We start from the raw sequence: 54479 nt of genomic DNA on the forward strand, positions 1-54479 counted from the left end.
GCATCGAGGACTTCTCGGTCGAGTGCCCGAGCGACTATCCCGATTCCGGCGCGAGCGGCTACGGCCAGATCCACCAGGACTTCATCGACCCGATCGAGCGCAGCTACAAGCTGGCGTTGCGCATCACCACCGCTATCGCCAACGAATTCGGCGCACACGGATAAAACGGTCCCGTCCGCCATGGTCTCGTCACGCGAAGGTGCCACCGCCCCGGCCATGCATTTCGAACTGGTCCAGTCGATATCGCTCGCCGGCTCGTTCGAGGTCGCGAACGACGATCGCGCCGGGATGACCGCGCGCGCCGCGTGGATCATCGACGGCGCGACCGATCTCGGCGAGCCGGGACTCGTCGGCGCGAGCGGCGGTGCGGAGTGGCTGTCCTGCGTGGCCGATCGCGCCTTCGCCACCTGTGACGACCTGCCTGTCGACGCGATGTGCCGTGCCGCCGCCGCCGAGGCGGTCGCGGCCTACGAACGCGATCGCACGCGCGAGCCGGTGGCGCGCTGGGAACTGCCGCGCGCGGCGCTGTTCGCGGCACGGCTGCACGCCGAGCGGCTCGAGTTCGCCTGGATCGCCGACTGCTGCGCCTATCTCGTCGACGCGCGCGGCGCGGTCCGGCTCGGCCCTCCAGCCGACATCGGCGACGGCGAGGAACGCACCGCGGCCGCATTGGCCGAACACGGCCTGGGCGCGGCGAAACGGCCCGGACCGATCCTCGAGTTTCTGCGCGAGGCCCGCTCGCAGGCGGGACCGGATGGCTTCGGGGTCGAGAACGCAGGGCTCGCGAAGCTCCAGACGGGCTCGGTGGCATGCGCCGCCGGGGCCAGCCTGGTATTGATGACCGACGGCTTCTCGGCGCTGCTCGACCGGTACGACCTCGTCACGCCGGACGAACTCGGCCGGCGGCTCGCCGCCGACGGGCTCGACGGCCTGGTGCGCGAGATGCGCGCCGCCGAGGCGCGGGACGCGCGCTGCGAGCGCTGGCCGCGCTTCAAGGTTTCGGACGACGCCACCGCACTCTGGCTGCGGATCGCCTGACCGTCCGTAGCAATCGCCCGCGTTAACTTTCGAAGGCCGCGAGTCCCCGCGCGGTACACCTTTGGCCGCCCCACTGGCGATTCATTAGGATATGCGCGATATTGTGCGTCAACGCCGTGCCAGAATTTCGGGGAACGTTTCAAAATGAAGGGCCGCATCCTGCTCGCTACCGCCGTCGTCGGTCTCGCCGCGATCGCCGGGGGTCTGCTCGTCGCCAATCCGCCCGCCAAGCCCGAGCCCGCCTCGCTCGCCGCCGCCGAAGTGGCAGAGGCGAAGGTGGCCGCGCCCGATCCGATCGCGGAAAACGGCGTCGCCCAGGCGCCGGCGGTCGAGCCGGAGGAAGCGCCCGCGGTCAGCAACGAATTCACGATCAAGCACATCCTGCCGATCGAAGGCCCGATCAAGTACGGCGAGTGGCACTGGGACGAGAGCGAGGCCCCCGCCGAGGGCCCGATCGTGATCACGGTCGATCTCGACGCGCGCGTGCTCTCGATCTTCCGCAACGGCTACGAGATCGGCGCGGCCGCCGTCCTGCTCGGCACCGAAGACAAGCCGACCCCGCTCGGCGTGTTCCCGATCACGCAGAAAGCGCGGCATCACGTCTCCAATCTCTACGATGCGGAAATGCCCTACATGCAGCGGCTGACCAACGACGGCATCACTCTCCACGGCTCGAAAGTGGAGTGGGGCTATGCGAGTCACGGCTGCATCGGAATGCCCGAACCCTTCGCGGCGAAGGTCTTTGCCCAGACCAAGCTGGGCGACCGGGTGTTCATAACGCGCGGCAAGATGGTCGGCCTGGGCGATTCACTTGTCGATTCCTGAGCCCAAATGCGGCAGAGTGGCTGGGCCGTAACGGTAATCCCGGCCCCCCTGATCGCTCGGGATTTGCTTTCGGTCTTTTGGCCGGAAGGCCGGGGAAGCAATCGAGGGTAAATGAGACGGGCCACCCTCGATTGCTTCACCCGGGTATTTCCTCGACTTTTCAGAGCTTTTTGGAAGCGACTGACTTCGCGGCGCGGCGTTTGGGCGCCGGCATGAAGCTCCAGCCGGACGCATCCGAACGCACGATCAGTCCGCCGATCGAGGCGGGCCTGCCCTCGACGAGCGATTCGACGAGTCGAGCCACCGCGCTTCCTCTCGGCGCATTCCCATCCAGATCGCGTACGATTCTTGCAACCACGCGCAACACGACCGCCTTGGGCGCGCGCGGCCGGTAGCTGACGCCCAGCGCCTCGGTGCGCACGCTCTGCCGGTATTCGAGCTGCGCGGCCCATTCGATGACTTCGTCGGCTTCCGACAGGAACCCGGCGCTCGCCGCGATCGCGGGAACGTCGAGCCAGTCCGCCGCCGCGAGCGCCTTGCGCATCCGCACGCGGTCGAAGCGGTCGTCGAGATTGCTCGGGTCCTGGACGAAAGGCGCGCCCGCCCGCGCCACGACGCCCTCGAGCTCGGAGCGTCGCCAATCGAGCACCGGGCGCAGCAGCGGCAGGCGCGATCCCGGCACGATCCCCCGCGCCCGCGCGCCCGCGAGCCCGGCGACACCGCTCGCCCGGTTGAGCCGCATCAGCAGCGTCTCGGCCTGGTCGTCGGCATGATGCGCGGTCGCTAGCGCGCCCAGCCCGCGCGCCTCGATCCACTCGAGCATCGCCGCGTAGCGCGCGCGCCGCGCTTCGGCCTGAAGATTGCCGCTCGCGACCTCCACCGCGATCGTGCGGTGCGGCACAGCGATCTCCGCGCACAGCGACGCGACCATGGCGGCTTCGGTGGCGGCTTCGGCGCGCAGACCGTGATCTACGGTGACCGCTTCGACGCGTCCCGGCAGTGCCGCCGCCGCGAGCAGGAGCATCGCGGTGCTGTCCGGTCCACCGGACACCGCCAGGCCCAGCTTCGCCGCCTCGTCCGCGCCTTCGGGCCAGAGCGCGGCGAGCCGACCGGCGAAGCGCGTGACCGCCAGCGGATCGCAGGCGGCGCGATCAGCCGCTGCAGTCGAGCCCATTGCGCGTCGCGCCATAAAGGCTGGCCAGGCGGCCCGATGCCTCGGCCGCATAGGTTTCGCTGAATTCGGCGAGGGCGATGCAGGCGCGGCTGGTGTCCTTGAGCTGCTTCATCGCAATGGCGAGGTAGAGCAGGCTATCGGGCGCGCGGTCGCCGCGCTTGTCGGTCTGGTAGTTCTGGAGGAACCACTTGGCCGCCTCGCGCGGGTTGCCGTCATCGAGGTAGGCGCGTCCCAGCAGGTTGCGGCCCCAGCTCGCGCGCGAATGCTTGGGGTACTTGTCGAGGAACATCTTGAGCTGCTGCTGCGCCTCGGGATAGAAGCCCGCGTCCCAGAGCCGGAAGCCGTAGCTGTACTCGTCGTCTCCCGCGTCGTCGGTCTGCGGTTTGACGATCGCGCTCACCGCGGCGACGCGCGAAGCGGGCGCGGCCGCGGGAGGCGCCTCTGTTACCGGCGCGGCCGATGCGCCGCCGGTCATGGCATCGAGATTGGTCTGCGAAGCCGGCGCGGCGGGCGCGGGACTCGTTGGCGCCGCTGGCGTGCTCGCACCGGCAGCGCCGAACCGCGCTTCGAGCTGCGCGATCTTGTTGGCGTTCTGCTCGACCTGGCCGGTGAGCCGCGCCATCTGCGCCTCGATCGCATCCATCCGCGTCAGCATGTCGGTGACGGCAGTGGTCGAAGGCGGCGGGCCCGCGGCTGTGCTCGGTGAGCCGGGCGTGATCTCGGGAGCGAAGAACTTGCCGTCCCCGCCGGGGAAGACCTTGCGCTGCAGCGCCCGCACCTCGGCCTCGACCTTGTTGAGCCGGCTTTCGGTCGACTGGGCCTGCGCGGGCAGCGAAATGCCAGCCAGCCCCAGCGCGGAGACCGACAGAACGATCGAACGCAACGCTGCGGCGCGCGATCCGACTTGCTTCATGACAGGTAATCCCTCGGTTGCGCTCCAAAGTCCCTTCGATGCCGAGGTGAACCGGAACGTCAAATGAACTGCTTCCCCACTGCTGGACCTAGACCGACGCGCGCCGGACTGTCGACCCGCTTCACTCGGAATCGGTGGATACCGGCGGCGACGAAGCTTCGGCGGCGGCCGGAGCGACCTCCAGCGGACGCGTCGGGGCAGCGCTCGGGCTCGCCGCGGTGCCGGTTGGCCCTGGCGTGGAACGCGGCGCCGGCGGGCTCGCGGCGGTGGGCCGCGCCGAGGGTGTCGGTCGCGGTGCCGTGGTCGGGCTCGACGGCGGCGGCGCGGCGGGCGAGGCGGCCCCGGGGGCGGAAGCCGACAGCCGCCGGCGCAGCGAGGCGGCGTCGAGCGGGATGTCCGACACCGTGATCGGGCGCTCGGACAGGCGCGAGAGCGGGCGCCCGTCGATGCTGATCGCCAGCGCGTCGGGCCTTCCGGTACGTAGCAACGGCCCGTTCGCGTCCGGCGGGACGACGTAGGATTCGCCTTCGGACAGCTCCTTCTGGAAGAGCTGCGCGCCCTCGGCGTCTGTCACCTTCAGCCAGACGTTGGGCGCGGCCGCCGTCAGCGTGACGGTGCCGCCGCTCGCGACCGCAGGTGTCGCCACCGGCGCCGCGATCCCGGTCGCGGCGGGAACCGCGGGCTGCGCCTCCTCGTCGGCGATCAGGCTCGGCATTTCCGCCTCGGGACTGAACAGGCTGTCCCAGGCGAAGTACAGCCCGACGAACACCGCGATCGCGGCAATGCCGGCGATCCAGGCGAGCCCGGACGGGGGCACCCGCGCGGGATCGCCCGGCTCGAAGCTGTTGACCGGGCGCGGCTCGTAATCGTCCGGCGCGAGCTGGTTGCGCACGCGCTGGGCGATGTCGTTCTCGTCGAGGCCGACGACCTTGGCATAGGCGCGCGAGAATCCCACCGCGTAGGTCTTGCCGGCGAGATCGCCGAACCGCTCTTCCTCGATCGCCAGCAAATGACGTTCGGCGATGCGCGTGCTCGAGGCGACATCCTCGCGCGACAGGCCCGCCGCGCGGCGGGCCTCGGCTAGAATCGCACCGACACCCGCGCCCGCTGGTTGGGCCCCGGTTTCCGTATCGACCTGATCTTCCATCTTACTCCGCTCGGCGAGATTACGCCCCGAACGTTGCCGTGTCCCGCAAAGACAAGGCGTTCCGTCCGGCAATGTCAATCGCGCACTAACAAAGGTCGCAGGTTCGCGCGACAGGCACATTGCCTCGCGCGATAAATTTTCGGTGAAACGGCCCCGCGAGGCGTAAGGCCCCTTTCCGCTGCCGGCTCAGTCGAGCTGAAGCCCGCGCTTTGCCGCCCAGTCGATCAACGCGACCCGCAAGTCGGGCGGAGGTTCGGCCAGCCAACCCTGCATCGCCGAGCGGATCTCGGACACGTCGATCTTGCGCACGAGTTCCTTGATCGGCCCGACCGAGGCCGGCGTGATCGACAAGCGGCCGAAACCCACGCCGAGCAGCGCGAGCGCCTCGAGCTGCCGCCCGCCCATCTCGCCGCAGACGGTGAGATCGACGGACTTGCCCTCGAGCGATGTGACGATCCGGCGCAGGAAGCGCATGATCGACGTGCTCAGCCAGTCGTACCGCGCGGCGAGTTTGGGGTTCGACCGGTCCGCGGCGAACAGGAACTGCGTGAGATCGTTGGTCCCGATCGAGAGAAACGAGATCCGCGAGGCCATGGCATCGAGCTGTTCGGCGAGCGCGGGCACCTCGAGCATGGCGCCGTAGCGGATGGTCTCGGGCACCATCTTCTTCTTCTGACGCAGAAATGCGAGCTGACCGTCGAACACCGCCTTCGCCGCGTCGAACTCCCAGGGCTCGCAGACCATCGGAAACATGACATTGAGCGTCCGGCCCGCCGCCGCTTCGAGCAACGCGCGCGCCTGCGCCTTGAGCAGGCCGTCACGTTCCAGCGCGACGCGCAGCGCGCGCCAGCCCATCGACGGGTTCTCTTCCGCCTCGCCGTCGTCATGACGCAGATAGGGCAGCGTCTTGTCGCCGCCGATGTCGACCGTGCGGAACAGCACCGGCTTGTCGCCCGCCGCCTCCATGACATCACGGTAGAGCCGCGTCTGACGCTCGCGCGCGGGGAGCGTCGCCGAGACGAGAAACTGGAACTCGGTGCGGAACAGGCCGATACCGTCGGCCCCGGTCATGGCAATGTTGGCGACATCGTCGCGCAGCCCGGCGTTGATCATCACCGCGATCCGCTGGCCATCGCGGCTTACCGGTTCGAGATCGCGCAGCGCCGCATAGGCCGCCTGGCGCTCACGATTGCGCGCGAATCGCGCTTCGAAAGCCTCGACCAGCCCCGGCGAGGGCCGCGCTGCGACCGTCGCCTGCTCGGCATCGAGCAGCAGCGGATCGCCCTCGCGCACGAAGCCGCGCAGCCCGCGCACGCGCCCCAGCACCGGAATGCCCATCGCGCGAGCGACGATGACGACGTGGCTGGTGAGCGAGCCTTCCTCGAGAATCACGCCCTTCAGCCGCCGCCGATCGTATTCGAGCAGTTCGGCCGGGCCGAGGTTGCGCGCGATCAGGATCGCGTCTCGCTTGAGCCCGAGTTGCGCCGCGGTGCCGATCTGGCCGGAGACGATCCGCAGCAGGCGGTTCGACAAGTCTTCCAGATCGTGCATCCGGTCGGCGAGCAGGGGGTCGTCGATCTGGCGCATGCGCATGCGGGTGCGCTGCTGCACGCGCTCGATCGCCGCCTCGGCGGTAAGGCCCGAATCGATCGCCTCGTTGATCCGGCGCGTCCAGCCCTCGTCGTAGGCGAACATCTTGTAGGTCTCGAGCACTTCCTCGTGCTCGCCGCCGACGCCGAACTCTGCCTGGCTGGCCATGCGGTCGATCTGCTCGCGCATGCGCTCGAACGCCATGATCACGCGCTGGCGCTCGGCCTCGGTGTTCTCGGCCACGACGTGCTCGATGGTGACGCGCGGCTGGTGGAACACGGCGACACCCGCGGCCAGCCCCTTGACCAGCGTCAGCCCGTGAAGCTGTTCGGGGCCGGTCTGGCCCGCCGACGGGCCATGCGAGACGTCCTCGTCGATCAGGTCGGCATTGACGATCAGCTCGGACAGCACCATCGCGACGGTCTGAAGCGCCTCGATCTCGATTTCCTCGTAGCGCCGGGGATCGACGTGCTGCACCGAGAGCACGCCCACGGCACGCTCGCGCCGCACGATCGGGACCCCGGCGAACGAGTGAAACTTTTCCTCGCCCGTTTCCGGCCGGTACATGAAGTCCGGATGCGCGGTCGCCTCGGCGAGATTGAGCGTCTCTATGTTGTCGGCGATCGTGCCGACGAGCCCCTCCCCCACGGCCATGCGGGTGACGTGAACCGCCTCCTGCGCAAGACCGCGGGTCGCGAAGAGTTCGAGCATTCCCTCACGCAGGAGATAGATCGAGCAGACCTCGCTATCGAGGCATTCGCCGATCACCTCCACCACGTTGTTCAGCTTCGCCTGCGCATGGCTGCGCGAGGCCATAACCTCGTGGAGGCGGGTGAGAATGTTTCGTGCTGCTTCGACGGCTCCGGCGCTCATGCCTTTGCAAGTAACGCAATCCTAGGCGTTTGGGAACGCGATGGCGCCGTCGAATGCACTCATATCGCGAAAAGGTGCGAAGTTAGTATCGGGAAAGCTCTTCCTTGAGCCTTAGCTTTCGCTTCTTGAGGCTCTGGATCGTCGCTGCGTCAGGCATTGGGCGCCCCAACTCTTCGTGAAGCTGCCGTTCGAGGCCGGCGTGCTTGAGCTGTAGAGCGCTGACGTGCGAAGTGTCCATCAATGGTCCTCCTTTTTTCTTCGGGCCGGGCCCCCGGTTGCCGACTCGCTTCCAGGCGTGTCCGGCCGATTGTCATGGAACCACAATCGGCCTATCTTGCGAAGGGCATAATCACCCCATATCGGTGAATCGCGGCCTGACCGCGCCGAACCGGCCCCCTGATCCGCCAACAGGAAACGAGGACGACCCCCCGCGTGACCGAAGAGGAAATGCGCAAACGTCTCGAGATCCTGCGGATCGAGCATCGTGACCTCGACGCGGCGATCGCCGCGCTCAATGCGGCGGGGGCGAACGACCAGCTCCAGATCGCGCGGCTCAAGAAGCGCAAGCTTCGGCTAAAGGACCAGATCATGATGATCGAGGATCATTTGATCCCGGATATCATCGCCTGATCAAGCACTTAGGTCTTTTTTCTGACCTGAACGCCAAATTAACTCGTGCCTGTCCCCCTTTCGGACAGTCTCGTTTCGGTCGCGGAAAAGGCAAGCCGCGCGGTTGCTTGACGCGCGTCCGGCGCAATAAGTCCATGATCCATGCCGGAGCCCGTCACCATCAATCCCCGCATTGTCGAGATGCTGTACAGCGAGGCGCTGGTCCTTGCCGACGAAGTTCGCGCGGCCTTCGCCCAGCCGGGCCGGCACGAGACGGACAGCGACGACGAGGACCTGGTGAGACTCGCGCTGTCGAGCGAAGGGCTGCGAACCACGACGCGGATGATGCATGCCGTCGCCTGGCTGCTCAATCATCGCGCGCATTTCATGGGCGAGCTGTCCGAGTTCCAGTTGCGCCGCCACGGCAAGCTCTCGGCGGACATGCGTCGCTCCGATCCGGCCCAGCTCGCGCTGCTCGATCCCGAAATTCGCGCGCTCGTGGTCGCGACCGAGCGGTTTTGCGAACGGCTGAGGCGCCTCGACAGCAACTGGCGCCGTATCGAGACCGGCGCCTCGAGCGCAATCGCCCGGCTACGCGAGCGAATCGAGGACCGTGTCGTTCTCGAAAATCACGGCTGACATGCCTTTCGTCTGGCGAAGCTAGACCGTCTCCAGCGCGCTCGCCCATTGCGCGATCCGCGCTTCGCGATCCTCGAACGTCATCGCGGGAGTGAAGGTCTCGACCGCTCCGCGCATTTCGCGCACCGCGTCATCGAGCGAAGCGTGGAGACCCGCGCCGGTCGCCGCGAGCATCGCCGCGCCGAGTGCGGTCGTCTCGACGAAGCGCGGCCGCTCCACGGTGAGGTCGAGCACGTCGGCGAGATCCTGCGCCATCCAGTCGTTCGCGCTCATCCCGCCGTCGATCCGCAGCGTGGTCCAGTCCGCGCCGTCGCGGGCGAAGGCCACGGCGAGGTCGCGCGTCTGCATCGCCATCGCCTCGAGCGCGGCGCGCGCGACATGCGCACGGCTGGTCGCGAACGAGAGGCCGGTGATGCTCGCGCGGGCCTCCGCGCGCCAGTGGGGCGCGCCCAGCCCGGACAGCGCCGGGACGATGACCACGCCGCCGTTGCTCTCCACCGAACGCGCCAAGGCCTCGCTCTCGGGCGCGGCGTCGATCACGCCGAGGCCGTCGCGCAGCCACTGCAGCAGGCTGCCGGCGACGAAGACCGCGCCCTCGAGCGCGTAGGTGCGCTTCCCGCCCGCCTGGCAGAGCACCGTGGCGAGCAGGCGATGCGCCGAGCGTGGCGGTTCGCCGCCCATGTTGGCAAGCACGAAGGCGCCGGTGCCGTAAGTCGCCTTGGTTTCGCCGGGCGCGAGGCAGCCCTGCCCGATCGTCGCCGCCTGCTGGTCGCCGGCCAGCCCGGTGATCGGAAGCGGTGCCCCGAGCAGATCGGCGCGCGCGACGCCGATCGCGCCGAAACAATCGCAGACTTGCGGCAAGGCCGCGCGCGGCACGCCGAACAGGTCGCAAAGCCCCTCGTCCCAGTCAGACCCCGCGAGCGGCAGCAGACTGGTGCGGCTGGCGTTCGCGGCGTCGGACACGTACGAACCGCCGGTGAGGCGGTGAACCAGCCAGGATTCCACGGTACCGAGCGCGAGCCGTCCAGCCCCTGCCGCCGCGCGCACCTCGGCATTGTTCTCGATCAGCCAATGCATCTTGGTGGCCGAGAAATAGGGGTCGATCACCAGCCCGGTCGCGGCCTGGATCGCCGGTTCGTGGCCCGCCGCGCGCAGCGCCTCGCAGTCGCGCGCGGTGCGCCGGTCCTGCCAGACGATCGCGCGCGCCAGCGGATCGCCGCTCGCCTTGTCCCAAGCGACGACCGTCTCGCGCTGGTTGGTGATGCCGATCGCGGCGATCCGGTCGGCGCCGCCCGCCTGAGTCACGACCTGCCGCGCACAGGCGAGCGCCGCCGTCCAGATCTCCCGCGCGTCGTGCTCGACGAGTCCCGGCGCGGGGTAGTGCTGCTGCAGCGGCCGCTGCGAGAGTGCGCGCAGCGCCCCTTCGCGGTCGAAGAGCATCGCCCGCGTCGAGGTCGTCCCCGCATCGATCACGAGGATGAGCGATCCGACCGCGTTCATCGGCATTCCTCTCCACATCCTTTGCCCTGGTCCGCCGCTTGTGCCGGGCCGCGAGGCTCGCCGCAAGCGGCAGGGGTGGCCTTGCCTTCCTCCAGCCCCCATATCGCCGACATGGCCGCCCAATCCGAAGACCGCCCTTATACCCTCGCCGATCCGGTAGCCCCGCTCGTGCGCCGCGTGCTCGCCCGCAATCCCTCGCCCTTCACTTATACCGGCACGCAAAGCTACATCGTCGGTGACGGCGAGAGCGTCGCGGTGATCGATCCCGGCCCCGACGATGCCGAGCATCTCAACGCGCTCGTGGGCGCGATCGGCGATGCCAGGGTCGCGGCGATCTGCTGCACCCACACCCACCGCGACCATTCGCCCGCCGCCGCGCCGCTCGCCGGGATCACCGGCGCGCCGGTGATCGGCTGCGCCCCGCTCACGCTCGAGGACGACGGTCCGCGCGCCGACGCGGCGTTCGATCCGGGCTACCGCCCCGACCGCGTGCTGGGCGACGGCGAGGCGATCACGGGCGACGGCTGGACGCTCGTCGGCGTGGAGACGCCGGGGCACACCTCGAACCACGTCTGCTTCGCGCTTCCGGAAAGCGGGGCGCTGTTCACCGGCGATCACGTCATGGGCTGGTCGACCAGCGTCGTCTCCCCGCCCGACGGCGACATGGCCGCCTATATGGCGAGCCTCACCAAGCTCTACGAGCGCGAAGAGGATCGCATCTATTTCCCGGCCCACGGCCCGGCGGTCGAAAAGCCGCGCCAGCTCGTGCGCGGAATGATCGGCCACAGGAAGCAGCGCGAACGCCAGATCCTGCGGCAGATCGGCGAGGGACGCCGGCTGATCACCGAGATGGTCCCGCATATGTACAAGGGCGTCGACGAGCGGCTCTGGCCCGCCGCGGGCCGTTCGGTGCTCGCGCACCTCATCGATCTGGAACAGCGCGGCGAAGTTGCGCGTTCGGACCATGAGTGGAGGATAGCGAGATGACGGACGAGACCCCGCCGCAAAAGGCCCCGAAGCAGCACGCGCTGGCGCGCACGCAGGGCGTGCCCTGGCTGCTGTTCGTGCTCGTCCTCGCGGTGGCGGGCTGGCTCGCCTACGCCGCCTATTGGCCGCAGGAGCGCGGCGATCCCAGCGCGACCGGGCTGCTGGCCTTCGAGAAGCAGAACAAGCTCACCGTATTCAGCGCGCAGCTCGCGCCGCTGGTCACCGCCGAGGACAGCCGGTTCATGGGGCTGGTCGAATCGCGGCAGGCCGCAGTGATCCCGGCGCGGGTCGACTACACGCTGGACTTGTCGGCGATGGATCGCAGCCGAATGAACTGGAATCCCGAGGACAAGACGCTCGAAGTGCTGCTGCCCCCGCTCAAGGTCGGCAAGCCCAATCTCGACGAAGCCCAGGCGAAGTACCTGCGCGAAGGCCTGTGGATCAGCCGGGAGGCGCAGGACAAGATGAACCGCGAGACCACGCGCAAGGCCCAGGGCGAGGCGGTCAAGCAGGCGAGCGCGCCCGCGCTCGTCGCCGTCGCCCGCTCCGCCGCCAAGGACGCGGTGCGCCAGAATCTCGCGATCCCGCTGCAAGTCGCCGGCTTCGGCGACGTGACGGTGCTTCCGCGCTTCGAGGGCGAGCCGAGCCCCGCAGCCGAAAAGGGCGCCTGAGCGCGCGTCGTCTCTCCGATACGGCGCGACGCTTGGCTTCACACGACCTCTCCGAGGCTCGCGCGCTGGCCTGCCTCACGCCCGGCGTCATCCAGCCGATGGTGAGCGTCCAGCACTGACGGCGCGCCGCGCGACCATCGTTCGTCGATCCCGGTCGGCGCTTCAGGCCGCCGGTCGAAATTCACAGCGCCCGCGTGCGTTTTGCCACCTCCCTCTTCCAGGCCCCGCGCTAGACGCGCCCATCACCTTGGAGGAGGGAATTCACCATGGCGTCTATCGCCCCTGTACGCCGGACCGCGCTGACGTTCTGGCAAAAGATGAATATCGGGATGGCGCTGTTCATCCTGTTCGGCTTCGCACAGTTCGCCGCGCGCGGTTTCGTCGACTATGACCACGCGCCGCTGATCTTCCACCTGCACGGCATGCTGATGGTCGGATGGCTCGGCCTCGTCGTCAGCCAGTCACTGCTCGCCGGGCGCGGCGCGCTGGCGCTGCACATGGCGATGGGCTGGGCGAGCGTGATCATGGTCCCCGCGATCGTGATCGTCGCGAGCCTCACCAGCCTTTCCGCGCTCGCCAGCGGACTCACCCCGCCGTTCTTCACCCCGGCCTACTTCCTGGCGCTGGTCCATGTCTCGGCGATCGCCTTCGCGGTCATGGTGATGGCCGCGGTCGTGCTGCGCGAGCAGACGGCGTGGCACAAGCGGCTGATGGTGGGCTCGAGCGTGCTGCTGCTCGAACCCGCGCTCGGCCGCGTGCTGCCGATGCCGCTGATCATGCCGTGGGGCGAGTGGCTGTCGCTGGCGATCCAGCTCGGCGTGGTCTGGCTGATCGTGCGCGAGGACCGACGCAGCCTTGGCGCGGTGCATCCCGCGACGCTGGCCGTGGCCATGGGAGTCGCCTCCTGCCACATCGTCTACGAGAGCCTGGCGCGCATCCCCGCCTGGCAGGCGCTCGCCACCGCGATCGCGGCAGGTTGAGGCGGAGGGACCGGGGCGCGAAAACGCTTGGGCTCGCGCCCCCTCGTCCCTAGATAGGCCGCGACGACAACCACAACGACGGCCGATCGCGCCCGGAGCATCCATGACCGCCCAACCGATTGAAAACCTGTCCGGACTCGACTTGCGCGCCGAAATCGAGCGCCTGCGCAAGGAGCGCAAGGCGGTGATCCTCGCGCACTACTACCAGAAGCCCGAGTTGCAGGATCTCGCCGATTTCGTCGGCGACAGCCTCGAGCTCAGCCGCAAGGCGGCGGAGACCGACGCCGAGGTCATCGCGTTTTGCGGCGTGAAGTTCATGGCCGATACCGCCAAGATCCTCAGCCCCGACAAGATCGTCGTGCTGCCGGACATGGAAGCGGGCTGCAGCCTCGAGGATTCGTGCCCGCCCGAGAAGTTTAAGGCCTTCCGCGAGGCGCATCCCGACCACATTGCGCTGACCTACATCAACTGCTCGACCGAGGTTAAGGCGCTCTCCGACGTGATCGTCACCAGTTCGAGCGCCGAAACGATCCTCCAGCAGATCCCGGACAGCCAGCCGATCATCTTCGGGCCCGACCGGCACTTGGGCGGCTATCTCAACCGCAAGTTCGGACGCGACATGCTGCTCTGGCCGGGGGTGTGCATCGTCCACGAGGCCTTCAGCGAGACCGAGCTGCTCAAGCTCAAGGCGCAGCATCCCGGCGCGCCTATCGCGGCGCACCCCGAATGCCCGCCGCACATTGTGGACCACGCCGATTACGTCGGCTCGACCAGCGGCATCCTGCAATACGCCAAGACCATGGAAGGCGACACGCTGATCGTCGCCACCGAGCCGCACATCATCCACCAGATGGAAACCGCGCTGCCGAGCAAGACCTTCATCGGCGCGCCCGGCGCGGACGGCAACTGCAACTGCAACATCTGCCCCTACATGGCGCTCAACACGATGGAAAAGCTCTACCTCGCATTGCGCGACCTCGAGCCCCGGATCGAGATCGAAGAGCCGCTGCGCCTCGCGGCGAAGAAGAGCCTCGACAAGATGCTCGAAATGGCGAGCGGCACCATCGGCAAGGGCGATCTCGGGGCACGGTAAGCGAGCGCGGCTCGGCCCCCTTCTCTCCTCATCCCGGCTTTGGCGGGAATGGGGAATTGCGGGGTGAGACTGAAGCAACGCGGAAGCACGTCAGACCGCCCCGCGCGGCACCCGGTCCCTCGCCCCGCGCGCTATCCCCGCCGGCGGAACGTTAGCGGCAGGCTCTCGATCGTGTGCGTCGCCAGCGTCGGCAGATAGGTGAGTTCGGAAGGGTCCACCGCAAGCCGGATATCCGCCAGCCGCCGGACGAACTCCTGCGCGGCGACCTTGATCTCCATGCGCGCGAGCGCGATCCCGACGCACTTGTGGATGCCCGAGCCGAACGTGAGGTTCGCCCCGAGGTTGCCGCGCTCGAAATCGAGGCCGCGCGGATTGGGGAACTTGGCCTCGTCGTCGTTGGCCGAGGCGTACATCACGCAGACCTGCGACATCGCCGGGATCAGCGTGCCGCCGATCTCGACGTCCTTCATCGCGGTGCGGAACAGGCCGTGGACGGGCGGCTCGAGCCGCAGCACCTCCTCGACGAAGCGCGCCATGAGGCGGTCGTTGTCGACATCGGGCAGCAGCCGTTCGGCGAGACCCTCCTGCGTCGCGAGCACGAGCAGGACGTTGGTGATCGCCGCGGCGGTCGTGTCGTTCCCCGCGATCAGGAAGGCGCGGATCGTCGCGATCTGCTCGGTGCGCGAGAGGCGCGGATTTTCGGCATCGGCGAGACTCGCCTCGACGATGTCGGTGGTCATGTCCTCGCGCGGTTCCTTTTCGCGCGCCTCGATCTCGCCGATGATCGTGTTCTGCAGGTCGCACATCCATCTGGCGTTCTCGAGCATGTCCTCGCGCGTCTGCATCCGGCCGATCTGGTCGAGCACCGCCTTGGTCCAGATCGCGATCCTTTCGGCCCCGATCTGCGAATAGTCGAAGCCGAGCTGCTCGCAGATGATGTGCGCGGTCATGGGCCCGGCGATGTCCTTCATCCCGTCGGCCCGGCCCCGGTCGGCGACACCTTCGATCAGATCGACGACGATCTGGCGGATGCGCGGTTCGAGGTCCTTCACCCGATGCGCGGTGAAGGCCTTCTCGGTGAGGCGGCGCAACCGCGTGTGCGCGGGCGGATCGAGCGCGAGATCGCGGATGAAGCCGCCGCCCTCTCGCTCCATGATGGCGGCGAATTCCTCGAGATGGCCGTTGGCGTAGCGGTCCTGATAGCCGTGCTCGAGCGAGAAGGTCTCGTCGTCCGTCAGCACCCGCACGCAATCGGCGTAGCGCGTGATCAGATAGAGATCGAGGCCGGGGTCGTAGTAGACCGGATCGCGCTCGCGAAGCGCGCGGTAGAAGGGAAAGGGATCGTTGCGGATCAGCGGATCGAGCCGCGTTTCGCCGCCTGCGAGTTCGAGCGTGTCGGTCATGGCGTGAATCTCCATTTCGGATCTGGGGCGGCGCGCTCAGTCGAGCCGGTAGAGGCTGCGCGCGGTCTCCCCGAGGATCAGCTTCGCGTCGGCCTCGCCCACCGCGTCGAGCACTTCGCTCACGGCATGGGCAGTGTAGCCGAAGGTGCCTTCGGAATGCGGATAATCCTGCGCCCACATCACCCGGTCGGCGCCGATCTCGTCGATCAGCTTGAGCCCGACCGCATCGGTCTGGAAGGTGGCGTACATGTGCTGCCGCCAGTACCAGGTGGGGCGGTGCTTCATCTCCCACGAGAACAGCTCGCGGTGCGCGCCGTAGGTCACCTCGCAATCCTGCAAGGCGCCCGCCACCCAGTTGATCCCGCCCTCGGCGAAGGCGAAGCGCAAGCCGGGAAAGCGGTCGAGCACACCGCCGAAGATGAGCTGGCCGAAGGTGCGGCGAAACGGATCGGCCTGGACGATGAAGAAGGTGCCGAACCCGCCGCGCCCGCCCGAGGCGGGCACCTCGCCGATGTGAAAGTTGACCGGCAATCCGGCCTCCTCGGCCGCGCCCCACAGCGCGTCCATCTGCGGGTCGGACCAGTCGATCGGATTGCCATCGCGGTCCTTGCCGGGGCTGTAGGGCAGCATGAAGCTCTTCAGCCCGAGGTCGACGATCTGGCGCACCGCGGTTTCGGCGCGCGCCGGGTCCCACCAGTTCGAGCAGATGCCCACGCCATGGAAGCGGCCCGGACTGCGCCGTCCCAGCTCCGCCATGTGCGCGTTGTAGGTGCGGTACATCAGCTCCTGCAGGTCCTGGTCGGGATAGCGGATGAAGCCCATCAGCGAGTTGGGATAGACGATCTCCTGCGCGATCCCCTCGGCATCGAGGTGGGTGTTGCGCACCTCGAGCCGAAAGCCCTCGTTGAGGTTCGAGCGCTCCAGCGCCCGGTCGACGTCGACCCCGGTGGGATAGGCCTGCATCGCGTCGGGAAAGCCCACGCGCCAGTACTTGTCGAACCAGACGCGCGGCGCCTGCGCCTTCATCGGCTCGGGGAAAGCCTCGTAGAAGATGTCCTCGGTCAGCTCGATGTGGTTGTCGGCCGAGACCAGTTCGCAGCCAACCGGCAGCACCGCGTCGGTCGGCTGCGCCTGGCGATCGACGATCATGCCCGCGTCCGACGCCGAGGGACTGCCGATCAGGGTATCGCTCATCTGGTCTCTCCCGTGCCTATTGCGCGGTCCAGGCGCCGTCGACGCCGATCGCCTGTCCGTGAACGTAGCTGGCGCCTTCGCCGCACAGCCACAGCACCGCCTGGCCGATTTCCTCGGGCTGGCCGATGCGGCCGAGCGGGCTGCCCGCGACCAGTTGCTCGATCGCCGCCTTCATCCCCTCGGCCTGGGTCATCGGCGTGTCGATCATTCCCGGGCACACCGCGTTGATGCGAATGCCCTGCTTGCCGTATTCGAGCGCCGAGGCCTTGGTCAGACCCGTGACGCCATGCTTCGAGGCGGTGTAGGCCGCGCAATAGGCGGCGCCGCGCAGACCGGCGGTCGAGCTGCAATTGACGATCGCGCCGCCGCCGCCCTTCAGCATCGCCGCGATCTCGAAGCGCATGCAGTGCCACAGGCCGGTGAGGTTGATCGCCATGATCCGGTTCCAGTTGTCAACCGAGCATTCGGCGGTGAGCTTACCCGGCTCGCCATCGGTTCCCGCCGCGTTGAAGGCAGCGTCGAGCCGGCCGTAGGTCGAGACCGCGCTTGCCACGGCGGCCTCGACTTGCGCGGCATCGGCGACGTCGCAGGCCGCAGGCGTCGCCTCGCCGCCCGCCTCGCGGATCATGGCCTCGGTCTCGCGCGCGCTCTCGGCGTTGAAGTCCACCAGCACGACCGCATAGCCCGCCTGCGCGAAGAGCCGCGAGGTCGCCCTGCCGATGCCCGAGCCCGCGCCCGTCACCAGTGCGACCTTGCCGCTGCCCTGTCCGCTCATTTCCGTTCTCTCCCGTTTGACTCTCGCCGGTGAGGTGGCACGAACCCGGGGCGGCATCCAGACACCGACTCCCGCGCATCGGCCCCGCGGCCGGATTTGGCTGGAACGATGGCCTGCATCGTTCCAGCCAATCGCGGTGGCCATGCCCGCCCATCCGGGCCATCAAGCGAGGCATGAGCGAGACCGAACCGCCCTCCACCGTCCCGGCGCTGCTCGCCGGCCACTTCGCCGCGCGCGCCGAACGCGATGCCGTGGCGATGGTGGGCGAGACGATCACCTACGCCGAACTCGACGCGCGCACGTCCGAAATGGCGCGCGCGCTGCTGGCGGCGGGCGCGGGCAAGGGCGCGCGGATCGCGCTGCTCGCGCCCGACGGAATCTTCTGGGTGACGGCCTTCCTCGCGGCGCTACGGATGGGCGCGCTGATCACCGTGGTCAGCACCTTGTGCACGCCGCGCGAGCTGGCGCACATCCTGCGCAACAGCGACGTGCAGTACCTGCTCGCCGCACGCCGCTTTCTCAGTCACGACTACGGCGAAAAGCTCCAGACCGCCTTTCCCGAGCTTGCCGGGCAGGCCCCCGGCGCGATCCGGCTCGAAGGAGCGCCGTTCCTGCGCGATGTCTGGATGGACGATGTCGAGGGCCTGAGCTGGGCAGCGCCGCGCGAAGACCTGCTTGCGCTCGGCGAGGCACCGGGCGCGCCCGGCCCGGCTATCCTCGCCGCGATCGAGGCCGAGGTCACTCCTGCCGACGACGCGGTGATCGTCTACACCTCGGGCAGCACCTCGATGCCCAAGGCGGTGGTCCACTCGCAATGGACGCTCGCGCGGCATCCGCGCGAACTGGCGAAGCTGTTCGTGCTGAAACCGGACGACCGGATGATGCCGATGCTGCCTGCCTTCTGGCTGGGCGGCATGGCGATGCTGATGCAGGTAATGAGCAAGGGCGCGACGCTGGTCTATCCCGCCTCGCCCGATCACGCCGACCTGCTCGCGGCAATCGAGACGCTGGACGTCAACCGTGTCAACGGCTGGGGCGACGGGCTCGCCCGCCTTCGTGAAGCGGCCGCGGCCAAGGGCATCGACGTCGATGCGATCATGGGGCTTGGCCCGTTCCGCGACGAGGCCGGCGACCTGATCCCGCCGCAGTTGTCCTCGAACCTGCTCGGCATGAGCGAGACCTTCGCTCCGCACAGCGGCGTGCCGATCAACGTGCGCCTGCCCGAGGACAAACCCGGCGCCTCGGGTCCGCCGGTCAACCGGTTCGAGCGGCGGATCGTCGATCCCGACACCGGCACGGTGCTCGGCGCGAACGAGGTCGGCGAGCTGCACCTGCGCGGCGGCGGGCTGATGAGCGGCTTCTACAAGAAGCGCCCCTGCGACGTCTTCACCCCGGACGGTTTCTACCCGACCGGCGACTTGTGCAGGATCGACGAGGACGACTACCTCACCTTCGTCGCGCGCCGCAACGACATGATCAAGACCCGCGCCGCCAACGTCTCGCGGCTGGAAGTCGAGGCGGCGCTGGCGCGGCTGCCCGGCGTGGCCATGGCGGTGGTGACCGGATTGCCCCACGCGGAATACGGCGAGATGGTCGCGGCGGCGGTCGTGCCGGCCGCGGGCGCCGAGCCTGACGAGGCCGGGCTGCGCGCGGCGCTCAAGGACGAGATTTCGAGCTACAAGATCCCGCGCCGGATCGTCTTTGTGGAGGAAGCGGCGATCCCGCGCACCGCGACCGGCAAGCTGCGGCTCCACGAACTCGGCGAGATGATCGCGGCCAAGCTCGGCTGACGCTCAGACGTTGGCTTCGTGGCGGTGCAGAACCTCGCGGATCTGCGAATTGGGCGTCAGCGCCGATGCGAGCAAATGCGAATAGCCCGAGTAGAGCCGGCGACGGAGCTGCTCAAGCGGGAACGGCCGGTCCGACCACTCGACGCACAGCCCGCTGGCGAGCAGGACGAGTTGCTCGGCAAGGTCGCGCACGTTGATCTCCGGGCGGATCGCGCCCGAGCGCTGCTGCTGCTGGAGCAGCTTGTGCATGCCCTTCAGCTCGCGGTCGCGGAAGTCGTAGAAGATCGCGCGCGAGCGCGAGAAGAAGATCTGGCTGACCTGCCTGCAGAACTCCGGCGAGGCCTCGACCGACTGCAGCCAGCGGTCGATGATCTCGATCACCGCGTGGCTGTCGTCCGCGCGCGGACTGGCGGTGCGGCCTACGTAGCGCGTGTACTCGCTGATGGCCTGCACGATCGCCTCGTCACGCGGGCCGACCAGGTTGTAGATCGTCTGCACCGCATGGCCCGAAGCCTCGGCGATGCGGCGCACGGTCACGGCCTCGAACCCGTTCTCGACCAGCAGGCGGCGGATCGTCGCGAGAATCTGCGCGCGCCGCAAACGCTGGTTGCGCCGCGTGACTGCCGCCACGCCGCCGGGGAAATGCAGGATCGGCAGGGCGGGATCGTACAGCACCGATGGCCCGCGCGGCGCGAAGCCGGCAGGGCTCTGGACGATCTGGTATTCTTGCTGGCTCAATAGCCTTCTCCCAATGGAGCAAGACTAGCATCGGCCCCAGGCAGCGCAAATCCGCCAGGGGGCCACGCAAACTTGACGCGGGGCGCAATGGAGCAAGGCGCAGAAGGCGACCATCGCCCCGCCCCCGCCGCCCTGCAGCATATCGGCTCGCCACGGGGCTCGCCTTTCGGAGCCATAACCGCGGGGCGCGCGCCTGGCCGCCGGGCGCTAGCAGCCCACTTGTGCCAGTTCCGCCTCGATGCCCGGGCGATAGCCTTCTCCGAACAGGCGGTAATGCACCAGCAGCGGGAAGAGGCGATAGATCGGCAAGCGCCCTTCCCAGCCTTGCTCGAGCTCGAGCGCGTGGAAGAAACGCTCGGGCGGGCGATCGAACAGCGTGAGCATGGCGACATCGACCTCGCGGTGGCCCCGGCAGCAGGCCGGATCGATCAGCGCGGTGATCTCGCTGCCCTCGCTCAGCACGTTGCCGCCCCACAAGTCGCCATGGAGGAAATCGGGGCCGGGCCGGTCGGGCAGGTGATCGCCGAGCCGCGCGATCAGCGCCTCGATGCGGCCCGCGAGATTATCCGGCAGATGCGGCAGATGACAGCCCAGCCGGTTCCCGCCCCAGAAGCGCGTCCAGCTTTCGCTCGGGGAATTGGGCAGCGTGACCGAGCCGAACGCATAATCGGCATCCCAGCCATAGTCGCCGGAGGTCTGGTGCGACCACTGCCGCGTGAGGATCTCCGCCAGCGAATCCCAGGCCACGCCGATTCCGCTGCGGCCGCGGCAATGGCCCATGACCATCAGCCCGTCGGCGCAGGCGACAACCGGGGGCGCCGGTGTGCCTGCCGCGGCGATCGCCCGCAGCATTTCGGCTTCGACATCGACCAGGGGGCCGAGTTTGGCGACCACACGATCGCCCCGCTCCAGCAGAATCGCGAAAACTTCGGAGATGTCTCCGCCGCCAAGGCCCTCTACCGAGCGAACAGGTTGGCCGAGAAGCTCCTCGACTCGCTGCGCCAGTTTTCTCATTACGCGAACTGGATTGACTGTGCGGCATTGCGCTGCAACCGCGAAAATCGTGACCGGACTTGCACATGACGCAAGGCAGGAGCGCGCGACCCGGCTGGTCTGGTCGATCGCGCTGCCCGCCATTCTCACCAATGTCGCGACCGCACTGTTCGGACTCGCCGACATGTGGGCGATCGGGCGCATCGGCGATCCCAGCGCACAGGGCGCGGTCGAACTCGGCGCGAAATTCATGCTCGGCCTGCTCAACGTCTTCAACTTCCTGCGCACCGGCACCGTCGCGCTGACCGCGCAGGCGGCGGGGCGCGCCGAGCCCGGCGAGCAGGCCGAGACCCTGGCGCGCGCCTTCGGCGCGAGCCTCGCCATCGCCACCCTCTTGCTGATCGCGATGCCGCTCGCCCTGCCCTTCGGGCTCGACGTGCTCCGGGCCGAAGGCGCGGTGCGCACGCAGGCTTGGGACTATGTCGCGATCCGCTACTGGGGCGCGCCCTTGTGGCTGGCGAACTGCGTCCTCGTCGGCTGGCTGATCGGTCGGCGACAAGTGCGCGCGGTGCTCGTGGTCGAAATCGCGGCGAACGCGGTTCACATCGCGCTCGACCTGCTCCTCGTGCTCGCGCTCGACTGGGGGGTGAAGGGCGTCGCCGGAGCGACGGTGATGTCCGAAGGCCTCAAGCTCGCGCTGCTCGCCGCGATCGTCCTGCGCCGGCCCGAAGCGCGCGAGGCGGGCGCGGCCTTCATGCAGCGCGCGACCTGGCACGCCACGCCGCTCAAGGCGCTGTTCGCCATGAACCGCGACCTGTTCGCGCGCACGCTGCTGCTGACCGGCGCGATGATGATCTTCGCGCGCAGCGGCGCGCAGCAAGGCCCGGTGATCCTCGCCGCGAACGGCATCCTGTTCCAGATCTTCATGCTCTCGACCCTGATCCTCGACGGGTTCGAGAACGCCAGCCAGGTGCTGTGCGGCGAAGCGATCGGCGCGCGCGACCGCCGCCGCTTCCTCGCGATGGTGCGCACGACACTGACCTGGGGCGCGGTGCTCGGCGCGGCGCTGGCGCTGAGCTATTGGATGGTCGGCGCGCGGTTCGCGGCGAGCTTCAGCACCGATGCCGACGTCCAGCGCGCCGCCGCGCGCTACATGCCCTGGGTCGCGATGCTGCCGCTGGCGGGCTTTGCCTCGTTCGTGCTCGACGGCGTCTTCGTGGGCGCGGGATGGACCCGCGCGATGCTCGCGACGATGGCCGCCGCGATCGCGGTCTATCTCGCGCTGCTGTTCCTCGACACCGGGCTCGGCAACGACGGGCTGTGGCTCGCCTTCACCGCGTTCTTCCTCGCCCGCGCGGGGGGTCAGGCGCTGGTCATGCCCCGGCTCGTGCGCCGCGCTTTCAGCGCTTCGTGAACAGCAGCATGCAGTTGTTCGCGGGCATGTCGACCAGTCGATCGAAGGCGAGGCCCTGCGTCCGCGCGGACTCGACGACGGCATCGACCTCGCGCAGGCCCCAGCGCGGATCGCGGCGCCTGAGGTCCTCGTCGAAAGCCGCGTTGCTCGGTTCGAGCAGGCGATCGCCGCGGCGATAGGGGCCATAGAGCGCCAGCGGCCCGCCCTGCGGCAGAACCGCTCCAGCGCCGCGCATCAGGCCGAGCGTCGCCTCCCAGGGGCTGATGTGGATCATGTTGATGCAGACCACGGCGTCGGCGCGCGGCACCGGCCATGGCGGCGCGGCGGCATCGAGTTCGAGCGGGCCGAGCAGGTTGCCCAGCGCGGCATCCTCCCGCCAGGCCGCGATCGAGGCGAGCGCGTCGGGCGAAGGATCGCTCGGCTGCCATTCGAGCCCGGGAAATGCGCGCGCGAAATGCAGCGCGTGCTCGCCGGTGCCGCTCGCGATCTCGAGCACCAGTCCGCTCGCGGGCAGCACCTCGCGCAGCACCGCCGCGATCGGCTCGCGGTTGCGCTCGGTAGCCGGCGCGTGGCGGCGGGCATCCTCGGGCTTGTCGGTCATGACGCGGGCCTAGCGCGCGCGCCGCCGGGTGGCAAAGGCTTCAGTCGCCCCAGAAGCTCAGATAGCCCGCGTCACCGGGATCGACGTCTTCCACCGGGCAGGCATCGGTGCCCTCATCGAGGAAGCCGCAGAAACGGCTGCGCAGCGAATCGATGGTGATCTTGCCCATCTCCTGCTCGCACATACCCGAAACGAGGATCGCCGCGAGCGCCCGCTGCTTCTGGGCAATCAGATCGATCGCCTGAAGCTCGCGCACGTGGCGGGCGGCGAAGGCGGGATCGCGGCAGAGCACTTCGCCAAGCGCTTCCACCTCGAGCCCGATCTCGGAAAGGACGCCCGCCATGGCATCGTATTTGGCTTGGGTCCTCATAACGTCAGGCGGCCATCGCGCCTTCCCCCGAGGCGCTGAGCGCCGCCAGGTCGAGGATCATGACCATGGTCTCGTCGATCGCCGCGAGGCCTTCGAGGAACGGGATGACCTCGTCCTGGCCGGCGGTCGGCGGGGTCTGCATAGCTTCGCGCGCCATGGTGACGATGTCGCTGACCGAATCGACGATCAGGCCATGGGCCTGTCCGTCGACCTGGCACACGATGATCGCGTGCCGCGGCGTCGCCTCGGTCGGCGTCCAGCCCAGCCGCGCGGCGAGGTCGATCACCGGCAGCACGGTGCCGCGCAGGTTGACCACGCCCGCGACGTAGTGGGGCACGCGCGGCATCGGCGTGACCGGCGACCAGGCGCGAATCTCGCGGATGGCCATGATGTCGAGCGCGAAGATCTGGCCCGAAACTTCGAAGGTGATGAGTTCGCGATGCATGTCCACGACCTTTCCTAAAAAAATCAGTGCGAGACGCGGCGGACGGCCGCGACCAGCTTTTCGGTATCGAACGGCTTGACAATCCAGCCCGTGGCGCCCGCCCGGCGCGCGCGGTCCTTCTTCTCGTCCGAGCTTTCGGTCGTCAGCACGAGGATCGGGCGGTCGCGATGGCGTGTGCCGCCCCGGACCTGCTCGATCAGGCCGAAGCCGTCGAGACGCGGCATGTTGATGTCGGTGATGACAACATCCACCTCGTTGACGGCAAGCCATTCGAGCGCGGCGACGCCGTCGTCGGCCTGGGCCACTTCGAAGCCGTTGGTGGTCAGGGCGTGGTTGAGCAGGGCGCGCATGCTGGCGCTGTCGTCCACCGTGAGAATACGCGTAGTCGTGGTCATGAAAGCCTCGCTTTTCGTCAGAACAGTTCGACTTCGCCGCGATGCTGCGCGGTCCGGGTCTGGGGCTGGGGTTTAATGTCGGGAGCTTCGGTGCTTGCCACTGTGCGGCAGCGCACCATGCCCGATGCCGGACGGAAATCCACGCGGCGCGCACTGACGCCGCCCAGGTCCTCGCGGACCAGTTCGATACGCTCGCGGTCAAGGAAGCCGCGCGCGAAATTGGCGTTCGAGGTGCCGATCTGGGCCATCCCCGAACGGATGTTGGCGCCGCCGTAGAGATGTGCGCGCAGGCGCTCCTTGCGTGCGCCGTTGGCGAGCATCTCGTTGATCAGCATTTCCATGAGATAGACTCCGTAGTGGACGTCCACTTCATCGCGGGCATGGCTGGCGGGCGGCTCGGGCAGCAGGAAGTGATTCATCCCGCCGACCTCGGCGTCGGGATCGAACAGGCAGGTGGCGACGCAACTGCCGAGCACGGTGCTGAGCTCGACACGCGGCCCGGCGCTGACCCGGAACTGGCCTTGCAGCACCGTCAGTCGAGTCATGTTCACGCCCATGGGATTGGATGGCGGCATGGCTCAGGCGGCTTTCGTAAGGGCATGGCGGGCAATGCGGTTGATGGGAGCGACGACTTGCGCCGCGCCGAGCGAGATCGCCGCGCGCGGCATCCCGAACACGGTGCTGGTGCTCTCGTCCTGGGCGATCGTGTGCGCGCCGGCCTTCGACATCGTCAGCAGGCCCTCCGCGCCGTCGGCGCCCATGCCGGTGAGCAGAATGCCCACCGCATGGGAGCCGACCACGTCTGCGACCGAACGGAACAGCACGTCGACGCTGGGAATGTGGCCCGAGACCGGATCGCCCTTGCGCAGCTTCGCGTAAGGCGCGCCGGCTCCGCCGACCATCAGGTGCTGATCGCCGCCGGGCGCGAGGTAGACATTGCCCGACCTGAGCGGCAGATCCGCCGTCGCGAGCTGCACGGTCGCCGGGCTGACCAGGTCGAGCGTTTTGGCGATCGCGGGCGCGAAACGCGGATTGACGTGCTGGACGATCACCGTCGGCGGGCAGTCGGCGGGGAATTCCTTGAGCAGGATCTGCAGCGCCTCGACCCCGCCGGTCGACGAGCCGATCGCGATAAGCTGCGTATCCGCGTTGATCTTGCGGCGGCTCTGCTCGACGAGGTTGGGAGTCGTCGTCCAGTGGTTGTTGAACTTGACCTGCGCGGCCTGGCGGATGAGCTCCGCGAGGCGGCCGTTGTCGTACATGTTGATCTTGCCCGACCGGTCGTATTTCGAATAGCAGTCGACCGCGCCCAGCGCGAGCGCGCGGGCCGTCATCTCGTTGCCTTCCTGGGTGTGGCCGGACACGATGATCACCGGCGTCGGCCGCAGGGTCATGATCTTCTCGAGGAAATCGAGCCCGTTCATTCCCGGCATTTCGATGTCGAGCGTGACGACGTCGGGATCGAAGCGCTTGATCAGCTCGCGCGCTTCCTGCGCATTGGACGCGGTGCCGATCACCGAAATGTCGGGCTCGTCGCAGAAACGCGACATCAGGATGGCGCGCATGGTCGGCGAATCGTCGACGATGAGAACGCGAATGGTCATGGCAGTCTCCGGCGATAAGTAGTGGGGCCGACAAGCTGGAAGTGTTCGGACGCCGGCCCCGTGACGCGTTCCGAATGACCGATGTAGAGATGTCCCTCGGGCTTGAGCGCCTCGCAGAAGCGGGCGACGAGCCGTTCCTTGGTGGGCACGTCGAAGTAGATCATCACGTTGCGGCAGAAGATCACGTCGAACTTGCCCGCCATCGGCCAGTCGCCCAGGAGGTTGAGGCTGCGAAAGCGGACCACCGAGCGCGCGGTCTGGCTGATCGTGGTCTGATCGCCGGTCTCCGCGGTCCAGGCCTGCCGCAAGTCGCCGGGCACCGGCTTGAGGTCCTTCGTCGCGTAGATCGCGCCTTCCGCCTTTGCGATCGCGTGGGGCGCGATGTCGCTGGCGAGAAACCGCAGGTCGGCGCGCGCCAGCGATTGCCCGGCCATGCGGTCGGGCCCGAGCATGGTCATGATCAGCGAATAGACTTCCTCGCCGCTCGAGCAGCCCGCCGACCAGATCCGCACCGGCTGGCGCCGGTTGAGCTGGCCCACGAGCGACGGCCGCACCTGGCTTTCGAAGTGCTCGAAATGGTGCGCTTCGCGGTAGAAGAAGGTGTGATTGGTGGTGAGAGCGGCCAGCGCCCGGTTGAGCTCCTCGTCGTCGCTGCGCATGCGCTCGACATAGTTGGCGAACGTCACCGCACCGGTCTGGCGGACCAGCGGCGCGAGGCGCGAGTAGACCAGCAACGCCTTGCCCTCGGGCAGGACGATGCCGACGCGCGAATAGACGATCTCGGCCACGGCGGAGAAGTCGGCCGGACTGTAGATCTCCGGGCTCACGCCGGGGACCGCGTCCTTCAAGGCGACACCCTGGGTCACGCGGCTTGCCTCTCGTGCGCGGGCAGCGCGCAGGCGACGAGCCCGTCGACATCGACGATCAGGGCGACGCGGCCGTCGCCCAGGATCGTCGCGCCGGCGACGCCATCGACCGAACGGTAGTTGGTCGAGAGGCTCTTGATGACGAACTGGCGCTGATCCTGAATGTCGTCGACGAGCAGCGCGGCCTGGCCCGCCGCCTCGGTGTCGACGACGATGAGCACGCCCTCCTCGGGCGACGTGGCGCCGCTCGGCGACCCGAGCGCCTCGCGCAGCGAGAGCACCGGAATGAACTTGCCGCGTACGTTGAGCATGTGGCGGCTGGACCCCAGCCCCTTCACGTCGCCCTCGGCGGGCCGCAGGCTTTCAAGCACGTGCGCGAGCGGAACGACGAGCGTCTGTTCGCCGACGTTGACGATCATGCCGTCGGAAATGGCCAGCGTCAGCGGCAGGGTCAGAATGAAGGTCGTGCCCTCGCCCGGCGTGCTGTCGATGGTGATGCGACCGCCCAGGTCCTTCACGTTCTGGCGGACCACGTCCATGCCGACACCCCGGCCCGAAACGCTCGAGATGGTCTGCGCGGTCGAGAATCCCGGCGCGAAGATGAGGTTGTCGATCTCCTCGGCGGTGAGCTGGTTCTCGGCGGATACGATGCCCTTCTCAATTGCCTTGGCGAGCACGCGTTCGCGATTGATGCCCGCGCCGTCGTCGGCGATCGAGATCAGAATGCGGCCCGAGCGGTGCTCGGCCGAGAGCGTCAGCGTCCCTTCGGGGTTCTTGCCCGCCGCGATGCGATCCTCGGCGCTTTCGATGCCGTGGTCGACCGCGTTGCGGATGAGGTGGGTGAGCGGTTCGCCGAGGCGCTCGATCACGGTCTTGTCGAGTTCGGTCGATTCGCCGATGACCTCGAGCTTGACGTGCTTGCCCGTGGTCGAGGCGAGATCGCGCAGAATCCGCGGCACGCGGCTGAACACGCTGCTGATCGGCTGCGCGCGGATCGACATCGCGCTTTCCTGGATGTCGCGGGTCAGGTTCTCGAGCAGGCCGAGTTCCTCTGTGGCGGTGATCCCGGCACCGTCGAGCCGCTGGACGAGCATGGCCTGCGCGATCACCAGCTCGCCGACGAGATCGATCAGCCGATCGAGCTTGAACAGGTCGATGCGGATCGACTGGCCAGCGGCGACCGCCGCCGGCGGGGCATTGGGCGCGGCGGCCGCGGCCGGGGCCGCGGGTTCAGCGGGCTTCTGCGCGGCGGGTTCGGCCGGCTTCTGCGCGGCTTCGACGCCGGGCTTGGCGACCGGCGCCGGCGCGGGTGCGGGAGCGGCGGCCGGTTCGATCTCGACCGGCGGAATGCCCTCGTCCTCGCCGATCGCGATCGTGCAGTCCTTGCCGACGAAATCGAAGATGTCGCGCACCGTGTCGGCCTCGACGCTCGCGGGCATGGCGAAGGTCCAGCCGAGATAGCCCTGGCCGGGATCGAAACCGTCGAGCGCGGGCACGGCGCCGACGTCGCAGCGCACGCAAGTCCCGCCGAGGTCGGCGAGATCGCGCAGCATCAGCAGCGGCTCGCTGCCGTTGCGCATGGCGCCGGCGTGCGGGCGCACGTGGACTTGCCACGGCTTTTCGGCTTCCGCCTCGGCCTCGGCTTGGGGAGCAGAGAATCCGCCGCTGATGTCGTCGAGCAGAGAATCGAGGTCGAGGTCGAGATCGTCCCCGCCTTCGCCGTCGCTCTGACCGGCCGGTTCGGACGGCGCCGCGGTCACGGCCGGCTCGGGCTCTGCGGTGGCGGGCACGGCGCCGCTTCCGCCGGCCTGGGCCGCTTCCATTTCCGCGATCAGCGCCGCATCGGCGGGCGCATCGCCGCCCTCGCGCGCGGCCTCGACATGATCGCTGAGCGTATCGAGCGCGCGCAGCAGCAGGCCGATGAGGGCATCGCCGAGGTCCACCGTGCCTTCACGCACGTCGGACAGCAAGGTCTCGAACGTGTGGGTATAGGCCTGGAGCGCGGTGTAGCCGAAGGCGCCCGCGCCGCCCTTGATCGAATGGACTGCGCGGAACACGCCGTTGATCGTGTCGCCATCCTGCGTGCCTGTCTGGCAGGCGGCAAGACCGGCCTCCGCAGCCGCGAGCGATTCCTCGCACTCGACGAAGAAGATCTGCTGGATTTCCTCGGGTGTCATGCCTTGTCCCCATCGAAGAGTTCGCCGGTCAGGCCGGTCATTTCGGCGGCCTTGGTCAGCGCATCGGAGCGCGTGATCGTCGCGCCGTTACCGCTGCGCCGTGCGCTCACGAGCAATTGCAGAACCGACTGGCCGATCTGCGTCACGGCGCTCCCGTCGACTTCGGTCGCGCCGGAGCCCATCGCCGCCACGAACTCGGGAAACAGCGCCTCTGCGGCGGCCCGGTCGCAACGCGCGGGCAGTTTGATTGTGGTCATGAAAAATCGCTCCCTCCGCTCTCGGTCAGAACTCGCTCCAGTCCTCACCGCTGGTGTCGGTGGACTTGAGCGCGAGATTTCCGGTCACGCGCGGCGCGGCGACCGCCATCACCGGCGCCGCACGCACCGGGCTCGGCAGATCGCGCACGTTGTCCCCGCCGCCGCTGGTCTGGAAGCGCGAGACGAGCGTGGTGAGCTCCTGCGCCTCGCCCGCGAGACTGCGCGCCGCGGCGGTCGACTGCTCGACCATCGCCGCGTTCTGCTGGGTCATGCGGTCCATCTCGCCGACGGCGCTGTTCACCTGCTCGAGGCTCACCGACTGGCTCGAAGCCGATTCGCTGATCTGGGTGACGAGCCCGCTGATCTCGCCGACCCGCTCGACGATCTTCTGGAGCAGGTTGCCGGTCGCGGAGACGAGTTCGACGCCGCCGGAAACCTGCTCGCTCGAGGCGGTAATGAGTTCCTTGATGTCCTTCGCCGCCTCGGCCGAACGCTGCGCCAGCGCGCGCACTTCGTTGGCGACGACGGCGAAGCCCTTGCCGGCATCGCCCGCGCGCGCCGCCTCGACGCCCGCATTGAGCGCCAGCAGATTGGTCTGGAAGGCGATCCCGTCGATCACGTTGATGATCTGAGTGATTTCCTGCGACGACTTCTCGATCGCGGCCATCGCTTCGGTGGCGCGGCCCACGACTTCGCCGCCCTCGGCCGCCTCGCGGTGCGCGTCGGCAATGGTGCGCTGCACCTCGGAAGCGCCCTTGGCGGTCTCCTTGATGCTGTCGGTGACCTGGTTCATCGCCGCCGAGGTTTCCTCGAGCGAAGCGGCCTGCTGTTCGTTGCGCATGGCGAGATCATCGGACGCGGCGCGAATTTCCGACGCGCCGGTCGATACGCCCGCCGCTGCGTCGCGAACCGCGCCGATGGTCGAGGACAGGGCGTCGAGCGCGGCATTGAAGTTCACCCGCAGTTCGTCGTACTTGCCGGGGAAGGGCTGGGTGATCGCGCAGTTGAGCTTGTTTTCGGCGAGCTGGCGCAGCGCATGGCCGAGCGAAGTGACGAGCTTCTCCTGCGAGGCGCGGCTCTCCTGCACCTCCACCGCCGAATCACGGAACGTCACCATCGCCTTGGCCATCCGGCCGATGCAGTCCTGATACTCGGAATAAGGGATGTCGCTGCGCGTATCACCCGCGGCGAGAGCCTCCATCCGAACCACCGTGTTCACGTAGGGCGTGCAGATGCGCTGCGCGGAGACGGCGACCGTCAGAATCGTGAACAGCACAGCGGCCCCGCTCACCGCGAGCAGTTCGAGACCCGCGCCCGCAAGCCAGGTCGTGACGACGCCCACGGCGGCCAGGGCCGTGTGGACGACGAAAAGCACCCTGAACTTCACCCGAATCGGCGCCGTTTTCTCGAACCATTCCAACATCACGATCTCCAACTGACCAATCAGAAAGCGCGGGTCGCCGGAACGGGACCTCGCTCGGCGTCCCAATTAACCATCGGCTGGAAAGGGGCGATTACACGGGCGCTCTGTTGAACTCCGTAGGCTGCTCGCAAGATTTACTATGAAGCGATGCGCTAGATCGGCCCTCCCCCCAAAGTGAGACATGAAAGGCCTTTCCCATGCACGACGCTCGCGTCCTCGTCGTTGACGACTCCGCGGCCATGCGCGCGCTGTTCTGCGACGTCCTCGAACAATCGAAGAACGTGAGAGTGGTGGGCACGGCGGCCAACGCCGCCGAGGCGCGCGACCTGATCCCCGAACTGATGCCCAACGTCGTCACGCTCGACGTCGAGATGCCGGGCATGAGCGGGATCGAGTTTCTCGAGGAAGTGATGGGCAGCGCGAGCCCGCTGCCGGTGGTCATGCTCTCCTCGCTGACCCAGTCGGGCACCGAGACGAGCCTCAAGGCCTACGAGCTGGGCGCGGTCGAGTGCTTCCCCAAGCCGCTCAAATCGAGTCCCGAGGAATTCGCCAAGATCGTCAGCAAGCTCGGAAAGATCGTGGTTGCCGCGGCGAACTCGAACCTGCGATCCAAGCCCAAGGTCAAGGTCGAGAAGACCGGCGAAGGCGACACCTACGTTCCCAACGGCAAGGTCGTGGCATTCAGCGCCTCGATGGGCGGGGTCGACGCCTTGTCGGAGATCCTCTCCAGCTATCCGACGCAGTGTCCGCCCACGATCATCGTCCTGCAGATCGAGCCCGCCGTCGCGCAGGCCTTCATCGCGCGGGCCAACAAGGATTTCGCCTGCAACGTGGTCGCCGCCGAGAACGGTGCGCAGCTTACGCCGGGAACGGTGCACATCGCCTTTGATCCGAGCCGTCACATCGTCGTCGAACCCGGCGATCCGGGCGTGCTGCGACTGATCGACCGAGACCCGGTCGAAGGCTTCCGCCCCTCGGCGACGCTGCTGTTCGGCTCGATCGCGCGCGGCGGCAAGCCCGCGCTCGGCGCGGTGCTGACCGGAATGGGCGAGGACGGCGCCAAGGGCCTCAAGCTGCTGCGTGACGCAGGCTGCAAGACCCTGGCGCAGGACCGCAACACCGCGACCGTGCCGCAGGCCCCGGCCGCCGCCGTCGCCGCGGGCGCGGTCGACAGTGAACTGGGCCTCGAGGATCTCGCCGCCGCCGTGCTCGCGGCCTGCGGCGAAGGCTGACCAACCCTGGCGGCGCCGCCGTCAGCGGGCGGCGCCGTCAGTGCCCGGCAACGGGCCCCATGTCCTTGGGCGGGCGCGGCGCGAACCAGATCGTCGCGGCGGCCAGGACCAGAACGACCGCGGCGAGCGCGAAGATATGCGTCGTCGCGAGCGCGGTGCCTTGTCCTTCGACAAGCCGCGCGAGCGCGGCGCGCGCCTGCTCAACGCTGAAACCCCGCGCCTGCATTTGCTCGATGAAGTCCTGCGAACCGTTCAGTTTGGCGACCAGATCGGCGGAATCCTCGCGCGTCTGATCGGCCCAGATCGTTGTCACCACGGCGGTGGCGATGGCGCCGGCGATGGTCCGCCCGAAGTTCGCGATGCCCGCCGCCGAAGCGGTTTCCTCCGGCTCGACCGCGCCGAGGCTGATCGTCGTCAGCGGGACGATGAACAGGGCGACGCCGGCGCCCTGCAGCAGTTGCGGCAGCGCGAGAGTCCAGAACCCCGATTCGCTCGACCACCAGATCGTGCGGATCCAGGCCCACAGGCCGAGCCAGGAAACCCCGACGAACACCAGCAGGCGCGGGTCGAACTTCTGCATGAGCTTCGGCACGAACGGCGACATGAACAAGGCCAGCACGCCGGAGAAGGCCATGACGAAGCCCGCCCAAGTCGCGGTATAGCCGAGCGAGGTCTGCAGCCACTGCGGGATGATCACGATGCTCGAGAAATAGGTGCCGAAGGCGAAGGTCAACGAGAGCGTCGATGCCGTGAAGCCGCGGTGCCGGAAAACCTTGAGGTCGATGACCGGGTGTTCCTCGGTCAGCTCCCAGATCAGGAAGATCGCGAAGAACACCGCCGCGACCACCGCACAGCCGACGATGAAGGGCGAGGAAAACCAGTCTTCGTCGCGGCCGAGGTCGAGCATCAGTTGCAAGGCGCCGACCCAGATCACCAGCAGCACCAGGCCGATCTTGTCGATCGGCAGCTTTTCGGTCGGCGTTTCGGCGCCGCGCAACAAGGCGAGCGTGGAGAAGAAGATCAGCGCGACGATCGGCACGTTGATATAGAAGATCCATTCCCACGACCAGTTGTCGGAGATGTAGCCGCCCAGGATCGGGCCGGCGATCGGCGCGACGACGAGCGTCATCGCCCACATCGCCATCGCCTTGGGATGCGCCGACTTGGGAAAGATCTTCAGCAGCAGCGTTTGCGTCAAGGGCATCAGCGGACCGCCGAACAGCCCCTGCCCCAGACGGAAGACGACCAGCAGGCCCAGCGTCCCCGACAAGCCGCAGAGCGCGGAAAACGTGCCGAAGCCGACCAGCGAGACGATGAAGGTGCGCAAGGTGCCGAAGCGGTTGGCGAGCCAGCCGGTCAGCGGAACGCAGATCGCCTCGGCCACGGCATAGGAGGTGATGACCCAGGTCCCGCTCGTGACCGAAACCCCCAGTCCCCCCGAGATATGCGGCACCGAGACGTTGGCGATCGTCAGGTCGAGCACGACGATGAAGTTCGCCAGCGCGAGCACGAAGCCGGCCAGGTAGAGCTTCAGGCCCGTAAGCGTGCCGTCCTCGGCCTCCGCTTCGCCCTGACCGGTATCGGCAGCGACGCTGGCCATCAGTCGCCCGCGTCTGTGAGGTCGATCTCGGCCTCCATCGACAGGCCGACGCGCAACGGATGGCGCTTGAGTTCGGCCGGATCGAGTTCGATGCGAACCGGCAAGCGCTGCACCACCTTGATCCAGTTGCCCGTGGCGTTTTGCGCCGGGATCAGCGCGAAGGCCGAGCCGGTGCCGCCCGCGAAGCCGACGACCTTGCCGTGATAGACGATATCGCCGCCATAGAGGTCGGAGGTCAGCGTCGCCGACATGCCGGGCCGGACCCTGCGGAGCTGGTCTTCCTTGAAGTTCGCGTCGACGTAGAGCCGGTCCACCGGCACGACGATCATGGCGACCTGGCCGTTATCGAGCTTCTGGCCCACCTGCACCGAGTTCTGGGCGACCACTCCGTCGATCGGCGAGCGGATCACGGTGCGTTCGAGGTCGAGCCGGGCGGCGGCGAGTTCCGACTTGGCGGCGAGCACTTCAGGCCCGGTCTCGATCGTCGAGCCGGAGATCAGCGCCTTGCTCGCGTCCTCGTTGCGCCGCGCGCTGACGGCTTCGGCGCGCGCCTGCGTGATCGACGCGCGCATCTCGCGCACCGATGCCTGCGCGGCCTTCAGCCGGTTGCGCACGCTGGTCACTTCATCGGCGGAAACCGCACCGTCGTCGACCAGCGCGGCACGGCGTTTGTAGTCGACTTGCGCGCGCTCGAGATCGGCCTGCGCCGAAGCGAGCTTGGCTTCCATTGCCGGGATCGCCGATTCGCTTGCCGCGGCCGAGGCGCCTTGCGCCGAGATACTCGCCTCGGACTGCCGGTAGCGCCGCTTGGCCATCGCCATCATCGCCTCGGCGCGCGCGACGGCGATCTTCTGGTCCGAATCCTCGAGACGGATGAGGATCTGGCCCTTGCGCACGTGCTGCGTATCGATGACGGAAAGTTCGACCACGCGCCCGGACGTCAGCGGCGTGACTTCCGCGCTGTCCGCCGCGACGTAGGCGTTGTCGGTCGAGACGGTGCGGCTGCCGATCAGCGTCTCGTAAAGAAACCAGATCAGCGCGACCGCGACCACCGCGACCGCGAGCCCGATCAGCAGCGGCTTGCGCTTGTCGGCATCGAGCACGCGCCCGGTGCCGTTCCCGGCCGCCGGGTCCTCGTGCGACGCTTCGGCGTTTTCGGTGTCACTCATCAACCCTGTACCTTCTCATCGTTCCGGTCCGCGAAGCCGCCGCCGAGCGCGCGCTTGAGCGCGACTTCGCGGGCGAGCAGGCGGAAATGGGCATCGATCGCCGTCTCGCGCGCATCGAGCGCGGACTGCAGGGCGCTGAGCGCCTCGATGTAGCTGGAAAGACCGCCGCGATAGCGCTTCATCGCGATGGTATAAGCCGCGTCGGCATCGGAGCGCGCGGCGATCGCGTCGCGCTCCTGCGCCTGCGCCACCTCGCGGCCGGCAAGCGAATCGGCGACCTCCTGCAAGGCGGAGACGACGGTGCCGTTATAGGCGGCCACCGCCTCGTCGTACTGCCCGCGCGTCTGGCGGTATTGTCCCGAGAGACGCCCGCCCTGGAAGATCGGCAGGCTCAGTGCGCCGCCGGCGTTGCCGTAGGTCGAGCCGTCGTCGATCAGGTTCGAGATTCCGAGCGAGGTCAGGCCGATCAGCCCGCGCAGCGAGATGTCGGGCAGGAACGCCGCCTTCGCCGAATCGATGCGCGAGCCCGCCGCCTCGACCCGCAGGCGCGCGGCGACGATATCGGGCCGGCGCCCGGCGAGCGCGATGCCCGCATCCTCGGGAACCGCCTGCGCCGGCACGGCCGCGATCGGCGTGGGCACGAGATCGAGCGCGCGATCGGGGCCGGCGCCGAGCAGCGCGGCGATCGCATGGCGCCGCAGCGCGATCTGCTCGCGGTTGGCGGCGAGCTCGATCCGCGCCGAGGCGACGGCGGCGCGCGCCTGCCTGAGCGGGCCTTGATTCTCCAGCCCTTCGCGCACTCGCCCGTCGGTCAGGTCGTAGACGTCCTGACGGGCCTTGACCGCCTCGGTCAGCGACTTGTCCCGCTCGAGCAGGCGCGCGAGATCGAAATAGGACGAGACCACGTTCGAGGAGAGCAGCAGCACGGCCTGCCGGGCATCGACCTCGCGCGCCTCGGTTTCCGAGCGCGCCGCGGCCAGCGCCGAACGGGTCCGTCCCCACAAGTCGAGATCGAAGTCGCCCGAAAGTGCAAGCGTGCCGGTGCTTTTCCAGCCTCTGGGGACGAAATCGGACGGCACGCCGTTGTTGTAGCTCTGCTTGGTGAAGCCGCCGGAGGCCTCGCCCGAGATTTGCGGAAGGCCCGCCGCGCCGGTTACCTCGGCGGCACCGCGCGCCTGGCGGATGCGGGCGGCGGCGGCGGCGACATCGGGCGAGTTGGCCAGCGCCTCGGCGACCAGCGAATCGAGTTGCGGATCGCCGTAGACGGTCCACCAGCGCTCATCTGGCCATTCGCGCGCGACGGCATCGTCGGCCAGCGCGCGGCTCGCCGCCAGATCGCCTGGAGTGCGCAGTTGCGGCCGCGGCCCGAGATCGGGCGCGGCACAGGCGGAGAGCGTCAGCGCGCAGGCAAGCGCGGCACCGGCGGCGAGTCGGAAGGAGAATTGTGTACTCATCGGTACGGACCGTATTGGTATCAGGCTTGCGCTTGTCAACAAAAAAGTGTACCGCACAGTACAGCTATGACGCAAAAACTTGGAAAACGGGAGCTGAACCGCGCGAAACGCAGGGCCTCGATCGTCGAGGTCGCAAAGGATGCGTTTCTCGAGCAGGGCTACGCGGCCACCTCGATGTCGGCGATCGCGGAACAGCTCGGCGGCTCCAAGGCGACGATGTGGTCGCACTTCTCCTCGAAGGAGGAACTCTTCGCCGCGGTCGTGGACGAGCAGGTCCGCCGCTTCGGCGAGGATATCGAGGACGTCATGTCGGCGCGGCGGTTTTCGGTTCCCGCGCTGCGGCGCCTCATCGAGCGCGTGCTGGATCGCATGTCCAAGCCAGATTCGACCCGCCTCTACCGGCTCGTCATCGGCGAGGGCGAGCGGTTTCCGGAGATCACGACGACGTTCTGGGAGCGCGGCCCGGCGATGATGTACCAGCACATCACCGCTTTTTACGCGACGGAGTTCGAGCCTGCGGAGTCGCGGCGGCTGACGCGACTGACGATGGCGGCGATCACCGGCTTCCGCTCGCAGATGCTGATCGCGCCGCCCGGCGAGCTCGAGCAGGGTATCACACCGTTCGTCGAGACCTTCATGACCTATCTGCGCTTTCCCGAGCCGCCCTCCGATGCAGTCGCTCCAACCGCCGATCAGCCGTCCTCGTAGCGGGCAAGGGCATCCTCGACGCGGTCGAGCGCGCGTGCGATCGGGTCCTCCTCGCCGAGCAGCGCGAAAGTGCCGTTGAGCGCGAAGAAGCAGTGCCCGTGCACCGTGGCCAGCAGCGAACGCGCCAGCGATCGCGCCTTCTCCCCATGCGCCTCGGGGAGCGCGGCGGCGATCTCGCGCACGATGACCCCGGTAATCGCCTCGACCTTTTCGCGATAGTAGTCGGGCATCGGCTCGCCTTCGGGCAGACGGAAGTCGTAGAGCGCGGTCCAGGCGTGGCGATGCTCGACCGCGAAGGTGAAGTAGGCGCGGATCGCGGCTTCGAGCCGCCCGGTCTCAAGCCCCTCCAGCCGGCCCTCCAGCGCGGCGATCCACAAGTCGAGCGTACGCCCGTTGATCGCCAGCAGCATCTGGTCGTACGAGCCGAAGACGTTGTAGAGCGTGCCGATCGTATAGCCGATCCGCTTGGCGACCTCGCGCGCCGAGAAGCGCGCGAAGCCCACTTCGGAAATCTGCCGGTGTCCCTCGCTGACGATCATCTCGCGCAGTTCGGGGCGCGTGTGGTCCGATCGCCTGCCCATGACCGAGCCTCTAGCTCAACCGCGCCTGCGTGTGAAAGGGTAGAGAAACTGCGCCCAATAGCCGGTGGGCACGCGCTCGGGCACGCCATAGCCTTGCGGCCACCTGCCCGGAGGGAGGTAGAACGTGCCGAAGATCCGGTCGAGGAAGGGGAAATGGATCGCGAAGTTCTTGTCCACGCCCTCGGCCTCGATGGCGTGATGCCAGTGGTGGAAGCGCGGCGTGACCATGACGTGACCGAAGCGGTCGAAGTCGCCCCTGACGTTGGCATGGACCAGCGAGGCGTAGACATAGACCATGCCGACATAGGCCTGCATCACCGACGGCAGGAAGCCGAGCGTCAGCAGCGGCAGCGAGGTGACGCCGCGCAGAAGGATGATCTCGGCGAAGTGCATCCGCGACCCCGCGAGCCAGTCCATCGACTTCGCGCTGTGGTGAACGGCATGGAAGCCCCAGAGGAACGGCACTCGGTGGAAGCTGCGGTGGAACCAGTACTGGACGAAGTCGGTCAGCAGCATGGCCAGGGCGAACTGCACGATCCACGGCAGCGACCGCACCATCGCGCGCGTGCCGTCGAGCCAGCCCCAGTGCGCGTTGACGTAGCCTGACGGCGCCAGCGCGAGGAAGGTGATGAGCTGCACCATCATCGAGCTGACGAGGTAGTAGAACAGGTCCTCGCGCCACTCGGTACGGAACAGCCGCTGTTCGGGCCGGTGGGGCACGAAGCGCTCGATCGGCGCGAACATCAGCCCGGTGGCGACGAGGTTCACCGCGAAGAAGTCCACCCCGAAGAAGATACCCCAGCCCGCCGTGTCCCCGGCCTGGACCGCCGAGCCGCCCAGGATCGTCGCGGTGAGCGAAACGATCAGCGCGGCGAGCCCGATCGCCTTCTTCGGCCGCAGCAGCAGGCTGAGCAGCGCCAGCGCATAGGCCGAGATCAGGATCGCATGGACGAGGAGCCGGAAACCGCTCCAGTCTCGCAGCGCGATGAGCTCGGGCATGCCGAGCAGCCAGGGCCAGCGCAGCGCGGCCACGAAGCTGAGCCCCACGCAGGCGAGCAACAGCGCGAAGAAGCCCGCGAACCATCCGGTGCCGAAGCCGCGCGCCGAGAGCGGCGCTTCCAGATCCTCGCGAAGACGCGTGAGGAAACCGACCATTGCAATGGGCCCTCCCCGACCCGGCCAAGACATGTCGCGCTTCGCTCCGCCACGCAAGCGCCAGAAATTGAACGATGATCATTATTTTAATTGAACATCGTATAATTATGAGGCATCCCAGCCTCCGGAGGCGATTCGCGCCTCGGAGGACGGGATATGGAAACGATTGCCAACCGCAGGCCGCTCACCACCCGCGAAACGCGCTGGGCCGCCGCGGCTGCCCGGTTGCTGACGCGCCTGGGCGTCAGTCCCAACGCGATCTCGCTAGCGGGCATCGGCTTCGCCGCGATCGGCGCGGCCGCCTTTGCGCTTTCGGCGCAGGAACGCTGGGCGCTTGCGGGCGCGGCGATCGCCATCCAGCTTCGCCTGCTCGCCAACCTGTTCGACGGGCTGGTCGCGGTCGAAGGCGGCAAGGGGAGCGCGACGGGCGGGCTCTACAACGAGTTTCCCGACCGGATCGAAGACAGCCTGCTGCTCGTCGCGGCAGGCTATGCCTGCGGCTGGCCCGGGCTTGGCTGGGTGGCCGCGCTGCTCGCCATGACCACCGCCTATCTGCGCGCGCTCGGCGGCTCGCTGGGTTTCGCGCAGGACTTCGCCGGGCCGATGGCCAAGCAGCACCGCATGGCGGCGCTGACGCTCGGCGCTGTGCTCGCGCTCGTCATGCCCATGCGAGAAACGCTGGCCGCGACACTGATCGTCGTCGCCGCGGGCAGCGCACTCACCGCCTTGCGCCGCCTCGCGCGACTGGCCCGCCGCATGCGCGGGCAGGCCCGATGAGCGGCGGCCCGATCGCGCGCCTGACCGGCGCCGTGCTGGTCGGCGCGACGCGCCTGCTCGTCGGTGGCCATGCCCGCTGGCAGGGCTGCGCGCCCGAACCGCGCCAGCGGATCTACTTCGCCAACCACGCGAGCCACCTCGATACCGTGATCCTCTGGTCGGCCCTGCCCCCGTCGCTGCGCCGCACGACCCACCCGGTCGCCGCGCGCGACTACTGGGACCGCGATCCGCTACGCCGCCATGTCGCGCGCGACGTGCTGGGGGCGGTGCTGGTCGAACGCCGCGCCCGTCGCGACCCGCTCGGCCCCTGCCGCGCGGCGCTGGCCGCAGGCGGGTCGCTGATCCTGTTTCCCGAAGGTACTCGCTGCGGCGGCGCGGAACCGGGCGCGTTCAAGGGCGGACTGCACCATCTCGCCCGCGAGTTTCCCGTAGTCGAGCTCGTCCCCGTGCACCTCGACAACCTCTCGCGCGCCTTTCCCAAGGGCGCCATCCTGCCCGCGCCGATCGTGTGCTCGGCCACCTTCGGCGCGCCGCTCGGCTTCGATCCGGCCGAGCCCAAGCACGCCTTCCTCGAACGCGCGCGGAGCGCCGTCTGCGCGCTCGGACGGAGGATCGCGACATGATCGAGACCCTGACCATCCTGCTCGGCGGCGTTGCCGGCCTCCTCGCGCTCGCCTCGCTGGCGGGCTGGCTGCTCGCGCGCCGCGCCTCGAGCGAGGAGGCCCGCGCGCTCGTCGCCAATCTCAACGCCCGCATCCGCGCCTGGTGGGCGATGGTGGCGATCTTCGCGGTGGCCTTCCTCGTCGGCAAGACGCTGACGATCGCGCTCTTCGCGCTGACCTCGTTCTATGCGCTGCGAGAGTTCCTCTCGATCACCCCGACGCGGGCCGAGGACCACCGCGCGGTCGCCGTGTCGTTCTACCTTTTCGTGCCGCTGCAATACTGGCTGATCGCGGACGGCTGGCAGACGCTGTTCCAGATCCTCATCCCGGTGTGGGCCTTCCTGCTGCTGCCCGTGCTCGCAGCGATCAAGGGCGAGACCGACGACTTCCTTGCCCGCACCGCGCGCATCCAGTGGGCGCTCATGCTGGCGGTGTTCTGCATCAGCCACGCCCCGGCGCTGCTGCTGCTCCACATCCCCGGCTTCGAGGGGCGCAATTTCCTGCTGCTGTTCTTCCTGATCGCCGTCGTCCAGCTTTCCGACGTGCTCCAGTACGTCTTCGGCAAGCTGCTCGGACGCCACCAGGTCGCGCCGCGCGTCAGCCCGGCCAAGACCTGGGAGGGCCTCGTCGGCGGCGGCCTCGCGGCGACGGCCGTCGGCGCCGCGCTCTGGTGGATCACGCCCTTCACGCCGGCCGAGGCGGGCGCGCTTGCTTTCGCGATCGTCGCGTCGGGCTTTGCCGGCGGGCTCGTGCTTTCGGCTGTGAAGCGCTCGCTCGGCGCCAAGGACTGGGGCGCGATGATCGAAGGCCACGGCGGTGTGCTCGACCGCATGGATTCGGTCAGCTTCGCCGCGCCGGTGTTCTTCCACCTCGTGAACTACTTTTTCGCCGCATGACCGCGCGCGCTGCACATTTGCCTTGCCACTGATGTCGGGGCGCGGTCCTGAACATTTCGCCCCCACAGGCACTTAACGGCTTGGCATGGTCATGCGACTACACCCCCGAAGCCGAACCGCCGGAGAGAATCCTTGTCCGCACCTGACGTATCCCTGCTCGCCAAGCGGCGCTTCGGCCCGATGTTCGTCGTCCAGTTCATGGGCGCGTTCAACGACAACCTGCTCAAGTTCGCGCTGCTGTTCCTCGCCAATTTCGGCCTCTACGTGGCGGAACCGGACAAGGCCGAACTGCTCGCGGTGGTCTCGACCGGGCTGTTCATCCTGCCCTATTTCCTGTTCTCCGCGCTCGCCGGACAAGTCGCCGACCGCATCGACAAGGCGCGGCTCGTGCGCCTGGTCAAGCTCGCCGAAGTGGGCATCATGACGATCGGCCTTGCCGGATTCTGGTTCGAATCGGTCGCCGTCCTGCTCACCGCGTTGTTCCTGATGGGCATGCATTCGACCGTATTCGGCCCGGTCAAATACTCGATCCTGCCGCAGCATCTGCACCGCGACGAGATCATGGGCGGCACCGGCCTGATCGAGGCGGGCACGTTCCTCGCGATCCTGGGCGGGCAGCTTCTCGCCGGGCTGATCCCCGCGTGGGAAGCGGGCCTCGCCGCGATGGGCATCGCCGTGATCGGCCTGGGCTTCGCGATGCTCGTGCCTCCAGCCCCGCCCACGCGCGGTGGCCATCCGGTCGACTGGAACGTGTTTCGCGGCACCTGGCACATCCTCAAGGTCGCCCACAAGGGCCGCGGCGTATGGCTGGCGATCCTCGGGGTGAGCTGGTTCTTCACCGCCGGCGCCGTGCTGATGAGCGAGTTCGCCCCGCTCGTTTCGGGATCGCTCGGCGCGCGGCAGGAAGTGGTCTCGCTGTTCCTCGTGCTCTTCTCGGTCTCGATCGCACTCGGCAGCCTCGCGGTAAACCGCCTGCTCAAGGGCGAGGTCTCGGCGCGCTACGTGCCCGCGAGCGCGCTGGGGCTCGCGGCGGGGATGATCGATTTGTGGCTGTCTGCCAGCATGTTCCAGATCGTCACGCCCGATGCCACCATCGGCCAGTTCATCACGAACCCCGGCGCCTGGCGGGTCATGTTCGACGTCGTCGTGATCGCTGTCTCGGGCGGGATGTTCATCGTGCCGCTCTACGCGATCCTCCAGACTCATGCCGCGCCCGAAGAGCGCTCGCAGGTCATTGCCGCCAACAACATCGTCAACGCGGGCGTCACGGTCGGCGTGGTGCTGGTGGTAGGCGCCATGCTCGGCGCGGGCACGAGCGTGCCCGGCGTGATCGGTGCGCTCGGATTCGCGACGCTGACCGTGGCGCTGATCTCGGTCTGGCTCCTGCCCGAAACGCTGTTCAAGTCGGTGGTGCGCGCAACGCTGAGGCTGATCTACCGAGTCGAGGTGAACGGCATGGAGAACATGCCCAAGGCGGGCGAGCGCGCCGTGGTGGTGGTCAACCATCTCAGCTTCCTCGACGGCCTGCTGCTCGGTGCCTTCCTGCCCGGCAAGCCGACCTTCGCGGTGGCGACCTACATCGCGAAGGCCTGGTGGATCCAGCCCTTCCTCAAGCTGTTCGAAGCCTTCCCGGTCGATCCGACCAACCCGATGGCGGCCAAGGCGATGGTCAAGGCGGTGCGCGAGGGACGCACGCTGGTGATCTTCCCCGAGGGACGCATCACCGTGACCGGCGCGCTGATGAAGGTGTTCGACGGACCCGGCATGGTCGCCGACAAGGCCGACGCGCCGATCGTCCCCGTCCGCCTCGACGGCCCCCAGTACACGCTGTTCTCGCGGATGAAAGGCAAGGTGCGCCGCCGCTGGTTCCCAAAGGTGCGCATCACCGTGCTGCCGCAGCGCCGCTTCGCCATCGAAGGCGAGATGAGCGCGCGCCAGCGCCGCGCCATCGCCGGACGCAAGCTCTACGACGAGATGAGCCGGATGATCTTCGATACCTCGCCGACGAACCGGACGCTCTACGAGGCGCTCGGCGAAGCGCGGCGCGTCCACGGCGGCAAGGCGCTCGTGGTGGAAGACATCAAGCGCGAACCGCTGAGCTACGACCGCCTGATCCTCGCCTCCGGGCTGCTCGGCAAGGAACTCGCCAGAGAGAGCAAGCCGGGCGAAACCGTAGGACTGCTGCTGCCCAACGTCAGCGGTGTCGTCGTCGCTTTCTTCGGGCTGCAGGCGCAAGGCAGGGTTCCGGCGATGCTCAACTTCACGGTCGGCCAGGCGAACATGGTCTCTGCCTGCGCGACCGCCGAGATCAGCACCGTGGTCACCGCGCGCGCCTTCGTCGAGCAGGCCAAGCTCGGCGCGCTGATCGCCGGTCTCGAGGCCGAGGGGCTGCGCGTGCTCTATCTCGAAGACCTCGCCGCGCGGATCTCCACCCCGGCGAAAGTATGGGGCATGCTCTCGAAGCGCGGGCCGATGCGCGCGCACAAGCACCTCAAGATCTCGCCCGACGCGCCCGCGGTGATCCTGTTCACCAGCGGCTCCGAGGGTACACCCAAGGGCGTCGTGCTCTCCCACCGCAACCTGCTGGCGAACTGCGCGCAGCTTGCCGGGCGCATCGACTTCAACTCGTCCGACGTGGTGCTCAATGCGTTGCCGGTGTTCCACTCGTTCGGACTGACCGGCGGCACGCTGCTGCCGCTGCTCAACGGCATCCGCACCGTGTTCTACCCCAGCCCGTTGCACTACCGGATCGTCCCCGCCCTCGCCTACGATGCCAATGCGACGATCATGTTCGGCACCGACACCTTCCTCGCGGGCTACGCACGCATGGCGCACAGCTACGACTTCTATTCGCTGCGCTACATCTTCGCCGGCGCCGAGAAGGTGCGCGACGAGACCCGGCGGACCTATGCCGAAAAGTTCGGCCTCCGAATCCTCGAAGGCTACGGGGCGACCGAGGCGGCGCCGGTGATCGCGGTGAACACGCCGATGCACTTCAAGGCGGGCTCGGTGGGGCGGCTGCTTCCCGCGATCGAGGCGCGGCTCGAGGATGTGCCGGGCATCGAGGAGGGCGGGCGGCTCTACATCCGCGGGCCCAACGTCATGGCCGGCTACCTGCTCGCGAGCGCGCCCGGCGTGCTGCAGCCGCCCGAAGACGGCTGGCACGACACCGGCGACATCGTCACCATCGACGAGACCGGCTTCGTCACCATTCGCGGCCGGGCCAAGCGCTTCGCCAAGATCGGCGGCGAGATGGTATCGCTGCCCGCGGTCGAGGGCTATGCCGCAAAGGTCTGGCCGGACGCCGAGCACGCGGTCGTCACCCGGCCCGATCCCAAGAAGGGCGAGCAACTGGTGATGTTCACCACCGCGACGGACGCCGATGCCAAGACGCTCCAGCGGTGGGGCCGCGAGAACGGCGTCACCGAACTCATGCTCCCGCGTGAGATCCGCGTGCTCGATGCCCTTCCCGTGCTGGGCACCGGCAAGCTCGACTATGTGACGATGGGCAAGATGGCGGCGGAGTAAAGGCGCGCCGCCCCTCTACCCGTCAGCCCAGGGCCCAGAACACCAGGCCCATCGCGAGGTAGGCGACAAGCCAGAAGCCGCAGTCTATCACGCGGCGCATCGGCTCGGTGCGGTTGCGCATGTGCGTGAGCCAGACCGCGGGGATGGTGAAGAACAGCGCCAGCCCGCCCGACATCATGAAGTAGAGCCACGGCTTGACGTCCAGCGTCGCGCTTCCGATCCGCGCGAAGTTGTGGCCGAGCATGATCGCGGCCAGCAGCATGACGAGTGCGACGACGGTATAGTTTCCGGTCTTCTTGGAATTGCCCGGCAGCATCTGCCGACCCGTGCGGAACAGCGGCCCGTGCCACACGATCCCCACCGCAACCGCCAGCGCCGCCGCCAGCAAGACCGCTATCCAGTTTACCGGGCCCATCTGCGCATCCTTCCCTTGTTCGCGCGCACGCTAGCCCAAAGCCGCGAACGGGTGTAGGGCGCGCCGCCAATGACTGTGGAACTTCCCTCTCTGCGCAAGGTCGGCATGGTCAGCCTCGGCTGCCCCAAGGCGCTCGTCGATTCCGAACGCATCCTCACGCGGCTGCGCGCCGACGGTTATGCCATGAGCGCGGACTACCAGGGCGCCGACGTGGTGCTGGTGAACACGTGCGGTTTCCTCGATTCGGCCAAGGAGGAGAGCCTCGCCGCGATCGGCGAGGCGATCGCCGAAAACGGCCGCGTGATCGTGACCGGCTGCATGGGCGAGGAAGCCGAGACGATCCGCGCGAAGTTTCCCCAGGTGCTCGCGGTGACCGGAGCGCATCAATACGAGGCGGTGGTCGAAGCGGTCCACGAGGCGGCGCCACCCGAACTCGGCCCCTATCTCGACCTCATTCCGCAATCCGCGCCCGACGAGGCGGGGATCAAGCTGACCCCGCGCCATTACAGCTACCTGAAGATTTCAGAGGGCTGCAATCACGCGTGCAGCTTCTGCATCATCCCCCAGCTTCGCGGCAAGCTCACCAGCCGGCGGATCGACGCGGTGCTGCGCGAAGCGGAAAAGCTGGTCGCTGCGGGCACGCGCGAACTGCTCGTGATCAGCCAGGACACCTCGGCCTACGGCGTCGACATCTGGCATGAGGCACGCGCCTTCCATGGCCGCGAGGTGCGCGCCCACATGACCGACCTCGCGCGCGAGTTGGGCGGCCTCGCCGCGCCCGACGGGACGCGGCCCTGGGTGCGGTTGCACTACGTCTATCCCTACCCGCACGTCGATGCGGTGATCCCGCTGATGGCCGAGGGACTGGTGACGCCCTATCTCGACATTCCCTTCCAGCATGCGAGCCCCTCGGTGCTCAAGGCGATGAAGCGCCCCGCCAACGAGGCCAAGGTGCTCGACCGGCTGCGCGCCTGGCGCGAGATCTGCCCCGACATCGCGGTGCGTTCCAGCTTCGTCGTCGGCTTTCCCGGCGAGAGCGACGCCGATTTCGAGTACCTGCTCGAGTGGCTCGAGGAAGCCCAGCTCGACCGGGTCGGCGCATTCCGCTTCGAACCCGTTGCCGGCGCCAGCGCCAACGACTTGCCCGGCGCGGTGCCCGAGGCGGTCAAGGAAGAGCGCTTCGCCCGGATCATGGGGAAGACCGCGGCGATCAGCGCGGCCAAGCTCCCGGCCAAGGTGGGCCGCACGCTTCCGGTGATCATCGACGAGATCGGCGAGCCGGACGAGGATGGCGACATCGGTGCCACCGGACGATCGCAGGCAGACGCTCCGGAGATCGACGGGGCCGTCTATTTGCGAAACGTCAATGACTCCGTTCAAGTCGGTGAAATCCTTGATGTTATCATCGAGGATGCGGACGAACACGACCTCTACGGAGCGCCTTGCGCCGCCTGATGGCTTCGCACACACGATGATTTGATTGCAAAAAGCGCAATCCTTGAAAATCTTTTCGCACTTGCAGCAAAACCGGCCCTGGATCATAAAGAGACTGCCTTTCAGGCATCCTCTCCCAAAGACTTCCAAGGGCCGGTCGATTGACCGGCCCTTTTTTTGCCCGGTCTCCGGGCGGGGCGATCGGGTCGTGCTCGCCGTCCGGCGAAGGCGCGCCTCGAGTCTGGCGGTGCGCGAGCAATTGGCCTAGTTCGCAGCCATGGCCGATTCTTCCCGCATCTACACCGCCGCGCTGATCGTGATCGGCGACGAGATCCTGTCCGGCCGCACGCACGACAAGAACATCGCCCAGGTCGCGACCTGGCTCGGCGTCCAGGGCATCCGCCTCGCCGAAGTGCGCGTCGTCGCCGATGTCACGGCGGCGATCGTCGAAGCGGTCAACACGCTGCGCGCGCGCAACGACTACCTGTTCACCACCGGCGGCATCGGCCCGACGCACGACGACATCACCGTCGATGCCGTGTCCGAGGCCTTCGGCGTCGATGTGATCGTCCACCCCGAAGCGCGCGCGATCCTCGAAGGCTACTACGAGACCCGCGGCGGGCTGACCGACGCACGGCTGCGCATGGCCCGCGTGCCCGAGGGCGCCGAGCTGATCCCGAACCGCTATACCGGCGCCCCGGGTATCCGCTTCGATAACGTGTTCCTGATGGCCGGCGTGCCGCAGATCACCGCGGGCATGCTCGATGCGCTTTCCGGCACGCTCGAAGGTGGCGCGCCGCTGCTGTCCGAGACGATCGGCTGCTGGGTGCACGAAAGCGAGATCGCCGAACTGCTGCGTGAGACCGAAAAGACGCACCCCAACTGCCAGATCGGCAGTTATCCGTTCTGGCGCGAAGGCAAGACCGGCGCGAACTTCGTGATCCGCTCGGTCGACGCCGAGGATCTTGCCGCATGCAGCCGGGCGCTGATGGCCGGGCTCGAGGCGATCGACCGGCCGGCGTTTCCCGGTGGTATCTAGGAGCCTCGCGATCGTCGCTCCGGCCCTGATTCTGACCGGCTGCGCCGCCAGCGCGCGACTGAGCGAGCTCGAAACGCTGCTCGCCGCGCAGGACAGCGCCACCGCCGCGCTCGAGCAGTGGTGCGCGCGGCGCGGCCTCGCCGATCCGCCGACGATCCGCGCGGTGCCCGCCGCTCCGGACGCCGCGCCGCCCGCCCCGCCTGGCGATGCCCGCGCGCTGCTGGAAGCCGATGCGCACGAGGCGCTCGCCTATCGCCACGTCGAGCTGACTTGCGGCGAGACCGTGCTCTCGGTGGCGCACAACTGGTACGTTCCGGCAAGGCTGACCGGGCCGATGAACGCCGCGCTCGCCGAAAGCGAAGCCTCGTTCGGCAAGGTCGCGGCGCCGCTCGCCTACCGGCGCGAACGGCTCGATTCGATCGAGGGTGCCGGCCCCGGCTGCCCGGCGGGCACCGTGCTCACCCATCGCGCGCTGTTGCGGCTGCCCGACTCGCGCCCGCTCGCGCTGCTGGTCGAGTGCTACACCGAGGCGAACCTGCGCCCCGACCCGGCAGGCTGAGCCGTCACGCCGCGACCGTTTCGGTCCCCGCGATCGAGGTGCGATGCATCATCCGGCCGGTCGACTTGTCGTAGGGGATCGCCCGGTGCATCGCGCCGGTGTTGTCCCAGATCACGAAATCGCCTTCGGACCATTTGTGCCGCAGCGAAAACGCGGGCTGCGCCGCCCATTCCGCGAGCCGGATCAGCAGCGCGCGCCCGGCGGGAACGTCCATGCCGACGACATGATCGGCAGTCGTGCCGATGACCATCGACTTGCGGCCCGAACCGTGGGTCCAGACGATCGGATGCTCCTTGATCAGGCCGATCCCGAGTACGCGCTCGCGGTGCTTTTCGGGGATGGCGTCGGCGATCGGGGAAAGGCTCGCCCTGACCGAGTGGACCGCCTTGAGCCCTTCGAGCGCGGCCTTTTCCTCGTCCGGCAGGCCTTCGTAAGCGGCGTAGGTGCTCGCGAACTCGGTTTCGCCTCCGATCGCGGGCGCGATCCGGCAGGAGAGCAGCGTGGCGAAAGGCGGCGGCATGTCCACCGTGATGCCGTCCATGTGCCAGAAGAACGTCCCGAGCACGTATTCGGGCTGCGGGTTGATCCTTTCGTCCAGCGTGACCTGATAGACGTCTTCGTCGTTGGCCTGGACGTTCGTCTTGTTCGTCAGCCGAACTTTCGGCCCGAGCAGTTGCGTGATGCGTAGCTGCTCCTCGTCAGTCAGCCCCAGCCGCGGAAAGACGAGCACGGTGCGTTCCTCCACCTTCTCGCGAATCGCGCGCGCGGCTTCGGGCGTGAACAGATCGGCCCGGTCGTCCCAGGAGACGCGGCTGCCGATATGCTCTTTGATATCTTCGAAACGGATCGCCATGGCGGCGCTTCTCCCGATGCTATTTTTTTGAACAGGTGTTCAGCACACTGTTACACGCGGCCGGGCGGGTCGTAAACGGCAATTTGCCCGCCGGCGCCGCAGAGCCGCCTGTCCGCAATCCGTCGCAAAATAAACAGGTTGTTAACTACGAGAGACTAGCGGTTTCTCCGTAGCGACAAAGGGCGGATCGAGAGGGGGCTGGTGCAGCATTTCAGTATCGTACCACCCGGAGCGGACCCGCTGCGCGATGCCGACGAAGCGGCCGGGAAGTGCCGGTCCTTCTCCCGCGCGATCGCGTTGCGCATGTTTGTCTTCGCCTGCATCGCCACCGCACTCGTCGCCGCCTTCGCGTTCGACTTCGCGGCAAGGCAAGCGGAGGACACCCTTCTCAGCGACTGGAACAGGGATATCGAGCGGCGGGCGCGATACGAAAGCGATCGCTTTACGCGCGCCGAGACCGCCGTGGACAAATTGGCCGCGCGGTTCGTGCAGTCGTACGCGGACCCCGCCGTGCTGCCGTCGGTCGATTTCGATCGCTACTTCGCGCATCGTAAAGACGGCACCGTGCGGCTTCGCCGGGCCTTCTACTCGGGCATCCGCGACGAGACGGGCGTCGTCCGCAGCGGTGTGACGGGCTTCGTCGCCCGCAACCGCCCTTCCCTGGACGAGGAACTGCGCCGACGCCTTGTCCTGACCTATGAAACCGTCGCCGAGTTCGGGCCGGGCATCGCCGGGGACTTCAGCAACATCCATGCAAGCCTGCCCGAAAACGCGCTCATCATCTATTCGCCCGGTGAACCATGGGGGCTCGAGGCTGCCAGCGATCTCGACATGACGTCTTTATCGGTGCTCGCATCGACGCTGCAATCGAACAACCCCGCCCGCAAGCCGCGCTGGACCGGGCTTTACTACGATTCCACCGTCTCGAAATGGACCGTGACCTACCAGAAGCCGGTCGATCTGAAGGGCCGGCACCTCATCAATTCAAGCATCGACGTGAGCATGACGGACCTGCTCCAAACGATCATGGAAAACGGTCCCGACGGTGCCGAAGACCTGATCCTGTCGAAGGACGGCATGCTCGTCGCCTATCCCGCGGCGATCGACGAACTCATGCGAAATGCCGGGCAGATCAGCGTCGACAAATTCGGCGACGCGCGGATTCTGGAAATCTATCGCACGCTCGCGGCGGCCGCCCCGCGCCCCGCGGGCGAGGCAAGCATCGTCTACAACGCCGAGATACACGCCTATATCGGCAGCGTGGAACTCGCGGGACCGGGCTGGTGGATGGTCACGGTCTATCCCAAGGCTCTGGTCAACGAGAAGGCTGTGCACGCGGCCGGGTCCATCATGCTACTGATCGCCGTTCTGTTCGCGGCGTTCATCGTTACCGTGGTCGTCGTGCTGCGCACCAGCGTCTCGGGGCCGATCCACAAGATGACGCGCGCCTCGCGGCGGTTGGCGCGTGGCGACTACGAGGCCGTCTATTCGGGTGCCGTGGACCTGCCCGTCGACCGCAAGGACGAGATCGGCGCCCTCGCGCGGTCGTTCCAGCAGATGGCGCGCCAGCTCGGCTTCACCAACCGGCGCCTCGAGAATTCCGTTCGGCAGCGCACGATCGAGCTGGAGCTGGCCAACGAGCAGCTCCAGGAACTCAGCCGCAAGGACGGGCTGACCGGCGCTCTCAATCGCCGTGCCTTCGACGAGGACCTCGCCAACGCCTTCGCCGAACTTAACACGCGCGGCGTACCGTTCGCGCTCTCGCTGTTCGATGTCGACTGCTTCAAGCTCTACAACGATCGCTATGGCCATGCCGCGGGCGACATCGCGCTGCGCACGATCGTCTCGGAAATCGAGGCCGCCTTGCCGCGAGCGAAAGTCTACCGGTACGGCGGGGAAGAAATCGCCGCGATCCTGCCATGCACGACCATCGACGATGCCAACGCCGCCGTTCGCGCCACCGTGCACCGCATCGCCGGGCTGGGCATCGAGCATCGTGACAGTCCGCACGGCCGCGTGACGATCAGCGCCGGCACCAAGCTGGTCGACACGCCGGGAGAGATCCCCACCAGCGTGATGGTCGCGGTCGACGAGGCGCTTTACGCTGCCAAGCGCGGCGGGCGCAACCGCAGCGTCTTCGCCACCGATCCCGCATTCCGGCTCAAGCCGGCGGATCCGGCGTCCGACTGACGCCGGCGATCCGTCCAGCGACACGCGCAATCCATGGCCGGCGCTTGCACGGCACCACGAAAAGGGCCGGCGGATCGCTCCGCCGGCCCTTTTCTTGTTCGCGTCGTCGCGGCTGCCGTCAGGCGCCGGCGATCTCGGTCGTGTCGACCTTGAGGCCCGGACCCATCGACGAGGACAGCGTGACCTTGCGCACGTACTTGCCCTTGGCGCCCGAGGGCTTGGCCTTGACGATCGCGTCGACGAAGGCGTCGAAGTTGGTCTTGAGGTCATCGTCCGAGAACGACATCTTGCCGATGCCGGCGTGGATGATGCCCTGCTTCTCGACGCGGAACTCGATCTGGCCGCCCTTGGCGTCCTTGACAGCCTGCTCGACGTTCGGCGTGACAGTGCCCAGCTTCGGGTTCGGCATCAGGCCCTTGGGGCCCAGCAGCTTGCCGAGGCGGCCGACGACGCCCATCATGTCGGGCGTGGCGATCACGCGGTCATAGTCGAGGTTGCCGTTCTGCATGTCTTCCATGAGGTCTTCGGCGCCGACCTTGTCGGCACCGGCGGCGAGCGCGGCCTCGGCCTTGTCACCCTTGGCGAAGACGGCGACGCGCACGGTCTTGCCGGTGCCCGAGGGCAGCGAGACCATGCCGCGGACCATCTGGTCGGCGTGGCGCGGATCGACGCCCAGATTCATCGCGACTTCGATCGTCTCGTCGAACTTGGTGGTCTTGAGGTCACGCAGCAGCGCGATCGCCTCGTTGACGCCGTAGAGCTTCTGGTTGTCGCCCAGCTTGGTCGCGAGCGCCTGCTGCTTCTTGTTCAGCTTTGCCATCGTTTCAGCCCTCCACCACTTCGAGGCCCATCGCGCGGGCGGAGCCTTCGATGATCTTGGTCGCCGCCTCGATGTCGTTGGCGTTCAGGTCCTTCATCTTCATCTCGGCGATCTCGGAAAGCTTCGAGCGCGCGATCTTTCCGGCGGAAACCTTGCCCGGCTCCTTCGAGCCCGACTTGAGGTTCGCGGCCTTCTTGATGAGGAAGCTGGCCGGCGGGCTCTTCGTCACGAAAGTGAAGCTGCGATCCGCGTAGACCGTGATGATGGTCGGGATCGGCATCGACTTTTCAAGGTCCTGCGTCGCGGCGTTGAACGCCTTGCAGAATTCCATGATGTTCACGCCGCGCTGGCCCAGCGCGGGACCGATCGGCGGCGAGGGATTGGCGGCGCCCGCGGGCACCTGGAGCTTGATGTAGCCCTCGATCTTCTTGGCCATGAGAGGCCTCCTGTTCTCACTGTCGCCCGAAGCGCCGAGGCGCGGACGGGCTCATGGTAAGCGGTACGAACGGCGTGCCGAAGCAGCACCTCCCGCGCGGATTTCCCGGCGCTCTCGCCCCGGGAAGGCGCGCGCATAGCCGTACACGCCCGTGAAAGCAACCGATTCGCCGCAGACGGCGCCTGTAGGTGACGCAGTTGACGGTGTCTTGATGGCAAAACGCCGGAGCCTGCCGCCAAAACCTACTTCGAAAGTTCGACCTGCTCGAAGTCCAGCTCGACGGGGGTGGCGCGGCCGAAAATCGAGACCGAGACCTTGACCTTGCTCTTGTCGAAATCCAGCTCCTCGACGATGCCGTTGAAGCTCGCGAACGGGCCGTCGAGCACCTTGACCGAATCGCCGATCTCGTAGTCGATGTTGACCTGCTTGCGCGGCGCGGCGGCGGCGGCTTCGGCGGCGCCGAAGTAGCGCGCGGCCTCGGCCTCGCTGATCGGCTGCGGCTTGCCGTTGACGCCGAGGAAGCCGGTGACCTTGGGCGTGTTCTTGACGAGGTGGTAGACGTCGTCGTTCAGCGCGAGCTTGGCGAGCACGTAGCCCGGCATCGTCTTGCGCTCGACCTGGACCTTCTTGCCGCGCTTGACCTCGGTCACGGTCTCGGAGGGGACTTCCACTTCCTCGACGAGCTGCGAGAGACCGATGCGCTCGGCTTCGGCGAGGATCGCTTCCTTCACCTTGTTCTCGAAGCCGGAATAGGCGTGAATGATGTACCAGCGGGCCATGATCGTCTTACCTTGCCTGTCTTGCCGTGCGTGTGTTCGGATCAGATCAGCGTGAGCAGCCACTGCACGATCATGCCGAAGAGCGAATCGATCCCGAGGAAGAAGATCGCGAGGATCAGCATCATGATCCCGACGAAGATCGCCGTGGTCACCGTCTCCTGGCGCGAGGGCCAGTGGATCTTCGAAGCCTCGCTGCGCACCTGACGAATGAATTCGCCCGGGGTCGTCTTCGCCATGGTTCGTTTCGCCTTCGCAACCGTTTCACTCGGCTTCCGCCTAGGGGACATCGCCGTCCCGGCCGGGGCCGGAATGGGCTGATGATGTTCCTTCTGTCGGAAGAATGCGCGAATTAGCGCTCCTCGCCCCGATTTGCAAGCCGGGCAAGGAACGAGTTCGGAGTGGAATAGAGAATGCGCGCCCCGTCCGGCAGGGCGACGGGCCGCACCGTGCCCATGAACCACAGATAGTCGGCATGGCGCGCGGGGCGGAACTTGCGCAGGTCGATCTTCTGGCCCGGCGAGTACATCACCCGCTGCATCGGATCGGCGAACCAGAACCGCGTGTCGCGCATCGAAAGCATATGCACGTCGGGCAGCGCGAAGTTCGAGTTCTCCTTGGCGCTGCGGCGCACCACCGCATAGCTGCCGAGGTGCTCGAACGGCCCGAAGCGCCATTGGCGGCGCGGGATCGCGACGGCGGTGGCGACGCGCGCGCCCTCGGGCACATAGGCGAGCGCGCCGAGCATGCGCTGCGAGGTCTGGCCGTCCTGGTACCACACGGTCGTCGTCACCGCGATCCGGCCCAGGAACAGCGCGGCGGCGAGCGCGAGGCCCCAGCGCGGCACCGGCCAGTCGATCGCGAGGCAGAACAGCAGCAGCGCGGTCGTCACCAGGCGATAGTCGGCATAGTCGCCGCCGAAGATGTTGCGCGGCATCGCCATCGAGAGCAGCAGCACGATCAGCGCCGCCCAGCCGAGGCGACCGTCGATCCGGCGTTTCCACAAGGCCCAGCCGAGCACGCCGACGACCGCGATCAGGCTGGCGATGTCGACCGCCTGGAAGTGGCTGCGCATCGCCTTGTAGAGGATCATCCACTTGTATTCGAAGACGTATTTGCCGTAGCCCATCTTCGTGTTGCTGCCCATCCCGGCGAGCATCGGCAGCATCGGAAAGAACAGCGGCCAGGGGGCGAGGAAGGCGGTCCAGTTCCGGCGGCGGTGCCATTCGTAGCCGAACACCATGATGCCCAGCACGCCCCAGCCCGAAACGTGGCACAGCCAGACCGCGAAGCCGACGGGGATGAACACCGCCGGGCGCCAGCGCCGCCCCTCGAGCGCGACCCAGCCGGCGAAGGCGAACAGCGCCATCGCCAGCGAGAGCGAGAAATTGAGGAAGCCGAGCAGCAGCGAGGGCGACCAGATCATCGCGAAGGCGAGCAGCGCGCCCACGCCGATTCGTCCGCGCAGCACCTTGGCGACGGTGAGAATCGAAAGCCCGGTGAGGAAGGGAATCAGCCCGGCGATCAGCCGCCCGGCCAGTTCGAGCCCGAACAAACCGGTCAGCGGCACCATCAGCAGCTCGGCGCCGAGATTGCCGGTCCAGTGCCAGGCGAAGTTGTAATAGCGCGCCAGCCACGGATCGTGTCCGTGGTCGAGCATGATCTTGAAGCCGGCCAGATGCGAGGGATAGTCGGTCATCTGCGGCGCCCA

The 54479-nt window shown here is 67.8% G+C and carries 54 protein-coding genes (2 of these 54 running past the window's edge); 21 read left to right on the forward strand and 33 right to left on the reverse strand.

The window, feature by feature from the left end; genetic code table 11:
- From B2G71_RS10710 to B2G71_RS10720, 3 genes are all read left to right on the forward strand, one after another.
- Positions 1-164 carry the end of a phosphoenolpyruvate carboxylase gene (locus tag B2G71_RS10710; RefSeq protein ID WP_098105749.1) on the forward strand. Its footprint begins 2608 nt before the window's first position, so 164 of the gene's 2772 nt are visible here — the last part of the coding sequence; its start codon lies off the left edge, out of view; it ends in the stop codon at positions 162-164.
- Positions 165-216: 52 nt separating this feature from the next.
- Complete coding sequence (locus B2G71_RS10715; protein ID WP_168176332.1) at positions 217-1038, forward strand: protein phosphatase 2C domain-containing protein; 822 nt, start codon at positions 217-219, stop codon at positions 1036-1038.
- Between the two features lie 144 nt (positions 1039-1182).
- On the forward strand, positions 1183-1863 hold the full coding sequence (locus B2G71_RS10720; RefSeq protein ID WP_098105751.1) for a L,D-transpeptidase family protein: 681 nt from the start codon (positions 1183-1185) through the stop codon (positions 1861-1863).
- Positions 1864-2023: 160 nt separating this feature from the next.
- Here B2G71_RS10720 and tilS read toward each other — a convergent pair whose 3' ends face one another.
- From tilS to B2G71_RS10745, 5 genes are all read right to left on the reverse strand, one after another.
- Complete coding sequence (tilS, locus tag B2G71_RS10725) at positions 2024-3037, reverse strand: tRNA lysidine(34) synthetase TilS (RefSeq protein ID WP_098105752.1); 1014 nt, start codon at positions 3035-3037, stop codon at positions 2024-2026.
- Entirely contained in the window at positions 3015-3950 is a 936-nt protein-coding gene (locus B2G71_RS10730) for a hypothetical protein (protein WP_240530105.1), read from the reverse strand. The genes tilS and B2G71_RS10730 overlap by 23 nt, the downstream gene beginning before the upstream one ends.
- Positions 3951-4071: 121 nt before the next feature.
- A complete protein-coding gene (locus tag B2G71_RS10735; protein WP_168176333.1) occupies positions 4072-5097 on the reverse strand; it encodes a helix-turn-helix domain-containing protein in 1026 nt (341 codons plus the stop codon).
- A 186-nt stretch (positions 5098-5283) separates the two neighbouring features.
- Positions 5284-7560, reverse strand: coding sequence for a phosphoenolpyruvate--protein phosphotransferase (gene ptsP, locus B2G71_RS10740; protein WP_098105754.1), 2277 nt, complete (start codon positions 7558-7560; stop codon positions 5284-5286).
- An 82-nt stretch (positions 7561-7642) separates the two neighbouring features.
- Entirely contained in the window at positions 7643-7798 is a 156-nt protein-coding gene (locus B2G71_RS10745; protein ID WP_098105755.1) for a DUF465 domain-containing protein, read from the reverse strand.
- 194 nt (positions 7799-7992) lie between these two features.
- On the opposite strand from B2G71_RS10745, the gene B2G71_RS10750 reads away from it, so the two are divergent.
- Both B2G71_RS10750 and B2G71_RS10755 read left to right on the forward strand, forming a co-directional pair.
- Positions 7993-8190: a DUF465 domain-containing protein gene (locus B2G71_RS10750; RefSeq protein WP_098105756.1), complete on the forward strand. Its 198-nt coding sequence runs from the start codon at positions 7993-7995 to the stop codon at positions 8188-8190.
- Positions 8191-8331: 141 nt separating this feature from the next.
- The gene (locus tag B2G71_RS10755; protein ID WP_098105757.1) at positions 8332-8808 is read left to right on the forward strand and encodes a DUF1465 family protein; all 477 of its coding nucleotides are present in this window, start codon (positions 8332-8334) and stop codon (positions 8806-8808) included.
- 21 nt (positions 8809-8829) lie between these two features.
- Here the strand turns inward: B2G71_RS10755 and B2G71_RS10760 are convergent, their stop codons facing one another.
- Positions 8830-10308, reverse strand: a complete 1479-nt coding sequence (locus B2G71_RS10760) for a glycerol kinase (RefSeq protein ID WP_098105758.1) — start codon at positions 10306-10308, stop codon at positions 8830-8832.
- Positions 10309-10419: 111 nt separating this feature from the next.
- Here B2G71_RS10760 and B2G71_RS10765 point away from each other — a divergent pair, with 111 nt between their 5' ends.
- The 4 genes from B2G71_RS10765 (at position 10420) to nadA (ending at position 14039) form a co-directional block, all read left to right on the forward strand.
- Entirely contained in the window at positions 10420-11295 is an 876-nt protein-coding gene (locus B2G71_RS10765) for an MBL fold metallo-hydrolase (protein WP_098105759.1), read from the forward strand.
- Positions 11292-11966, forward strand: coding sequence for a DUF4230 domain-containing protein (locus B2G71_RS10770; RefSeq protein WP_098105760.1), 675 nt, complete (start codon positions 11292-11294; stop codon positions 11964-11966). Before B2G71_RS10765 ends, B2G71_RS10770 begins: the two co-directional genes overlap by 4 nt.
- A gap of 266 nt (positions 11967-12232) precedes the next feature.
- Positions 12233-12946 (forward strand): hypothetical protein, encoded by a 714-nt coding sequence (locus B2G71_RS10775; RefSeq protein WP_098105761.1) that lies wholly within the window; start codon positions 12233-12235, stop codon positions 12944-12946.
- A gap of 103 nt (positions 12947-13049) precedes the next feature.
- On the forward strand, positions 13050-14039 hold the full coding sequence (gene nadA / locus B2G71_RS10780; RefSeq protein ID WP_098105762.1) for a quinolinate synthase NadA: 990 nt from the start codon (positions 13050-13052) through the stop codon (positions 14037-14039).
- A gap of 131 nt (positions 14040-14170) precedes the next feature.
- Here the strand turns inward: nadA and B2G71_RS10785 are convergent, their stop codons facing one another.
- From B2G71_RS10785 to B2G71_RS10795, 3 genes are read right to left on the reverse strand one after another with little or no spacing between them, the layout of a single operon-like run.
- A complete protein-coding gene (locus B2G71_RS10785) occupies positions 14171-15442 on the reverse strand; it encodes a cytochrome P450 (protein ID WP_098105828.1) in 1272 nt (423 codons plus the stop codon).
- A 36-nt stretch (positions 15443-15478) separates the two neighbouring features.
- On the reverse strand, positions 15479-16636 hold the full coding sequence (locus tag B2G71_RS10790; protein WP_098105763.1) for an amidohydrolase family protein: 1158 nt from the start codon (positions 16634-16636) through the stop codon (positions 15479-15481).
- A gap of 16 nt (positions 16637-16652) precedes the next feature.
- Positions 16653-17411, reverse strand: coding sequence for an SDR family oxidoreductase (locus B2G71_RS10795; protein WP_098105764.1), 759 nt, complete (start codon positions 17409-17411; stop codon positions 16653-16655).
- Between the two features lie 173 nt (positions 17412-17584).
- Between B2G71_RS10795 and B2G71_RS10800 the strand changes: the two genes are divergently transcribed.
- Entirely contained in the window at positions 17585-19201 is a 1617-nt protein-coding gene (locus tag B2G71_RS10800; RefSeq protein ID WP_168176334.1) for a class I adenylate-forming enzyme family protein, read from the forward strand.
- Positions 19202-19204: 3 nt separating this feature from the next.
- On the opposite strand, the gene B2G71_RS10805 is transcribed toward B2G71_RS10800, so the two are convergent.
- Both B2G71_RS10805 and B2G71_RS10810 read right to left on the reverse strand, forming a co-directional pair.
- On the reverse strand, positions 19205-19939 hold the full coding sequence (locus B2G71_RS10805) for a TetR/AcrR family transcriptional regulator (protein WP_168176335.1): 735 nt from the start codon (positions 19937-19939) through the stop codon (positions 19205-19207).
- 207 nt (positions 19940-20146) lie between these two features.
- Complete coding sequence (locus B2G71_RS10810) at positions 20147-20953, reverse strand: fructosamine kinase family protein (protein WP_098105830.1); 807 nt, start codon at positions 20951-20953, stop codon at positions 20147-20149.
- Positions 20954-21002: 49 nt separating this feature from the next.
- On the opposite strand from B2G71_RS10810, the gene B2G71_RS10815 reads away from it, so the two are divergent.
- The gene (locus B2G71_RS10815) at positions 21003-22346 is read left to right on the forward strand and encodes an MATE family efflux transporter (RefSeq protein ID WP_240530106.1); all 1344 of its coding nucleotides are present in this window, start codon (positions 21003-21005) and stop codon (positions 22344-22346) included.
- On the opposite strand, the gene B2G71_RS10820 is transcribed toward B2G71_RS10815, so the two are convergent.
- The 10 genes from B2G71_RS10820 to B2G71_RS10865 are packed head-to-tail and all read right to left on the reverse strand — an operon-like array spanning position 22333 to position 30484.
- Positions 22333-22947 (reverse strand): DUF938 domain-containing protein, encoded by a 615-nt coding sequence (locus B2G71_RS10820; RefSeq protein WP_098105767.1) that lies wholly within the window; start codon positions 22945-22947, stop codon positions 22333-22335. The two genes, B2G71_RS10815 and B2G71_RS10820, sit on opposite strands and share 14 nt — an antisense overlap.
- A 40-nt stretch (positions 22948-22987) precedes the next feature.
- The gene (locus B2G71_RS10825; RefSeq protein WP_206049371.1) at positions 22988-23317 is read right to left on the reverse strand and encodes a hypothetical protein; all 330 of its coding nucleotides are present in this window, start codon (positions 23315-23317) and stop codon (positions 22988-22990) included.
- 4 nt (positions 23318-23321) lie between these two features.
- Positions 23322-23762, reverse strand: a complete 441-nt coding sequence (locus tag B2G71_RS10830; RefSeq protein ID WP_098105768.1) for a chemotaxis protein CheW — start codon at positions 23760-23762, stop codon at positions 23322-23324.
- 23 nt (positions 23763-23785) lie between these two features.
- Complete coding sequence (locus B2G71_RS10835) at positions 23786-24157, reverse strand: response regulator (protein WP_098105769.1); 372 nt, start codon at positions 24155-24157, stop codon at positions 23786-23788.
- Positions 24158-24174: 17 nt separating this feature from the next.
- Positions 24175-24702 carry a chemotaxis protein CheD gene (locus B2G71_RS10840; protein ID WP_206049372.1) on the reverse strand — a complete coding sequence of 176 codons (528 nt, stop codon included), beginning with the start codon at positions 24700-24702 and terminating at the stop codon, positions 24175-24177.
- A gap of 33 nt (positions 24703-24735) precedes the next feature.
- The gene (locus tag B2G71_RS10845) at positions 24736-25761 is read right to left on the reverse strand and encodes a chemotaxis response regulator protein-glutamate methylesterase (protein WP_098105770.1); all 1026 of its coding nucleotides are present in this window, start codon (positions 25759-25761) and stop codon (positions 24736-24738) included.
- Positions 25758-26627: a protein-glutamate O-methyltransferase CheR gene (locus B2G71_RS10850; protein WP_098105771.1), complete on the reverse strand. Its 870-nt coding sequence runs from the start codon at positions 26625-26627 to the stop codon at positions 25758-25760. Before B2G71_RS10850 ends, B2G71_RS10845 begins: the two co-directional genes overlap by 4 nt.
- Positions 26624-28804 (reverse strand): chemotaxis protein CheA, encoded by a 2181-nt coding sequence (locus B2G71_RS10855; protein WP_098105772.1) that lies wholly within the window; start codon positions 28802-28804, stop codon positions 26624-26626. Before B2G71_RS10855 ends, B2G71_RS10850 begins: the two co-directional genes overlap by 4 nt.
- On the reverse strand, positions 28801-29061 hold the full coding sequence (locus B2G71_RS10860; protein WP_098105773.1) for an STAS domain-containing protein: 261 nt from the start codon (positions 29059-29061) through the stop codon (positions 28801-28803). The genes B2G71_RS10855 and B2G71_RS10860 overlap by 4 nt, the downstream gene beginning before the upstream one ends.
- 25 nt (positions 29062-29086) lie before the next feature.
- Positions 29087-30484: a methyl-accepting chemotaxis protein gene (locus B2G71_RS10865; RefSeq protein WP_098105832.1), complete on the reverse strand. Its 1398-nt coding sequence runs from the start codon at positions 30482-30484 to the stop codon at positions 29087-29089.
- 197 nt (positions 30485-30681) lie between these two features.
- On the opposite strand from B2G71_RS10865, the gene B2G71_RS10870 reads away from it, so the two are divergent.
- On the forward strand, positions 30682-31716 hold the full coding sequence (locus B2G71_RS10870) for a chemotaxis protein CheB (RefSeq protein WP_098105774.1): 1035 nt from the start codon (positions 30682-30684) through the stop codon (positions 31714-31716).
- Between the two features lie 37 nt (positions 31717-31753).
- Here the strand turns inward: B2G71_RS10870 and B2G71_RS10875 are convergent, their stop codons facing one another.
- From B2G71_RS10875 to B2G71_RS10885, 3 genes are read right to left on the reverse strand one after another with little or no spacing between them, the layout of a single operon-like run.
- A complete protein-coding gene (locus tag B2G71_RS10875; RefSeq protein ID WP_098105775.1) occupies positions 31754-33316 on the reverse strand; it encodes a DHA2 family efflux MFS transporter permease subunit in 1563 nt (520 codons plus the stop codon).
- Positions 33316-34485 (reverse strand): HlyD family secretion protein, encoded by a 1170-nt coding sequence (locus tag B2G71_RS10880; RefSeq protein WP_098105776.1) that lies wholly within the window; start codon positions 34483-34485, stop codon positions 33316-33318. The genes B2G71_RS10875 and B2G71_RS10880 overlap by 1 nt, the downstream gene beginning before the upstream one ends.
- Complete coding sequence (locus tag B2G71_RS10885; RefSeq protein ID WP_098105777.1) at positions 34485-35939, reverse strand: efflux transporter outer membrane subunit; 1455 nt, start codon at positions 35937-35939, stop codon at positions 34485-34487. The genes B2G71_RS10880 and B2G71_RS10885 overlap by 1 nt, the downstream gene beginning before the upstream one ends.
- Positions 35940-36005: 66 nt before the next feature.
- Here B2G71_RS10885 and B2G71_RS10890 point away from each other — a divergent pair, with 66 nt between their 5' ends.
- On the forward strand, positions 36006-36647 hold the full coding sequence (locus tag B2G71_RS10890; protein WP_098105778.1) for a TetR/AcrR family transcriptional regulator: 642 nt from the start codon (positions 36006-36008) through the stop codon (positions 36645-36647).
- Here B2G71_RS10890 and B2G71_RS10895 read toward each other — a convergent pair.
- Complete coding sequence (locus tag B2G71_RS10895; RefSeq protein WP_098105779.1) at positions 36632-37228, reverse strand: TetR/AcrR family transcriptional regulator; 597 nt, start codon at positions 37226-37228, stop codon at positions 36632-36634. The genes B2G71_RS10890 and B2G71_RS10895 overlap by 16 nt on opposite strands.
- Positions 37229-37243: 15 nt before the next feature.
- Positions 37244-38383: a sterol desaturase family protein gene (locus B2G71_RS10900; protein ID WP_098105780.1), complete on the reverse strand. Its 1140-nt coding sequence runs from the start codon at positions 38381-38383 to the stop codon at positions 37244-37246.
- Positions 38384-38539: 156 nt separating this feature from the next.
- Here B2G71_RS10900 and B2G71_RS10905 point away from each other — a divergent pair, with 156 nt between their 5' ends.
- From B2G71_RS10905 to B2G71_RS10920, 4 genes are all read left to right on the forward strand, one after another.
- Complete coding sequence (locus tag B2G71_RS10905) at positions 38540-39160, forward strand: CDP-alcohol phosphatidyltransferase family protein (protein ID WP_098105781.1); 621 nt, start codon at positions 38540-38542, stop codon at positions 39158-39160.
- Positions 39157-39783 (forward strand): lysophospholipid acyltransferase family protein, encoded by a 627-nt coding sequence (locus B2G71_RS10910; RefSeq protein ID WP_168176336.1) that lies wholly within the window; start codon positions 39157-39159, stop codon positions 39781-39783. Before B2G71_RS10905 ends, B2G71_RS10910 begins: the two co-directional genes overlap by 4 nt.
- Complete coding sequence (locus tag B2G71_RS10915; protein ID WP_098105782.1) at positions 39780-40718, forward strand: phosphatidate cytidylyltransferase; 939 nt, start codon at positions 39780-39782, stop codon at positions 40716-40718. Before B2G71_RS10910 ends, B2G71_RS10915 begins: the two co-directional genes overlap by 4 nt.
- A 132-nt stretch (positions 40719-40850) precedes the next feature.
- A complete protein-coding gene (locus B2G71_RS10920) occupies positions 40851-44246 on the forward strand; it encodes an acyl-[ACP]--phospholipid O-acyltransferase (RefSeq protein ID WP_240530107.1) in 3396 nt (1131 codons plus the stop codon).
- Between the two features lie 22 nt (positions 44247-44268).
- On the opposite strand, the gene B2G71_RS10925 is transcribed toward B2G71_RS10920, so the two are convergent.
- Complete coding sequence (locus B2G71_RS10925; RefSeq protein ID WP_098105783.1) at positions 44269-44661, reverse strand: DUF1761 domain-containing protein; 393 nt, start codon at positions 44659-44661, stop codon at positions 44269-44271.
- A 69-nt stretch (positions 44662-44730) separates the two neighbouring features.
- Between B2G71_RS10925 and rimO the strand changes: the two genes are divergently transcribed.
- The 3 genes from rimO (at position 44731) to B2G71_RS10940 (ending at position 47693) form a co-directional block, all read left to right on the forward strand.
- Positions 44731-46116: a 30S ribosomal protein S12 methylthiotransferase RimO gene (gene rimO, locus B2G71_RS10930; RefSeq protein WP_098105784.1), complete on the forward strand. Its 1386-nt coding sequence runs from the start codon at positions 44731-44733 to the stop codon at positions 46114-46116.
- A gap of 256 nt (positions 46117-46372) precedes the next feature.
- On the forward strand, positions 46373-47134 hold the full coding sequence (locus B2G71_RS10935) for a molybdopterin-binding protein (RefSeq protein ID WP_098105785.1): 762 nt from the start codon (positions 46373-46375) through the stop codon (positions 47132-47134).
- Positions 47124-47693 (forward strand): hypothetical protein, encoded by a 570-nt coding sequence (locus B2G71_RS10940; RefSeq protein ID WP_098105786.1) that lies wholly within the window; start codon positions 47124-47126, stop codon positions 47691-47693. The genes B2G71_RS10935 and B2G71_RS10940 overlap by 11 nt, the downstream gene beginning before the upstream one ends.
- Before the next feature lie 4 nt (positions 47694-47697).
- Here B2G71_RS10940 and B2G71_RS10945 read toward each other — a convergent pair whose 3' ends face one another.
- Positions 47698-48546, reverse strand: coding sequence for a TauD/TfdA family dioxygenase (locus B2G71_RS10945; RefSeq protein WP_098105787.1), 849 nt, complete (start codon positions 48544-48546; stop codon positions 47698-47700).
- A gap of 201 nt (positions 48547-48747) precedes the next feature.
- On the opposite strand from B2G71_RS10945, the gene B2G71_RS10950 reads away from it, so the two are divergent.
- Positions 48748-50736, forward strand: a complete 1989-nt coding sequence (locus tag B2G71_RS10950) for a diguanylate cyclase (protein ID WP_240530108.1) — start codon at positions 48748-48750, stop codon at positions 50734-50736.
- Positions 50737-50854: 118 nt separating this feature from the next.
- Here B2G71_RS10950 and rplA read toward each other — a convergent pair whose 3' ends face one another.
- The 5 genes from rplA to B2G71_RS10975 form a co-directional block, all read right to left on the reverse strand.
- Positions 50855-51556 carry a 50S ribosomal protein L1 gene (rplA, locus tag B2G71_RS10955; RefSeq protein WP_098105789.1) on the reverse strand — a complete coding sequence of 234 codons (702 nt, stop codon included), beginning with the start codon at positions 51554-51556 and terminating at the stop codon, positions 50855-50857.
- A 4-nt stretch (positions 51557-51560) separates the two neighbouring features.
- Positions 51561-51992 (reverse strand): 50S ribosomal protein L11, encoded by a 432-nt coding sequence (gene rplK / locus B2G71_RS10960; RefSeq protein WP_098105790.1) that lies wholly within the window; start codon positions 51990-51992, stop codon positions 51561-51563.
- Between the two features lie 242 nt (positions 51993-52234).
- Entirely contained in the window at positions 52235-52771 is a 537-nt protein-coding gene (gene nusG, locus B2G71_RS10965) for a transcription termination/antitermination protein NusG (RefSeq protein ID WP_098105791.1), read from the reverse strand.
- Positions 52772-52812: 41 nt separating this feature from the next.
- A complete protein-coding gene (secE, locus tag B2G71_RS10970) occupies positions 52813-53007 on the reverse strand; it encodes a preprotein translocase subunit SecE (protein WP_098105792.1) in 195 nt (64 codons plus the stop codon).
- A 113-nt stretch (positions 53008-53120) separates the two neighbouring features.
- Positions 53121-54479, reverse strand: partial view of a hypothetical protein gene (locus B2G71_RS10975; RefSeq protein ID WP_098105793.1) — the 3' portion only. Its footprint extends 123 nt past the window's final position; the window shows 1359 of its 1482 coding nt (coding positions 124-1482); the start codon falls outside the window, past its right edge; the stop codon is at positions 53121-53123.

The organism is Novosphingobium sp. PC22D (assembly GCF_002556635.1).
Taxonomy (GTDB): domain Bacteria; phylum Pseudomonadota; class Alphaproteobacteria; order Sphingomonadales; family Sphingomonadaceae; genus Novosphingobium.

What these genes read in the sequence shown, in the direction of transcription:
- B2G71_RS10715 (WP_168176332.1), top strand. Translation starts at nt 217, where the DNA reads ATGCATTTCGAACTGGTCCAGTCGATATCGCTCGCCGGCTCGTTCGAG.
- B2G71_RS10720 (WP_098105751.1), top strand. Translation starts at nt 1,183, where the DNA reads ATGAAGGGCCGCATCCTGCTCGCTACCGCCGTCGTCGGTCTCGCCGCG.
- tilS (WP_098105752.1), bottom strand. Translation starts at nt 3,037, where the DNA reads ATGGGCTCGACTGCAGCGGCTGATCGCGCCGCCTGCGATCCGCTGGCG.
- B2G71_RS10730 (WP_240530105.1), bottom strand. Translation starts at nt 3,950, where the DNA reads ATGAAGCAAGTCGGATCGCGCGCCGCAGCGTTGCGTTCGATCGTTCTG.
- B2G71_RS10735 (WP_168176333.1), bottom strand. Translation starts at nt 5,097, where the DNA reads ATGGAAGATCAGGTCGATACGGAAACCGGGGCCCAACCAGCGGGCGCG.
- ptsP (WP_098105754.1), bottom strand. Translation starts at nt 7,560, where the DNA reads ATGAGCGCCGGAGCCGTCGAAGCAGCACGAAACATTCTCACCCGCCTC.
- B2G71_RS10745 (WP_098105755.1), bottom strand. Translation starts at nt 7,798, where the DNA reads ATGGACACTTCGCACGTCAGCGCTCTACAGCTCAAGCACGCCGGCCTC.
- B2G71_RS10755 (WP_098105757.1), top strand. Translation starts at nt 8,332, where the DNA reads ATGCCGGAGCCCGTCACCATCAATCCCCGCATTGTCGAGATGCTGTAC.
- B2G71_RS10760 (WP_098105758.1), bottom strand. Translation starts at nt 10,308, where the DNA reads ATGAACGCGGTCGGATCGCTCATCCTCGTGATCGATGCGGGGACGACC.
- B2G71_RS10765 (WP_098105759.1), top strand. Translation starts at nt 10,420, where the DNA reads ATGGCCGCCCAATCCGAAGACCGCCCTTATACCCTCGCCGATCCGGTA.
- B2G71_RS10770 (WP_098105760.1), top strand. Translation starts at nt 11,292, where the DNA reads ATGACGGACGAGACCCCGCCGCAAAAGGCCCCGAAGCAGCACGCGCTG.
- B2G71_RS10775 (WP_098105761.1), top strand. Translation starts at nt 12,233, where the DNA reads ATGGCGTCTATCGCCCCTGTACGCCGGACCGCGCTGACGTTCTGGCAA.
- nadA (WP_098105762.1), top strand. Translation starts at nt 13,050, where the DNA reads ATGACCGCCCAACCGATTGAAAACCTGTCCGGACTCGACTTGCGCGCC.
- B2G71_RS10785 (WP_098105828.1), bottom strand. Translation starts at nt 15,442, where the DNA reads ATGACCGACACGCTCGAACTCGCAGGCGGCGAAACGCGGCTCGATCCG.
- B2G71_RS10790 (WP_098105763.1), bottom strand. Translation starts at nt 16,636, where the DNA reads ATGAGCGATACCCTGATCGGCAGTCCCTCGGCGTCGGACGCGGGCATG.
- B2G71_RS10795 (WP_098105764.1), bottom strand. Translation starts at nt 17,411, where the DNA reads ATGAGCGGACAGGGCAGCGGCAAGGTCGCACTGGTGACGGGCGCGGGC.
- B2G71_RS10800 (WP_168176334.1), top strand. Translation starts at nt 17,585, where the DNA reads ATGAGCGAGACCGAACCGCCCTCCACCGTCCCGGCGCTGCTCGCCGGC.
- B2G71_RS10810 (WP_098105830.1), bottom strand. Translation starts at nt 20,953, where the DNA reads ATGAGAAAACTGGCGCAGCGAGTCGAGGAGCTTCTCGGCCAACCTGTT.
- B2G71_RS10820 (WP_098105767.1), bottom strand. Translation starts at nt 22,947, where the DNA reads ATGACCGACAAGCCCGAGGATGCCCGCCGCCACGCGCCGGCTACCGAG.
- B2G71_RS10825 (WP_206049371.1), bottom strand. Translation starts at nt 23,317, where the DNA reads ATGAGGACCCAAGCCAAATACGATGCCATGGCGGGCGTCCTTTCCGAG.
- B2G71_RS10830 (WP_098105768.1), bottom strand. Translation starts at nt 23,762, where the DNA reads ATGCATCGCGAACTCATCACCTTCGAAGTTTCGGGCCAGATCTTCGCG.
- B2G71_RS10835 (WP_098105769.1), bottom strand. Translation starts at nt 24,157, where the DNA reads ATGACCACGACTACGCGTATTCTCACGGTGGACGACAGCGCCAGCATG.
- B2G71_RS10840 (WP_206049372.1), bottom strand. Translation starts at nt 24,702, where the DNA reads ATGACTCGACTGACGGTGCTGCAAGGCCAGTTCCGGGTCAGCGCCGGG.
- B2G71_RS10845 (WP_098105770.1), bottom strand. Translation starts at nt 25,761, where the DNA reads ATGACCATTCGCGTTCTCATCGTCGACGATTCGCCGACCATGCGCGCC.
- B2G71_RS10855 (WP_098105772.1), bottom strand. Translation starts at nt 28,804, where the DNA reads ATGACACCCGAGGAAATCCAGCAGATCTTCTTCGTCGAGTGCGAGGAA.
- B2G71_RS10860 (WP_098105773.1), bottom strand. Translation starts at nt 29,061, where the DNA reads ATGACCACAATCAAACTGCCCGCGCGTTGCGACCGGGCCGCCGCAGAG.
- B2G71_RS10865 (WP_098105832.1), bottom strand. Translation starts at nt 30,484, where the DNA reads ATGTTGGAATGGTTCGAGAAAACGGCGCCGATTCGGGTGAAGTTCAGG.
- B2G71_RS10870 (WP_098105774.1), top strand. Translation starts at nt 30,682, where the DNA reads ATGCACGACGCTCGCGTCCTCGTCGTTGACGACTCCGCGGCCATGCGC.
- B2G71_RS10875 (WP_098105775.1), bottom strand. Translation starts at nt 33,316, where the DNA reads ATGGCCAGCGTCGCTGCCGATACCGGTCAGGGCGAAGCGGAGGCCGAG.
- B2G71_RS10880 (WP_098105776.1), bottom strand. Translation starts at nt 34,485, where the DNA reads ATGAGTGACACCGAAAACGCCGAAGCGTCGCACGAGGACCCGGCGGCC.
- B2G71_RS10885 (WP_098105777.1), bottom strand. Translation starts at nt 35,939, where the DNA reads ATGAGTACACAATTCTCCTTCCGACTCGCCGCCGGTGCCGCGCTTGCC.
- B2G71_RS10890 (WP_098105778.1), top strand. Translation starts at nt 36,006, where the DNA reads ATGACGCAAAAACTTGGAAAACGGGAGCTGAACCGCGCGAAACGCAGG.
- B2G71_RS10895 (WP_098105779.1), bottom strand. Translation starts at nt 37,228, where the DNA reads ATGGGCAGGCGATCGGACCACACGCGCCCCGAACTGCGCGAGATGATC.
- B2G71_RS10900 (WP_098105780.1), bottom strand. Translation starts at nt 38,383, where the DNA reads ATGGTCGGTTTCCTCACGCGTCTTCGCGAGGATCTGGAAGCGCCGCTC.
- B2G71_RS10905 (WP_098105781.1), top strand. Translation starts at nt 38,540, where the DNA reads ATGGAAACGATTGCCAACCGCAGGCCGCTCACCACCCGCGAAACGCGC.
- B2G71_RS10910 (WP_168176336.1), top strand. Translation starts at nt 39,157, where the DNA reads ATGAGCGGCGGCCCGATCGCGCGCCTGACCGGCGCCGTGCTGGTCGGC.
- B2G71_RS10915 (WP_098105782.1), top strand. Translation starts at nt 39,780, where the DNA reads ATGATCGAGACCCTGACCATCCTGCTCGGCGGCGTTGCCGGCCTCCTC.
- B2G71_RS10925 (WP_098105783.1), bottom strand. Translation starts at nt 44,661, where the DNA reads ATGGGCCCGGTAAACTGGATAGCGGTCTTGCTGGCGGCGGCGCTGGCG.
- rimO (WP_098105784.1), top strand. Translation starts at nt 44,731, where the DNA reads ATGACTGTGGAACTTCCCTCTCTGCGCAAGGTCGGCATGGTCAGCCTC.
- B2G71_RS10935 (WP_098105785.1), top strand. Translation starts at nt 46,373, where the DNA reads ATGGCCGATTCTTCCCGCATCTACACCGCCGCGCTGATCGTGATCGGC.
- B2G71_RS10945 (WP_098105787.1), bottom strand. Translation starts at nt 48,546, where the DNA reads ATGGCGATCCGTTTCGAAGATATCAAAGAGCATATCGGCAGCCGCGTC.
- rplA (WP_098105789.1), bottom strand. Translation starts at nt 51,556, where the DNA reads ATGGCAAAGCTGAACAAGAAGCAGCAGGCGCTCGCGACCAAGCTGGGC.
- rplK (WP_098105790.1), bottom strand. Translation starts at nt 51,992, where the DNA reads ATGGCCAAGAAGATCGAGGGCTACATCAAGCTCCAGGTGCCCGCGGGC.
- nusG (WP_098105791.1), bottom strand. Translation starts at nt 52,771, where the DNA reads ATGGCCCGCTGGTACATCATTCACGCCTATTCCGGCTTCGAGAACAAG.
- secE (WP_098105792.1), bottom strand. Translation starts at nt 53,007, where the DNA reads ATGGCGAAGACGACCCCGGGCGAATTCATTCGTCAGGTGCGCAGCGAG.